The following is a 44,957-nucleotide window of genomic DNA, read 5'->3' as shown; positions in this document are numbered from 1 at the left end:
CTCCACAAGCACCCACACGAATTGCTTGATTCAGTTGTTAAAGAGCGGTTGGTTAAGATCTTTCGTCTCAACCGAGGCGCGCATTCTACAGCAGCCTCATTTGCTGTCAAGTGATTATTTTCAGAAGCTTCGAGGTTTTCCTCAACAACTTCAACCACTTGCGCTTTCGATCTCTCGTCAGCGGGAGGCGAATTCTACAGCGTTACACGCTGCTGTCAACACCTCTTTTTCAACTTCCTTTTGGCTTCGATGAACTGAAGCAACCTGCTGCCGAAAACTACATAACTCTTTGTTTACCAAAGAGTTTTCCGTTTCGACTGCGCCGGAAGTGGGGCGAATTATAGACAGATATAAATCGCCGTCAACCGTTACTTTCACAATTCTGTCATATCGGTCAAAAAAGCCCCGAAAACGCAAAGGCCGGCCCCGAGGGGCCGGCCTTCTGCTCATCCAACCTTACAAACTAGGGAACGCGAACTGCGACGCCTCATGGCTGGCACGCTGCGGCCAGCGCTGGGTGATCGCCTTGCGACGGGTATAGAAACGCACCCCATCCGGCCCATAGGCGTGCAAGTCGCCAAACAGCGAACGCTTCCAGCCGCCGAAGCTGTGATAAGCCACCGGCACTGGCAATGGCACGTTAACCCCTACCATGCCCACTTCAATCTCGTCACAGAACAGGCGCGCCGCCTCACCGTCACGGGTAAAGATGCAGGTGCCGTTGCCATATTCGTGATCATTGATCAGTTGCATCGCCGCTTCCAGGCTGTTCACCCGGACGATGCACAGCACTGGGCCAAAGATCTCTTCCTTATAGATGCGCATCTGCGGCGTCACGCGATCAAACAGGCAGCCACCGAGGAAGAAGCCGTCCTCATGACCGCTAACGCTCAAGCCACGCCCATCGACCACCAGCTCAGCACCCGAAGACACACCGTCTTCTATATAGCCGCTGACCTTGTCCCGCGCCTGCGCAGAAACCAACGGCCCCATGTCCAGGCCACAGGAAGTACCCGCACCAATCTTCAGCGCCTTGATCTGCGGTACCAGCTTGGCGATCAATGCATCCGCCACCTGGTCACCCACACAGACCGCCACCGAGATTGCCATGCAACGCTCGCCGCAGGAACCGTAGGCTGCGCCCATCAAGGCACTGACCGCGTTGTCCAGGTCCGCATCCGGCATCAGCACCGCATGGTTCTTCGCCCCGCCCAGCGCCTGTACACGCTTGCCGCGCTTGGTCGCTTCGGAATAGATGTACTCGGCAATCGGCGTCGAACCGACAAAACTCAAGGCCTTGACCTCAGGCGCCTCGATCAGCGCATCCACCGCGCCCTTGTCACCATGCACCACGCTCAACACGCCTTTGGGCAAACCGGCTTCCTGCAGCAACTGCGCAATCAACAGCGTCGAGCTTGGGTCGCGCTCCGATGGCTTGAGGATGAAGCAGTTACCGCAGACGATGGCCAGCGGATACATCCACAGCGGCACCATGGCCGGGAAGTTGAACGGTGTAATACCCGCCACCACACCCAGCGGCTGGAAGTCGGACCAGGCATCAATGTTCGGGCCGACGTTACGGCTGTACTCGCCCTTGAGGATTTCCGGCGCCGAGCATGCGTACTCAACGTTTTCGATACCGCGCTTCAACTCACCGGCGGCGTCTTCCAGGGTCTTGCCATGCTCTTCGCTGATCAACTGCGAGATGCGGGCTTCGTTCTGCTCCAGCAATTGCTTGAAACGAAACATCACCTGGGCACGCTTGGCCGGTGGCGTATTGCGCCAGGCCGGGAATGCCGCCTTGGCCGAGTCGATCGCCTGTTGAATGGTTTCACGGCTGGCCAATGGCACCTGGTGAATCACCTGGCCAGTAGATGGGTTGTAGACGTCGGCGCTACGACCGCTATCGTTAACCAGTTCGCCGTTGATCAAATGCTGGATAAGGCTCATGCAAGGCTCCTGAAAAGTTGTCCACAGGCGCGACACGCGTCGCGCCCGACAGTTGTTCTATATAGAAGGAGAAATCAGTCGATCGTGTTCAGCACTTCGCCGACCGCATCGAACAAGCGATCCAGGTCCTGCGGCTTGCTGTTGAAGGTTGGGCCGAACTGCAGGGTGTCGCCGCCAAAACGCACATAGAACCCGGCCTTCCACAACGCCATGCCTGCTTCGAATGGGCGCACGATGGCGTCCCCATCACGCGGTGCAATCTGGATCGCACCGGCCAGGCCGTAGTTACGAATGTCGATCACATTCTTGCTGCCCTTGAGGCCATGCAGCGCATTCTCAAAGTGCGGCGCGACTTCGGCCACGCTCTGCACCAGGTTTTCCTTCTGCAACAGATCCAATGCCGCCAACCCGGCTGCGCAAGCTACCGGGTGTGCCGAGTAGGTATAGCCGTGTGGGAATTCCACCGCGTACTCAGGCGTCGCCTGGTTCATGAATGTCTGATAGATCTCGCTGCTGGCAATCACCGCACCCATCGGAATCGCCCCGTTGGTGACTTGCTTGGCGATGCACATCAGGTCCGGCGTCACACCGAAGCTATCGGCACCAAACATCGAGCCGGTCCGGCCAAAGCCGGTAATCACTTCGTCGAACACCAGCAGGATGTTGTGCTGGTCACAGATTTCACGCAGGCGCTTGAGGTAGCCCTGGGGTGGTACGAGCACGCCAGCCGAGCCTGCCATCGGCTCGACGAACACCGCAGCGATGTTCGAAGCATCATGCAACTCGATCAGCTTGAGCAACTCGTCAGCCAGGGCAATACCGCCCAACTCCGGCATGCCGCGGGAGAAGGCATTACTGGCCAGCAGGGTATGGGGCAGGTGATCAACATCCATCATCGCCTGGCCAAAAATCTTACGGTTGCCGTTGACGCCGCCCAGGCTGGTACCGGCGATGTTCACCCCGTGATAACCACGGGCGCGGCCGATCATCTTGGTCTTGGTTGCCTGGCCCTTTAGGCGCCAGTACGCACGCACCATCTTCACCGCCGTGTCGGCGCACTCGGAGCCGGAGTCAGTGAAAAACACATGATTCAGGTTGCCTGGGGTCAGGTCGGTAATCTTTTCTGCCAACTGGAAGGACAAAGGATGACCGTATTGGAAGCCTGGCGAGTAGTCCAGGGTGCCCAGTTGCTTGGCGACCGCTTCCTGGATTTCCTTGCGCGTGTGCCCTGCGCCGCAGGTCCACAGCCCCGACAGCGAGTCATAGACCCGACGCCCCTTGTCATCGATCAACCAACTGCCTTCGGCACCCACGATCAGGCGTGGGTCGCGCTGGAAGTTACGGTTGGCGGTGTAAGGCATCCAGTGGGCATCCAGCTTCAATTGGCTGGCCAGGGTGGATGGGGCGTTTTCGGGCATGTTCATCAGCAAAACCTCGCAGGGCAAAAGGCAGCGTCGGGATTGAAAAGCGTTGTTGCAGCTAAATTGCCACGGGGATAAAGTCTAGGAAATGCAACTCTTCTAACCTTCAGTCAGGCATTCACTAAACTATGAGCAGCCGTCGACCCGACCCGCTAGCCCAAGTCAGCGACTTCGATATCCGCCTGTTGCGCATCTTCCGCAGTGTGGTGGAGTGCGGAGGCTTCTCGGCGGCGGAAACCGTGCTGGGCATCGGCCGTTCGGCCATCAGCCAGCAAATGAGCGACCTCGAACAGCGCCTGGGCCTGCGCCTGTGCCAGCGCGGGCGCGCCGGTTTCTCTCTGACGGAAGAAGGTCGCGAGGTCTACCAGTCCGCACTGCAACTATTAAGTGCGCTGGAGAGTTTCCGCACCGAGGTCAACGGCCTGCACCAGCACCTGCGCGGCGAACTGATCATCGGCCTGACCGACAACCTGGTGACCCTGCCCCATATGCGCATCACCCATGCCCTGGCGCAGTTGAAAGAACGCGGCCCGGACGTGCAGATCCAGATCCGCATGATCGCCCCCAACGAAGTGGAACAAGGTGTGCTCGACGGGCGCCTGCATGTCGGCGTGGTGCCCCAGGCCAGCGCACTGTCGGGCCTGGAGTACCAACCCCTGTACAGCGAGCGTTCGCTGCTCTACTGCGCGGTGGGCCATCCGCTGTTTTATGCGGACGATAAGCAACTGGACGACCACCGCATCAATAGCCAGGACGCCATCGCACCAACCTTCCGCCTGCCCGCCGATATCCAGGCCCATTATCAGGCGCTCAACTGCACCGCCAGCGCTTCCGACCGCGAAGGCATGGCCTTCCTGATCCTCACGGGGCGCTATATCGGCTACCTGCCCGACCACTACGCCAGCCTGTGGGTGCAACAAGGCCGACTGCGTGCGCTGAAACCGCCTACACGTTTTTACGATTTAAGCCTGGCTTCGGTCACCCGCAAGGGCCGCCGCCCCCATTTGGTGCTGGAAAGCTTTCTCGACAGCCTGGCCGCGACCCGCTGATACGGGCCCCACACAAAACCTGAGCAAGTGGACAGCTTTTTGCAAGGCACAGGGACCATGAACCGTCAGCCCCGAGCCCACATGCCATGCCACCAGAATCCTCCAGCGCCAGCGACCTGATCTACGGCCTCAACGACCGTCCCAAACCACTGCCCGCATTGCTCGCGGCCCTGCAACATGTGCTCGCCAGCTTCGTCGGCATCATCACCCCGCCTTTGATCATCGGCTCGACCCTGGGCCTGGCCGCCCACCTGCCCTACTTGATCAGCATGGCGTTGATGGTTTCCGGTGTCGGCACCTTCATCCAGGCCCGTAGGCCGTTTGGAATTGGCGCGGGGATGATCTGCCTGCAAGGCACCAGCTTTGCCTTTCTCGGCGCAGTGTTATCGGCGGGTTTCCTGGTCAAGCAGCGCGGCGGCAGCCCGGAAGACATCCTGGCGATGATCTTTGGCGTGTGCTTTTTCGGCGCGCTGGTGCAGGTCATATTGAGCCGTTTTATCGGCCAACTGCGCCGGGTCATCACGCCGCTGGTAACCGGGATTGTGATTACCCTGATTGGCATCAGCCTGATCAAGGTGGGCATCACCGACCTGGGCGGCGGCTTCAATGCGCCGGACTTTGGCGCGCCGACCAACCTGGCCCTGGGCCTGTTCGTGGTGCTGACGATTATCCTGCTCAATCGCTCGAATACGCCGTGGGTACGCCTGAGCGCAATCATCATCGGCCTGCTATTGGGCAGCCTCGCCGCCTGGTTCAGCGGCAAGCTGGTGCCCCAGCCCCTGCCCGACCTGCCCTTGATCAGCCTGCCGACGCCGTTCCATTTTGGCTTCAGCTTCGACTGGAGCGCTTTCCTGCCGGTCGCGCTGATTTATCTGATCAGCAGCATCGAAACCGTGGGCGACCTCACCGCCAACTGCATGATCGCCCGCCAGCCCATCAGCGGCCCTTCCTATATAAGCCGGCTCAAGGGCGGCGTGCTGGGGGATGGCGTCAGTTGCATGATCGCCGCCACTTTCAGCGCGTTCCCCAACACCACCTTTGCCCAGAACAACGGCGTGATCCAGTTGACCGGCGTCGCCAGCCGCTATGTGGGCCTGTACATCGGCGTAGTGCTATTTTGCCTCGGGCTGTTTCCACTGATTGGCGCGGTATTGCAGCAAATCCCCAAGCCGGTGCTCGGTGGCGCGACCCTGGTGATGTTCGGCAGCGTGGCCGCCGCCGGCGTGCGCATCCTGGCCCAAGCCCCGCTGGACCGCCGCAGCATGCTGATCATCGCCACCTCGTTTGGGGTCGGCCTGGGCATCGCCGCGCAACCGAACCTGTTACACCTGATGCCAACCCTGGTGCAAAACCTGTTCGATTCAGCCATCACCAGCGGCGGGCTGACGGCGATTGTGTTGTGCCTGATCCTGCCGGAATCCAAGGCGACAACGCCTGCCGCAAATCCACTCGTGGAAAACGACACGCTGGAACCGCTTTGACGCTTTTATCGTATCGGGACTTGTCTGAGGCTTGAGGGTGGGTTATCTGTGCAGCAATCGCATTCATCGATCTGCACGGAAACCTCCATGAGCCTCGAAGTTCCTGCCCACAACAGCCACGCCGGAAAACCCGCCAGCCGCATTCGGCAAAAGAACGAACAAGCGATCATCCAGGCCGCTGAAGATGAATTCGCCCGGCATGGCTACAAAGGCACCAGCATGAACACCATCGCCGCGAGCGCCGGGCTACCGAAGGCCAACCTGCATTATTACTTCACCAATAAGCTGGGGCTGTATATCGCGGTACTGAGCAATATCCTCGAACTGTGGGACAGCACCTTCAACACCTTGACCGCCGAGGATGATCCTGCCGAGGCGCTGACCCGCTATATCCGCACCAAGATGGAATACTCGCGGCGCCAGCCCCAGGCTTCGCGGATCTTCGCCATGGAGATCATCAGCGGCGGCGAATGCCTTACCGAATATTTCAGCCAGGACTACCGCGCCTGGTTCAGCGGCCGGGCTGCGGTATTCCAGGCCTGGATCGATGCCGGCAAGATGGACCCCGTGGATCCGGTACACTTGATCTTCCTGCTGTGGGGCAGCACCCAGCATTACGCTGACTTCGCGACCCAGATCTGCCGCGTGACCGGTCGCACCAAGCTGACCAAGCAGGACATGGAAGACGCCGGCAGCAACCTTATCCACATTATTCTCAAGGGCTGTGGCATCAAGCCTGCCCTCTGAACGAAGCGATCCAATGCCTTTCACCCTTACGGGCTTTTGCGAATTTCGCGAAGAAATCCGCAAAAGCCGCTTCATCACCTATGCCGCGCCGATTACCAGCCCGCAGGACGCCCAGGCGTTTATCGAGCAGCACAGCGACCTCAACGCCACGCATAACTGCTGGGCCTGGAAACTCGGTGGGCAATACCGCAGCAACGACGACGGTGAACCCGGCGGCACCGCCGGGCGGCCGATCCTGGCCGCCATCGAGGCCCAGGGGTTTGACCAGGTCGTGGTGCTGGTGGTCCGCTGGTATGGCGGTATCCAACTGGGTACCGGTGGCCTGGCCCGGGCCTATGGGGGCGGCGCGAATAAATGCCTGCAAAACGCCGAACGGGTCGAACTGATCAGCCGCGTGCCCTTGAGTTGCGCCTGCGGCTTTGCCGAGTTGACGCTGGTAAAGCTGCGTGTCGCCGAACTGGGTGGCCTGGTGGTGGAAGAAACCTTCACCGCAAACGGCGTGGAGCTGCAACTGGCACTCGGCGAAGCCCATATCGACACCCTGCAAACGCAGTTGGCCGACCTGAGCCGCGGACGAATCCTGCTGCAACGCTGAACCTGATAAGGTTGTTCACTAAACTCCGACGCCAAAGGAAGCCTTCATGTCTACGCCAAAAACCGCACTGATCATCGGCGCCTCGCGCGGGCTGGGCCTTGGCCTGGTCAAGCAATTGCTGGCTGATGGCTGGCAAGTCACCGCCACCGTGCGCAACCCGCAAAAAGCCGACGCCCTTAAAAACCTGGGCCCGGTACAGATCGAGCAACTGGACATGGACGACCAACAGGCCGTCATCGCCTTGAACCAGCGCCTGAAAACCCAGACCTTCGACCTGCTGTTCGTCAACGCCGGCGTCAAGGGCCCGGCCAACCAGACCCCGGGCCACGCGACCCAGGCCGAAGTCGGCCAACTGTTTTTCACCAATGCCGTGGCGCCGATCAACCTGGCTCAACGCTTTGCCCCGCAGATTCGCCAGGGCAGCGGCGTACTGGCGTTCATGAGCTCGGTGCTGGGCAGCGTGACCATGCCCGACGCACCAGACCTTGCGCTGTACAAGGCCAGCAAGGCCGCCCTGAACTCCATGACCAACAGCTTCGTGTCGCAATTGGGCGAGCAGAAACTGACCGTCCTGTCGTTGCATCCGGGCTGGGTCAAGACCGATATGGGCGGCGAAGGGGCCGACCTGGACGTGGAGACCAGCGTACGCGGGCTGATTGCCCAAGTGAACGCCTACACCGGCAAGGGCGGCCATCATTTCGTCAACTACAAGGGCCAGACCATTCCCTGGTAACCCCAACCCTGTAGGAGCCGGCTTGCCGGCGATGGCGTCACTGAGAACATCGCAATATTGGCGGGCCTCATCGCCGGCAAGCCGGCTCCTACAGGATAAATGGATGTCGGATGAGCGGTGGATAGACCCCACCGCTCACTCCACGTAGACTTCCCACCTCGCCCTTACCGGCGACCCTGGATCAGCAGACAGGGCAACACTGAGCTGGCAAACCTGAACCCATCATTCAGAGGAGCCGGCCAATGCCTGCGACCCGTACCTGGTTAAAAAACCCTCTCGCGATTTTCACTGCCAATGCTCTCGATGCCCGTGGCGGCCTGGTGCTGCAAGACGGCGTGATCGTTGAAGTACTCGCCCTCGGCCAACAACCAAGCTTGGCCTGCGAACACACCTTCGACGCCCGCGAGCACGTGATCCTTCCCGGCCTGATCAACACCCACCATCACTTCTACCAGACCCTGACCCGCGCCTGGGCCCCGGTGGTCAACCAGCCGCTGTTCCCCTGGCTGAAAACCCTGTACCCGGTCTGGGCGCGCCTGACCCCGGAAAAACTGGCCCTGGCCAGCAAAGTCGCGCTCGCCGAACTGCTGCTCTCAGGCTGCACCACCGCGGCCGATCACCACTACCTGTTCCCCGATGGCCTGGAGCAGGCGATCGACGTGCAAGTCGATAGCGTGCGCGAACTGGGCATGCGCGCCATGCTCACTCGCGGTTCGATGAGCCTGGGCGAAGCCGACGGCGGCCTGCCACCGCAACAGACGGTGCAGCAGGGCGAAGTGATCCTCGAAGACAGCCAGCGCCTGATCAAGCGCTACCACGAGCGCGGCGATGGCGCGCAAATCCAGATCGCCCTGGCGCCCTGCTCGCCGTTTTCGGTCACCCCCCAAATCATGAGCGCCAGTGCCGAACTGGCCAACCAGCTCGATGTGCGCCTGCACACCCACCTGGCCGAAACCCTCGACGAAGAAGACTTCTGCCTGCAACGCTTCGGCCTGCGCACCGTGGACTACCTCGACAGTGTCGGCTGGCTCGGCCCCCGCACCTGGCTGGCCCATGGCATTCACTTCAACCCTGAGGAGATCGCCCGCCTGGGCGCGGCCGGCACCGGGATTTGCCATTGCCCAAGCTCCAACATGCGCCTGGCCTCCGGCATCTGCCCGACCCTGGACCTGGTCGCCGCCGGCGCGCCGATTGGCCTGGGCGTGGACGGCTCGGCTTCCAATGATGCCTCCAACATGATTTTGGAAACACGCCAGGCCCTGTATATCCAGCGCCTGCGCTACGGCGCGGAAAAAATCACCCCTGAGGGCGTACTGGGCTGGGCCACCAAGGGTTCTGCGCAGTTGCTCGGCCGTAGCGATATCGGTGAACTGGCGGTAGGCAAACAGGCCGACCTGGCGCTGTTCAAACTCGATGAGCTGCGCTTCTCCGGCAGCCACGACCCTGTTTCGGCGCTGCTGCTATGCGGCGCCGACCGTGCGGATCGAGTGATGGTGGGCGGCAAGTGGCGGGTGATCGAGGGGCAAATCGAGGGCATGGACCTCAAGGGCCTGATCGCCGATCACAGCCAGGCGGCGCGGCAGTTGATCGCCGGCTGACTACACGCCCAGCAGCGACAACATGATAAAGGTCGCAAACAGCACAAAATGGGTCATCCCTTCGATGGCGTTGGTTTCGCCATCGTTGAGGTTGATCGCGCTGACAATCAGCGTGATAAACACCATCACGGTTTGCACCGGCGTCATCGCCATCTGAAACGGCTGGCCGGTGTACAGCGCCATGGCTTCCATCACCGGCACGGTCAAGATCACCGTCGACAACGAAGCACCCAGCGCGATGTTGACCACCGACTGCATGCGGTTGGCCAATGCCGCACGCAAGGCGGTCAGAATCTCCGGGGCGGCGGAAATCGCCGCCACCAGGATCGCCGTGATCACCGGCGGCGCGCCCGTGCCCTCCAGGCCAAGGTCCAGGGTCTTGGACATCACTTCGGCCAATGCGCCAATCACCACCACGCCAAACACCAGGGTTGCGATGGAGAATGTCAGGTTGACCGGCGAAGCCTGTTCTTCCGGCAACGGCTTGCGGCGTTTTTCCGGATAGCTGTAGCTGAAGAAGTAGCTGTGTGGCCCCACCTGCATGCGCAGGAACAAGGCGTACAACACCACCATCGCGCCAATGGTGAAGGCCGAGTAGATTTTCCAATCGGCCTCGGGGATAAATTCCGGTACCACCATGGATACGCCCATGGCGGTGAGGATCATCACGCTGTAGGTCCGCGCCGAATCATCGTTGTAGGACTGTTCCCCATGCTTGATGCCACCCATCAGCGCGGCCAAGCCTAAGATGCCGTTGATATCCAGCATCACCGCCGAGTAAATCGTGTCGCGCACCAGGGTCGGCGACGCCTCGTTGCTCATCATGATCGCCAGGATCACCACTTCCACCAGCACTGCCGCGAGGGTCAGGATCATGGTGCCGTAGGGGTCGCCGACCTTTTCAGCGAGAAGTTCGGCGTGGTGGGCCACGCGCATCGACGCCATGACGATAAAACCGATCAGCACCAGGCCACCGAGCAGTGCCGTCACCTGCCCACTGTGCAGCAGCCAGTGCTCCAGCGAGTAGGCCGCGATGGCGGCGATCAGCGCCAGCCACATGAATTTTTCTTGCTTGAGGGATGTGAGCATTGCGGGCCTTTTCGAGCGGCGATTCAGTCATTGATGGGGTACAGACTGCGGCGATTCGCTAACGTTTCGTTACACCTTAGTTCATTCACCCATTGCCGCAGGCACGAACAATGCTTACCGCTCGGTCAGGTTTTACCGATTATTTGCGCCCTGGCCTGTAGAATGCCGCCATTGCACCTGATGAGAACGCACACATGTACGACTGGCTCAACGCCCTGCCCAAGGCCGAACTGCACCTGCACCTGGAGGGTTCGCTGGAGCCCGAGCTGCTGTTCGCCCTGGCCGAACGCAACAAAATCGCGCTGCCGTGGAACGACGTCGAAACCCTGCGCAAGGCCTACGCCTTCAATAACCTGCAAGAGTTTCTCGACCTCTACTACAAGGGCGCCGATGTATTGCGCACCTCCCAGGATTTCTACGACCTGACCTGGGCCTACCTGCTGCGTTGCAAAGCGCAGAACGTGATTCATACCGAGCCGTTCTTCGACCCGCAGACCCACACCGACCGTGGTATCCCGTTTGAAGTGGTGCTCAATGGCATCGCCAGCGCGCTCAAAGATGGCGAGCAGCAACTGGGCATCACCAGCGGCCTGATCCTCAGCTTCCTGCGCCACCTGAGCGAAGAAGAAGCCGAAAAAACCCTCGACCAGGCGCTACCGTTCCGTGATGCGTTTGTCGCCGTGGGCCTGGACAGCTCGGAAATGGGCCACCCGCCGAGCAAGTTCCAGCGCGTGTTCGATCGCGCCCGTGGCGAAGGTTTCCTGACCGTCGCCCATGCTGGCGAAGAAGGCCCACCGGAGTACATCTGGGAAGCCCTCGACCTGCTGAAGATCCAGCGTATCGACCATGGCGTGCGCGCCATCGAAGACGAGCGCCTGATGCAGCGGATCATCGACGAGCAGATCCCCCTGACCGTGTGCCCACTGTCCAATACCAAACTGTGCGTGTTCGACGACATGGCCCAGCACAACATCCTCGACATGCTCGAGCGTGGGGTGAAGGTCACGGTGAACTCGGATGACCCGGCGTACTTCGGCGGGTATGTCACCGAGAACTTCCACGCGTTGCACACCTCGCTGGGCATGACCCAAGACCAGGCCAGCCGCCTGGCGCAAAACAGCCTGGATGCACGCCTGATCAAGCCGTAAGCAACCCAGGCAGGAGCCGGCTTGCCGGCTCCTACACAGCCGCTATCCGGGCAATTTCCAGGCGCCCGGCCTCGGTGACCTGCAGTGCGCTCGACTCGTTGATCGTCTTCAACCAGCGCGACTGCATGAACAATTGCAACAATCCCGCCCCCAGCGCCCCACCCAGGTGCGGCTGCTGCTCGCTCCAGTCAAAACAGTCGCAAGCCAGCGTCGAGTAACCCTGATGGGCCAAGGCCTGGGTAAAAATGCCGTGCTCGGCCAAATGCCGTGCGCCCAGGGGCGTCACATGGATCCGCTGTTCGTAGCGCTCGATCCACTTCGCCAGCAGCATGCGTTGATAAAGTGCCGCCGCCATTTCCCCGCCCAAGTGGTCATGGCACAGCCGCGCCTGGCGCAACGCTGCCGGCGCCAGCAACGCCGCCACCGGCCGGCTGGGCGCAATGCGTGCCACACTGGCAATTGTGGTACTGGCCAACGCATCGACTGCCGCGCCCACATCCGCCGCCGCCATGCGGAAGAAGCGTTTGCGCCCACGGGCTTCAATACGCAGCAATCCACCCGCCGCCAACCGCGCCAGATGCGCATTGGCCGATGACGCCGATAACCCAGCCAACATCGCCAGTTCTTCAGACGGCTTGGCCGAGCCGTCCATCAATGCCCAGATCATCGCGGTGCGCTTAGGGTCGGCCAGCAAGGTGGCGATCTGGCTGATGCAAGGTGCCTGTTCCATGTACTCACTCCCTGTTGAATCGTTGGTCTGCTCCATTCCGCGCAAAAGTATAAGTGTGTAAGCAGCAGATTCCGTGGCGTCTTACAGCCAAATCAGCTACAGCAACTGCCTGAAATTTCCTGAATCCCCTGGGGTTATTGCGTAGTCCCTCGCCGTTCAGGCAACTGCGCGCTCAACTTCCCACAACGTGCCACGAGCATTTCTCGCAGGAGATTGATCGGTTTACTCAATTGCGCGCGGTGGGCGCACAGCAGATTGAGCGGTGTGCGCTCACCCTGCAGCTCCGGCAAGAGCAGCTGCAGACGGCCGGCCAGCACGTCGGCGCTGACATCCAGCCAGGACTTGTAGGCAATACCCACCCCGGCCACGGCCCAGCGCCGCACCACATCGGCATCATCACTGAAGCGGTCACCGGTGACGGTCAGGCTGATTTCCCGCTTGCCATCGCGAAAGCTCCAATGGTCGTGCACCCGGCTGCCGAGCATGTAAAGCAGGCAATTGTGCTGGGCCAACTCCTCCAGGTGGCGCGGCTCGCCATGGCGGGCCAGGTAGCCGGGCGCCGCGCACAGCACCCGGCGATTGTCCGGCGCCACAGGCAAAGCCACCAGGCTCGAGTCCTCGGGTTCGCCGTAGCGCAAGGCGATATCCACCGGCTGGCGGAACAGGTCGGCGATCCGGTCGCCCAGCAGCAGGCGTACGCTCAATTGCGGGTGCTCACGTTGAAATTCGTCGAGCCACGGCAATAGTAGGTTGCGTCCGAAGTCCGAAGGCGCCGACAGTTGCAGGACACCGCTGACATGATCCTGACCGCTGGCCAGCAGGCGCCGGCCTTCATCCAGTTGGCTCAAGGCACCACGGGCGTACTGCAAGAAGCCCTCGCCCTCGGCGGTCAGGCGCAGGCTGCGGGTGGAGCGAGCCAGCAAGCGCACGCCCAATTGTTGCTCGATGCGTTTCAACGCGGCACTGGCTACCGCCGCCGACATATCCATGACCCGGGCGGCGGCAGACAAACTGCCCAAATCCGCCGCACGCACGAACAACTGCAAATCATCAAAACGCAGCATGAGCATCGCCCCGACTAATTATCAAAAATATATTGAAAGAGACTGCTCTTTTAGCGGGTTTTATCTGCAAGAGAAATAGCCAATGATCCACCTATTCCCTTCCACACACCCTGGAACTCGTCATGAAAGCCATCGCCTACTACGCCGCATTGCCAATCAACGACCCCAAGTCCCTGCAAGATATCCAATTGCCTGAGCCGGTGGCCGGCCCGCGCGACCTGCTGGTAGAAGTCAAAGCCATCTCGGTCAACCCGGTGGACACCAAGATCCGCCAGAACGTCGCCCCGGAAAACGGCGCGGCCAAGGTGTTGGGCTGGGACGTTGCGGGCGTGGTCAAGGCCGTCGGCAGCGAAGTGACACTGTTCAAGGCCGGCGACAAGGTGTTCTACGCCGGCTCCCTGACACGCCCGGGCGGCAACAGCGAGCTGCACACCGTGGATGAGCGCATCGTCGGCCATATGCCCAAGAGCCTGGGTTTTGCCGAAGCCGCTGCCCTGCCGCTGACCGCTATCACCGCCTGGGAACTGCTGTTCGAACGCCTGCAAGTCCCTGAAGGCAAGACCGATCAAGGCCAGAGCCTGCTGATTGTCGGCGCTGCCGGTGGCGTGGGGTCGATCCTCACCCAACTGGCGGCGCAACTCACCGCGCTCAAGGTCATTGGCAGTGCCTCGCGCCCGCAAACCCAGGCCTGGGCCAAGGACCTGGGGGCCGACCTGGTGGTCGATCACAGCCAGCCCCTGAGCGAAGAGCTCAAGCGCGCAGGCCACCCGCAGGTGACCCACGTCGCCAGCCTGACCCAGACCGACCAGCATCTGGACCAGTTGGTCGAAGCCCTTGTGCCCCAGGGTAAACTGGCATTGATCGATGATCCCAAGTCGCTGGACGTGCTCAAGCTCAAGCGCAAGAGCCTGTCGCTGCATTGGGAGTTCATGTACACCCGGTCGATGTTCGAGACTGCCGACATGATCGAGCAACACAACCTGCTCAACCGCGTGGCCGAGCTGATCGACGCCGGCACCCTGAAAACCACGGTGGGCGAACACTTCGGCGTGATCAACGCAGAGAACCTGCGCCGCGCCCACGGGTTGCTGGAAAGCGGCAAGGCCAAGGGCAAGATTGTGCTGGAAGGCTTCTAAGACGCGGGCTCTGTGAGTGTCGTCCGCTATCGTTGTAGGTAAAGGACGGCACCGCTAGTCAGACACTTGATCCTTGTCATATTTGTGAGCGTATTCGGGTTTATATTGGCCGCCTTTGCCACGCAATCTTTTACGTGAGGAAGTCAGCAATGAAGATCCTGATAAAAGCGTTAGCAAAATCCCAAGGCAACAAATGGCAGGTTCGCCTGGACCACGATGCCTTTACCTTCCGCAGTGAAGCCGAGGCCCGCGCCTTCGCCAATACCCTGCAAAACCGGATCCAGGCACCCCACCGCTTTCCCGAAAGCCAGCAGCGCGCTACTGGCTGAAAACGCCGTCAGACCTGCGCTTGCAAGGCACGCTGCCGTTGCAGGCGCTGGGTCAACATGGCCACCACTACCGCCAACACCCCGCACAGACTGATGACGATCGACATCGGCATGGCCGTGCCGTCGTGCAATGCGCCGACCAACGATGCCACCCCCGCCGCCACCCCAAACTGAATGCAACCCAAAAGGGCCGACGCGCTACCGGCCCGCGCGCCCTGGCCGTTCATGGCGCACGCCGAGGTATTGGGCATGATGCAGCCCAGGCTGGCGATACACAGGAACAGCGGCACCAGCAGCGGCCACAACGCCTGGGTATGCAGAGCACTGACCGCCAGCAACGCCAGCGCCGCCGCGAGGTACACCCACACCGTGCGGGTCAGCAGAAACGCCGGGCCGCGCTTGGCCAGCAGCCGCGCGTTGACCTGGGCCACCAGGATAAAACCCGCGGCATTGGTGCCAAACAGCCAGCCATAGTGCTCGGCCGGCACGCCGTAGAGCTTGATAAACACGAAAGGCGAACCAGCAATGTAGGCAAACATCCCGCCAATCGCGATGCCACCGGTCACGGCATAGCCCAGGTACACCCGGTCGGCCAGCAGGCGTCCGTACTGGCGCAACGCCCCGGACAATGGCTGCCGAGGCTGATGAGCCGGGAAGCTCTCCGGCAAACCGACAGCCACCGCCACCCCGGCGCCGACGCTAAATACCGTCAGCGCGAGGAAAATCGACTGCCAGCCCCACAGGCTGACCATTACCCCACCGAGCATCGGTGCCAGGATCGGTGCCAGCCCGACCACCAGCATCAACTGCGAAAAGACCTTGGCCGAGCCCACCGCGTCGCACTTGTCGCTGACCACCGCCCGGGAAATCACCATGCCCGCACACCCGCCCAGAGCCTGGACGAAACGCGCACCGATCAGCCACTCCAGGGACGGCGCATAGGCGCACGCCAAGGAGGCCACGGTGAACAGGGTGACGCCGCTCAACAGCGGGATGCGCCGGCCAAAACGATCCGCCAGCGGCCCATAGATCAACTGGCCGATCGCCAGGCCGGTGAAGTACACCGCCAGGGTCAGCTGGATATGTTTTTCGTCGGTACCGAACGCCACGGCCATGGCCGGGAAGCCCGGTAGATAAAAGTCGATGGCCAGCGGCGCAAATGCGCTCAAGGCCCCCAGAATAAGGATTATGCGAAGGTTCATCAGGCACCCGGAAGAGTCGGCAGCCCGACAGTCTAGCCGCGCTTGGGTGCCTTGAACATTACGTTAGCTCGCTACCTATTAAATAATCAGGCGAGCCTGGCGTTGTAGCCTTCTTCGGTGATCAGGCTGATCACCTCTTCCGGCGACAAGCGACTTACCACGCCGACTTCCTTGGCTTTCAGATCTACATTCACGCTAGCGGCCGGATCTCTGGATTGTACTGCTTGGGTCACGGCCCGAACGCAATGGCCGCAGGTCATTCCTTCAACGCTGAATATTTGCATGACATGACTCCTTGAGTGAGGTTTCGCCCAGTTTCATCCTTGCCACGATGGCAAGGTCAAGCGCTGAAAACAACTGCCGGGCTGGCATTCCCTGGCGGCGTCGGCCAAGCTGCAACCATCCACGATTTGAAACCCGGAGAATTCACCATGCGCTGGTCGTTTTTTGGCCTTGTGAGCCTGCTCAGCCTGTTCGCCACTGTCCCCCAGGCCAGCGCCGCCGAGGACTATGGGGTGCTGATCATTTCCAGGGAACGCCTGGAAGTGCCCACCAATTGCGAGATTGGCCTGTACGTCAATGATCAACTGGCCGGCCGGCTGTTCCAGGAGCAGGCCACCTCGTTCAACTTCCCCGCAGGCCGGGTCTCGCTGCGTCTCAAACTGTTGCCGGGCCAGGCGCCAGGCTGCCTGCCGGGACTGTTGGCGCCCAAGGCACAAACCATCGAGTTGAAAGCTGGCGACGTGCGCAAGCTGCGCATTGCCCAAGGCGCAGACGGCATGTACCTAAAGCCTGCAAAACTGGGCTATTGAACCACGCGGGATAATGGAGCTTGACCTTCCCCTAAGGTTAAGGTTGATCCTACAGGCAACTACTCCTGGAGGACTGCCCCATGAATGGATCCACCACCTTCGACCTGCCGATCAGCGGCATGACCTGCGCCAGTTGCGTCGGGCGGGTCGAACGCGCCCTGAACAAGGTGCCCGGCGTGCAAAGCGTCAGCGTCAACCTGGCCAATGAACGAGCCCACGTCGAGGTGGCGGGCCAGATGGACGCCGCCGTACTGATCGCCGCCGTAGAAAAGGCCGGCTATACCGCCACCTTGCCGCAGAGCGAAACCGCCACCCAAGCCAGCCAGGAACAGCGCCTGAAACGCGAACGCTGGTCACTGGTGATGGCCATTGTGTTGGCATTGCCACTGGTGTTGCCGATGCTGGTGCAGCCCTTCGGCCTGCACTGGATGCTCCCGGCCTGGATCCAGTTCCTTCTCGCCACACCGGTGCAGTTCATCTTTGGTGCGCGCTTCTATGTCGCCGCCTGGAAAGCCGTGCGCGCCGGTGCGGGCAACATGGACCTGCTGGTCGCCATCGGCACCAGCGCCGGGTATGGCCTGAGTATCTATCAATGGCTCATCGCCCCGGCTGGGGTGGAACCGCACCTGTACTTCGAAGCCTCGGCGGTGGTGATCGCCCTGGTGCTGCTCGGCAAATACCTGGAAAGCCGCGCCAAACGCCAGACCGCCAGCGCCATCCGGGCCCTGGAGGCCTTGCGGCCGGAGCGGGCGATCCAAGTGATTGATGGCCGCGAGCAAGATGTCGCCATCAGCGCGCTGCGCCTCAACGACTTGGTACTGGTCAAGCCCGGCGAGCGTTTCCCGGTGGATGGCGAAGTGGTCGAAGGCCAAAGCCATGCAGACGAAGCCTTGATCACCGGTGAAAGCCTGCCGGTACCGAAACAGCCTGGGGATAAAGTCACCGGCGGTGCGATCAACGGTGAAGGCCGTTTGCTGGTACGCACCCTGGCCCTCGGCGCCGAGAGCGTGCTGGCGCGCATCATTCGCCTGGTCGAAGACGCCCAGGCCGCCAAGGCGCCGATCCAGAAACTGGTGGATAAAGTCAGCCAGGTATTTGTGCCGACCGTGTTGGTGATCGCCCTCGCCACCCTGATTGGTTGGTGGTTATACGGTGCGCCGCTGGAAACCGCATTGATCAACGCGGTGGCGGTACTGGTGATTGCCTGCCCGTGCGCATTGGGCCTGGCGACGCCGACTGCGATCATGGCCGGCACCGGCGTTGCGGCCCGTCACGGGATTCTGATCAAGGATGCCGAAGCCCTGGAGCGCGCCCACGAAGTCAGCGCGGTGGTGTTCGACAAAACCGGCACCCTCACCTCCGGCGCGCCGAAAATCGCCCACCTGCATGCGGTAGATGGCAATGAGGCGTTGCTGCTGCAACAGGCCGGCGCCCTGCAACGCGGCAGCGAACACCCATTGGCCAAGGCAGTACTGGACGCGTGTAACGAACAAGGCCTGCCGGTTGCCGATGTCAGCGCCAGCCAATCCCTGACCGGGCGCGGCATTGCCGGCACCCTGGACGGCCGGCAACTGGCCCTGGGCAATCGGCGCATGCTCGATGAGACCGGCTTGAAGCCGGGGGACCTGGCCGCCAACGCCAGCGCCTGGGAGGCCGAGGGCCGCACCTTGTCCTGGCTGATCGAGCAAAGCCCACAGCTGCGGGTACTGGGCCTGTTTGCCTTTGGCGATACCCTTAAGGAAGGTGCCCTGCAAGCCGTGCAACAGCTCAAGGCGCGCAATATCAGCAGCCACTTGCTGACCGGCGACAACCGCGGCAGCGCCCGCGTGGTGGCACAAGCGCTGGGCATCGACGATGTGCACGCCGAAGTGTTGCCTGCCGACAAGGCCGCCACCGTCGCCGAGCTGAAAAAGACCGGGGTAGTGGCCATGGTCGGCGACGGCATCAACGACGCCCCGGCCCTGGCCGCTGCGGATATCGGCATCGCCATGGGCGGCGGCACCGACGTGGCGATGCACGCGGCCGGTATCACCCTGATGCGCGGCGATCCGCGCCTGGTGCCCGCAGCGCTGGAAATCAGCCGCAAGACCTACGCAAAAATCCGGCAGAATCTATTCTGGGCCTTTGTGTATAACTTGATCGGCATTCCGCTGGCCGTGTTCGGCCTGCTCAACCCAGTATTGGCCGGTGCCGCCATGGCCCTGTCCAGCGTGAGCGTGGTCAGCAATGCGCTGCTGTTGAAAACCTGGAAACCCAAGGATCTGGAGGATCACCGCCAATGAACATCGGCCTAGCAGCCCGGCAAAGCGGCTTGAGCGCCAAGATGATTCGCTATTACGAATCCATCAACCTGCTCAAGCCGGCCCATCGCAGCGACAGCGGCTATCGCCTGTACGACCACGAGGACCTGCATACCCTGGCCTTTATCAAGCGCTCGCGGGACCTGGGGTTTTCCCTGGAGGAAGTCGGCAAGCTGCTGGAATTGTGGCAAGACCGGCAGCGCGCCAGCGCCGACGTCAAGGCGTTGGCTCGCCAGCATATCGATGAGCTGAACCACAAGATCCGCGAGCTGGGGCAGTTGCGCGATACCTTGCAGGACCTGATGGAGAACTGCCAGGGCGATCACCGGCCCGATTGCCCGATCCTCAAGAAGTTGGCGTCGGGCAGTTGCTGTAACTGAGTAAGGAGCGGGGGTACAAAAAATCCGGCCTGGGCCGGATTTTTTGTTGTCAGATCACTGCATCCACGGCGGCGGCGGTTCCTCCGCCGGTTTGCCCGGTGGCGCATCGTCCGCTGCGCGGATCGCCTGGCGCCGCTCTTCGTCGAGGCGTGCCGCTTCGATCTCGCGCATCACGCCGCCCACATCCGCCAACTCTTCCGGTTCGTCGAACTCGCCGGTCAATACGCTGGCCGGGTGCAAGGTGCCGGCTTCGTACAGCGCCCACATTTCCTTGGCGTACTTGGTAGCCTTCAATTCCGGGGCAAAGCGCCCGAAATACGAAGCCATGTTGCCCACGTCCCGCTCGAGCATGGTGAATGCGTGGTTGTTACCCGCCGCGTCCACCGCCTGCGGCAGGTCGATGATTACCGGTCCCGTCGGCGTCAACAGTACGTTGAACTCGGACAAGTCACCGTGCACCAGGCCGGTACACAGCATCAATACGATCTGCGAGATCAGGAATGCGTGATACTCACGGGCCTGATCCGGCTCCAGGACCACGTCGTTCAGGCGTGGCGCCGCATCACCGTATTCATCGGCCACCAGTTCCATCAGCAACACGCCTTCGAGGAAGTCGTAGGGCTGGGGCACACGCACACCGGCACCGGCCAGGCGAAACAAGGCCGCCACTTCGGCGTTCTGCCACGCGTCTTCGGTTTCTTTCTTGCCGAACTTGGAGCCCTTGGCCATCGCCCGGGCCTGCCGGCTGTTGCGGACCTTGCGGCCTTCCTGGTATTCGGCCGCCTGACGAAAACTTCGTTTATTCGCCTCCTTGTAGACCTTGGCGCAACGTAACTCGTTGCCGCAGCGCACCACATAAACAGCTGCTTCTTTACCACTCATGAGTGGGCGCAGCACTTCGTCGACCAGACCGTCCTCGATCAGGGGTTCAATGCGTTTAGGAGTCTTCATCAGCTTTTATTGTGGGTCCTTTATTACCAAACACGCGTATGGCACTCGTTATACGGCAATCCTCGCACAGCGGGGAGAGGGTAACGAGCCTTGATCTGCTAAAGAATGCATCCAATATGCCAGATTAATCCGACAAAGCCGCTATTGCTCAAGGCGTTCGGATGATAGCCGAGATCAGCGCTCAATGATCGCCGTCACGCCCTGGCCACCCGCCGCGCAGATCGAAATCAGCCCGCGCCCCTTGCCGGCCGCGTCCAGCAGCTTGGCCAGGTTGGCGACGATACGCCCACCGGTAGCGGCAAACGGGTGCCCGGCGGCCAGGGAACTGCCCTTGACGTTCAGGCGGCTGCGGTCGATGGCGCCCAACGGTGCGTCCAGGCCCAGGCGGCTCTTGCAGTAATCGGCATCTTCCCAGGCCTTGAGTGTGCACAACACTTGGGCAGCGAAGGCTTCATGGATTTCGTAGTAGTCAAAATCCTGCAGGGTCAGGCCATTTCTCGCCAACAGGCGTGGGACGGCATACACCGGCGCCATCAACAGCCCTTCGGCGCCATTGACGAAATCCACCGCCGCCGCTTCGCCATCGCGCAGGTAGGCGAGGATCGGCAGGCCACGCTCCTTGGCCCAGGCTTCGCTGCCCAACAACACCAGGGATGCACCATCGGTCAGTGGCGTGGAGTTGCCGGCGGTCAGGGTGCCCTTTGCGCTGCGTTCAAAAGCCGGTTTGAGGCTGGCGAGTTTTTCCAGGGTCAGGTCTGGGCGCAGGTTGTTATCACGGGTCAGTCCCAGGAACGGCGTGAGCAAGTCGTTATGCCAGCCTTCGGCGTAGGACGCGGCCATCTTCTGGTGGCTTTCCAGGGCCAGTTGGTCCTGCTCGGCGCGGGGTATCTGCCAAGTCTGCGCCATCAACTCGCAATGCTGGCCCATGGACAGGCCCGTACGCGGTTCGCCATTGCGCGGCAGTTCCGGCTTGAGGTGTTGCGGGCGAAGTTGTAACAGGACTTTTAATTTATCCGCCATGGATTTGCTGCGGTTGGCCTGCAGCAGGATCTTGCGCAGGCCCTCGTTCACCCCGATGGGCGCGTCGGAGGTGGTGTCGACACCGCCGGCGATCCCGCATTCGATCTGCCCCAGGGCAATTTTGTTGGCCACCAGCAACGCCGCTTCCAGCCCGGTGCCACAGGCCTGTTGAATGTCATAGGCCGGGGTTTGCGGCGACAGGCGCGAGCCCAGCACGCATTCGCGGGTCAGGTTGAAGTCGCGCGAATGCTTGAGCACCGCGCCTGCGGCCACTTCGCCCAGGCGCAGGCCGTGCAGGTTGTAGCGCTCGATCAAGCCTTCCAGGGCAGCGGTCAGCATGGCCTGGTTACTCGCCGTGGCGTAGGGGCCATTGGAACGGGCGAAGGGGATGCGATTACCGCCAATGATCGCGACACGGCGCAACTGAGTCATGGAAAGCTCCCTGTTAGGTGGTAGGTGCAATCCTGAGCCTAGACTAGGAACGACTGTCACCTATTGATGGTCCACCCTTTGAACCCCAGCAGCCGGAGAGCGTTCCATGTCTGACCGTTATATCGACTTCGCCAACTCAAGCCTCGGCCACCGCCTGGTCTCGGCCATTGGCCTGCCGTCCCCGGTACGCCTGGAGCGCTGGCAAGCCGGACGCCTGCGCCCGGTGGATGGCGCCCTGCTGTTGGGCGGCGGCCCGCTCGTGGCCCAGGTGCTGGGGTTTGCCAACAAACTCACCGAGGCCATCTACAGCTACGGGCCCGAGCCGCTGCAGGCCACGCCGTGGATCCCCGGGCACGGCCCCAAGCTCAAGGCGGTGCTGTTCGATGCCAGCCACTTGCAGCACACCGACCAACTCAAGCAACTGCGTGAATTCTTCCAGCCGCTGCTGAAAAATCTCGATCACAGCGCGCACCTGGTGATTCTCGGCCGCGCCCCGGAAAGCCTCGACGAACCGTTTGCCGCCAGCGCCCAGCGCGCCCTCGAAGGCTTCAGCCGGTCCCTGGCCAAGGAGCTGCGCAACGGCGGTACCCTGCAACTGCTGTATGTCGCAGAAGGCGCCGAGGAGCAGTTGGAAGGTGCGCTACGGTTTTTCCTTTCACCCAAAAGCGCCTATATCAGCGGCCAAGTGCTGCGCCTGAACGCCTGCCCAACCCAGGTGCACGACTGGACGCGCCCGCTGGCCGGGCTCAAGGCCCTGGTGACCGGGGCTGCCCGTGGCATCGGCGCCTCGATTGCCGAAACCCTGGCGCGCGACGGTGCCGAAATTGTGTTGCTGGATGTGCCGCAAGCCAAGGCCGATCTCGACGCCCTCGCCGCACGCTTGGGCGGGCGTGGCATTGCCCTGGATATCTGCGCCGATGACGCCGCCACGCAACTGATCGACCTCTTGCCGGACGGCATCGACATTGTGGTGCACAACGCCGGGATCACCCGCGACAAGACCCTGGCCAATATGACCCCGGAATACTGGGACGCAGTGCTGGCAGTCAACCTCAACGCCCCGCAAGTGTTGACCAAGGCCCTGCTCGACAGCGGCACCCTGCACGACAATGGCCGCGTGGTTTTGCTCGCGTCCATCAGCGGCATTGCCGGCAATCGCGGGCAAACCAACTACGCCGCGAGCAAGGCCGGGTTGATTGGCCTGGCCCAGGCCTGGGCGCCGCTGCTGGCGCAACGGGGTATCAGCATCAACGCGGTGGCGCCGGGCTTTATCGAGACCCAGATGACTGCGCATATTCCTTTCGCCTTACGTGAAGCCGGGCGGCGCATGAGTTCACTGGGCCAGGGTGGCTTGCCGCAGGATGTTGCCGAGGCGGTGGCCTGGCTGGGCCAGCCAGGGTCAGGCGCCGTCAGTGGCCAGGCATTGCGCGTATGCGGGCAAAGCCTGCTGGGAGCGTAACCATGCTGTGGCACACATTACCCAGCAGCCCGGCGCTGCCACCGCTGTACTGGCGCGCCGCGCTCAAGCGCAAGATCACCGGCACCACCTTGCCCACGTTTGGCCTGCATTGCCGGGTGCAGGTCAACCCCGAGGCGGTCGCGGCCTATCGCAAGGTCTGCGGGTTTGCCCAGAGCCCGCTGCTGCCGGCGACTTATCCGCACATCCTGGCGTTCGGCCTGCAGTTGCAACTGCTGACAGCACGGGAATTCCCCTTCCCGCTGCTGGGGCTGGTGCATTTGAGTAACCGTATCCGGGTGTTTCGCCCCATGGGCGGGGTCAGCGATGTACGGGTCAGCGTGCATACGCGCAACCTGCAACCCCATGCCAAGGGTGCGACTTTTGACCTGATCACCACCGTCGAAGATTCCCTGGGGCTGCTGTGGGAAGGTGAAAGCCAAATGCTCTGTCGCGGGGTGAAACTCGATGGCGAGGCCCCAGAGCAATCCCTGCCAGCGCCCAATTCGATCAGCGAACTGACCCGCTGGCAGGCGCCATCCGACATCGGACGGCGGTATGCCCGGGTATCCGGCGACTACAACCCGATCCACTTGAGCGCCCTCACCGCCAAGCTGTTCGGCTTCCCCCAGGCGATCGCCCATGGGCTGTGGAACAAGGCTCGCACCGTGGCGGCCCTGCATGAACATCTGCCCACGGCGAATATCGAGATCTACGTTGAGTTCAAGAAACCGGTGCGCCTGCCTGGCGAGGTCATCTTGTTGAGCAGCGCCCCCGGCTCCAGCGGTGAGTTGCAACTCAAGGGCCACAGCGATATAGAGCACATGCTCGGCAAGTGGCAGCCGATTGCCTGAAACCGGGGTAATTTGCTGATTAATTGTATATATACAACCTAAGTTATAGCGGGCTAACGATAGCCCGCTAACTTATTCAAGTAGTTGATTTATAAAACATCGATGCAAACAACAAACCGCCCCCTATACCCTTGGTATTAATCACCAAGATGCATACCAGCGCCTGTATATAAATCGTTAATACCAAGTTGAGCGTTGCGAGAAAGAGTACCGAAGACTGTTATAGCCACAACGGACGCATGTATTGCCTGCCAAAGAACAGGCGAACTTGCGAAACCAACAAAGGCTGTACCAGGTGCTAAGGAACTCATCATGAAAACTCAAGTCGTGTTGTGGAAGGCAAGTACTGCATTGGCCCTTATCTTGGCGATGAGCCTGGGAGGCTGCAGCAGTGGTGGTGGCGGTCATAAAAGCAGCGTTGCATCCTCCTCCCCGGATGCTGGCGCCGGTACCGGCGGTGGTGGTACGGGTGGTGGTGACGGTGGTGGTACTGGCGGCGGCACTGGTGGCGGCGACGGTGGTGGTACTGGCGGCGGCACTGGTGGCGGCGACGGTGGTGGTACTGGCGGCGGCACTGGTGGCGGCGACGGTGGTGGTACTGGCGGCGGAACCGGCGGTGGCGACGGTGGTGGTACTGGCGGCGGAACCGGTGGTGGCACTGGCGGTGGCGACGGTGGTGGCACTGGCGGCGGCACTGGCGGCGGAACCGGTGGTGGCACTGGCGGCGGCACTGGCGGTGGTACTGGTGGCGGCACTGGCTCGACCACCAGCCCCCTGGTCACTGGCCAGATTGCAGCCAACCTGGGCGGCACCCTCGGCAATGTCGGTACAGCTATCGGTGGCATCGGCACCACCGTTGGCGGCGTTCCAGTAGTCGGCACTGCCGCAGGCGGCCTGGTGTCCAGCGTGGGCACCGCCGTGGGCAGCGTAGGCACCGGCGTCGGTACTGGCCTGGGCTCCCTGGGCACTAACAGCAACTCCCTGGGCGTTACCGTGGCCGGTGTGGCCAACGGCGTCGCCGACCTGGGCACGGGTGTTTCGAACACTGGCAAAACACTGTCGACCACCCTGGGCGGTATCCCAGTAGTGGGCGGCCTTACCGGCGGCGTCGGTGGGGCAGCCGGCGGCCTGGTGGATAAGGTTGGCCAGGCGGTCACCATGCTCGGCGATACCTTGAGCACCGCCAGCACCACCGGCCCACTGGGGTCGGTCACCAATACCCTGGGCGGCAAAGTGCTGGTGCCTGTGGTCTCGCTGGTGGAAAACACCACCGGCAACCTGGGTAAAGCCACCGGCCTGGGCAACCCGGTCAATGGCCTGCTGGACAAAGTCGGCTCTACCGTCACCGGCCTCGGCACCCAGGTGGCAGGCGCGGGTGGCGCTGGCAACCCGGTAACTGGTGCCTTGGGCAGCGTGCTCGGCGGTGTCGGAGCAGTAGCGGGCACTGCCGGTGGTTACGTCGCACCGTCTGCCGGGACCGGCAGTGGCAGCGCCCCTGCATCCGGTCTGCCTGAACTGGTGGGCGGCCTGGTGGCCAACGTCGGTAACGGCCTGAATGCGGGCAACACCAACGGCACCGTCAGTGCGGGGGGTGTGGCAGGCGGCGCACTGGGCAACACAGTAGCCTCGCTCGGCACAGTGATCGGTGGCAACGGCGTCGCCAACACGGCGGCAACCGCACCGGTGGCAGGCCTGGCAACCAATGTGGGCGCAGCGCTCAACCCTGTGACTTCGGGTGTCAGCAGCCTGACCCAAAACATCGGCACCTCCACTGGTATCGGTGCACCGGTCAACGGCCTGGTGACGCAAGTGGGCGGCGCAGTCAGCGGCCTGGGCGGCAACATCAGCGCGGCCAACGCCAACCCGGTCACCAATACCGTGGGCCAGACCGTCACCGCAGTCGGGGGCGTGGTGTCCTCGGTGGGCGGCCTGGTTACCGGCGGCACCAGTGGTAGCGGCGGTGGCCTGCTGGGCGGTCTGAACATCAATGCCAACGCCAACGCCACGGCGTCTGGTTCGGCCACTACAAACACCGGCGTAGGTGGCCTGCTCAAGGGGCTGACCGGCAAATAGAAGAATTGCACCTGGCCATTAGACGGCCTCCCCTACAGCGCCTACGCTTGGTTGAGACGAGAGATTCCAATGGGTCTCTCGTCTTTTTTATTGGAACTCCCGAACCGTGCCCAAGAACCCGGCGGGACCCTGCGAAATGCCGCTGCAGTTTTGACCATGGAGTGTCCTATGCGCGTTTTGACGCCGTTGTTATTGCTCACCCTCAGCGCTTACGTCCACGCCGAGACCCTACCCAGCTTCCTCAACAGCAACGACACCATCCGCAACCTCCCCGTCCCCAACCTGCCGGCCGACGCCTACCGGCCCGTGACGCCGCAGACCCAGCTACCAGAGACCCCGGCGGCACAAGCGCAACCGCTGCTGATGGACACCAAAGTCACCATCCGCAAGCTGCAGATCGAAGGCGGCACGGTGTATCCGCTGCAGGAAGTCGCCCAGGTTTTCGAGCCGTTGATTGGCCATGAAACCAACCTCGCCCAACTGATCGAAGCGACCCGCAGCATCACCCGGCGCTATCAGCAGGACGGCTACCTGTTGTCCTACGCCTTCCTGCCCGACCAGCGCTTCGAACAGGGCCTGGTGCGCGTGGTGTTGGTCGAGGGTTACATCAAGGACTACCAGGTACAAGGCGACATTGGTTCGGTGTCGGCCTACGTCGACAAGTTGGCGCAAAAGCTCCAGGCCGAACGCCCGCTGACCCGCAAGACTTTCGAGCGCTACACCACCTTGATGGGGCGGATTCCCGGCGTGACGCTGCAAGCGCAAGTACCGCCACCGGGCACCACCGATGGTGCCGCGCACATGAATATCCAGGCCAGCCGCAAACCGTTCACCAGCAGCATGAGCATGACCGACGACAGCCGCGGGGGCCTGCAAGCCTTGATCGCCGGTACCAGCAATTCCCACACATCAATGGGCGAACAAGTCAGCCTCAGCGGCCTGTTCCCGCCGGGGGACGACAAAGAGCATTACTACCGGCTCGACTACAGCCAGTTCATCAATGCCGAGGGCACGCAACTGAGCCTGTATGGCGCGCGCTATCGCAGCGACCCGAGCACCCATATCCGCCTCGACGGCGGCTTCTCGCTCAAGCCACACCGGGAAAACGACCGGTTCTCCATCGGCCTGAGCCACCCGCTGATCGCTTCGCCCAGCGAGTCCCTGACCCTCGGCACTCGCTTCTACGGGGTGAACGACAGGACTCGCTATCAACTGGTCGGTTACCCGCAACGCTTTGACGTGGAAACCGACCTGCGCGCGCTGGCCTTTGAAGGGGATTGGCGCAAGGCCGACAATCGCCAACTGCGCATCCTCAGCGCCGGCCTGTACCAGGGCGTCGACGGCCTGGGCGCAAAAACCCGCAGTGACTTCGAGGGCATAAAATCCGACCTGGACTTCTTCCGCCTGCGCCTGTCCGGGGTGCAGAGCGACAAGTTCTTCGACAACTGGCAAGGCGTGCTCTCGGCGGCGCTGTACTGGAGCGACGACACCCTGCCCGACAGCGAACGAGCGGTGTTCGGTGGGCAGAACTTCGGGCGCGGCTACCCGGATGACCAGGGTTCGGGCGACAAGGGCTGGGGGGTGGCCTACGAGGTGAACTACAGCTACAACCGCGCTGGCGACTGGGTAAGGATCGTGCAGCCTTACGTCGTGCTCGACCGCGCCAAGGCCTGGTTCAACAACCTGCCGGTCAAGGACAGTGACATGTCATCCGCCGCCGTTGGCGTGCGCTTTGGCGATGCCAAGTACTACAACATTGCGTTGGAGGCGGCCAAGCCGATGTCGGATATGGCATTGGACAGTTTTAACCGGCGGCCGCGGTATACCTTGAGTTTTAGCTATCAGCTGTAGGAGCCGGCTTGCCGGCGATGCGGCGATGCGGCGATGCGGCGACCCGACAAGCCAGCTCCCACAGGGAAATGCAGCTCTGCGCTGTAGCTCTGCTTTTGATCTTGATCTTGATCTCAGACGCCCCGTCAAACCACGCTGGCCGCAGGCAGGTATTGCGCAGTGGGCACCCCGGCATGGATGCCGGGGTAGCCGCGACACGGCCATGGATGGACGATCGCGGCGGGCCCACGGAGCAATGCCTGACTGCGGGCATGCCGAGCCTAGGCGAGGCACCGAGTGGTGGGGCAAAAGCGCTTTGGTTACTTTCGCGCTCTTCGAAAGTGACCCGCCGTCAGGGCGGAACCCTAAGTGGCCATGACCGCAGCAACGGATATGTACACAAACCCAGTGTAGATACCTATGGCACCGCCCTCAGGTCAGAGCATCCCCCACCTTGCCAAAGAACGTCGCAATCTGCGGCCCCAGCAACTTCCCAGCCGCCAGCACCACCAGCGCAATCACCACAATCAAAATCACATACTCGATAGCCGTCGCACCGTCCCGGCGGCGCCAGAACAGCATCGACCACGCATACATCCTCAGCAGCAGGGCAAGCAACATAGGGCATCTCCTCAGCAGGGCGCTATGCACGGGCCAACTGTTCCCTACGCCCGGGGGAACAGATTGTTAAGGGTGTCGATCAACCGAACCAGGTAGATGGGTTTGCGAAACAGGTCCAGGACCTGCAAGCGCAGCATGTCACTGACATCATCCATTTCGGCATGGCCGGACATGACAATAACGGGCAGGTGCTGGCGTGACGTGTGCTCACGCAAGCGCTTGATCAGGGAGATGCCACTTTCCTCGGGCATGCGCAAGTCGGTGATAACCAGCGCGATATCAGGATGCAGTGTCAGTTGCTGCAATGCATCTGTGACGGAGTTGGCACAAAAACAAATAAAGCCCTCGTCTCCCAGCGATTCGGCCAGTTCAACGAGGGCATCTTTTTCGTCATCCACCAACAGGATCTGCTGGCGGCTCGCAACAACAGCGCTCATGAGCAATACCTTCCAAGACAATCACTGATGGGCATGCTCAAGGCACTGCTGCCAATCAGGTCAAGGCGGCTCCGACTTTAGCGAACATGGCCGCGATCTGAGGCCCAAGCAATTTACCGGCCGCCAGCACGACCAGCGCGATAACCGCGACAAGAATCACGTATTCAATCGCCGTCGCGCCCTCTTTGCGATGAAAGAACAGTTGGAGTTGGACGTAGAGCTTCATCATGAAGGTAAGGAACATATGACTTCTCCTTTGCGCTTGCTTGCGCAGATCGCGGTGCTGCACGGTGATTGCTGCGTGCCACTAGAGCATTGTCAACAAACCCCACATCAACAACTGTAAGAACGGATTAATCACAAAGTAGTAGTCACAACCTTGGCGTCATGAACCCGTGTTTTAAGGAGCTGCGCGAGGGTTCCAAAATAAATCGCGGACGCTAATGGCATTTTGTCCTAGCTCGGCTACCGTCAAATAGCGAAATCGTTAGATGTTCATAGCTGCCTGGTTGCGAAATCAACTCGTTGGGAAAAACGGGCGCGTGGTGCAACAGGAAAGGGAGAGCCTTCATGAACAGTCGTGTCAGCATGATCCTGGCCGGGTTGTTATTAATCGGTGCGCTGTTTGCAGGCTATTGGGGACTGGTACTGAGTCGTCCGCCTGAGCCGGCAGCCACGCCCGCGCCATCTGGCGTTTCTGTGGAAAAAACCGTCGCCGCCGTCGAAGACCAGACCCGCCAACCCGTGGTGGTCCTGGCCCATGACGTGCCGCCCTATATCGCCCTGACCGCCGCCGACCTGACCCTGGAAAAACTGCGCACCGCCCCGGCCGGCAGCTTGACCAGCCTCGACCAGGCCATCGGCCGCACGCCCTTGAGAGCCCTGCGTGCCGGCACCTGGCTGGATGATTCCAGCTTCAATGCCGGAGGCCCGCTGGCCCGCATGATCCGCCCTGACGAACGCGCCCTGGCGGTGGCCGTCGATGAAGTCATCGGTGCAGCTGGCCAGTTGAGCCCCGGGGATTTTGTGGATGTGCTGCTGTTCCTGCGCCCGGAAGGCACCAACCCCGAGCCCACGTCACAGATCATCGTGCCGGCCCTGCGCCTGCTCAGTGTCGGCGATACCCTCGGCCCGACCAACGATGGCAAGCCCGCCGTTGCGCCGCCCACCACCGATGAAGAAAAAGCCCGCCAGGCACAACGCCAGGCAAGCCCACCGCGAACCGTAGTGCTGGCAGTGCCGGAACAGTTGATGAGCCGCTTGATGCTGGCCACCAGCGTCGGCGCCTTGCGCCTGGCGGTACGCAGTGCCGATGAACAATTGCTGAGCCAGTACTGGGCCGGGGACAACGAGGCCTTCGCCAAACTGCAAAGCGCCAATCGCGAGCTGTACCAGTTCACTCAACTGGCCATGCTCGGTGCGCCGAAAAGAGTCGCACAGGCTGGAGCCACCAACGAACCCCGGCGCTCCGGCATCGAGGTCATACGCGGTAACCAAGCGATCCAACAAAATCCCTGAGCAAGGATGCCTTGAATGCGCCATCGATTTGCACCTGCGTTCACGCAAATGGCCTGGGCACTGATGCTGTCCAGTCTGCCTGTAAGCCTGGCGTTCGCGGCTACCGACAGTTGCAGCGGCCTGGGCGCCCTGCCGGCCGTGGTCGAGGTCGGCGAAGGCCTGCAACAGACCCTGCAATCGCCTGTAGCGATCACCCGGCTGGCCATCGGCGACCCGAAAATCGCCGATGTACACCTCAACGGTGACCGCGCCTTCCTGCTCACCGGCGTTGCCTCGGGCGCTACCAGCCTGATGGTCTGGACCCACTGCTCCAGTGCGCCGCGCCAAAGCATGGTGTTCGTCAAGGGCAAGGCCAGCTCAAGCCTGACCAGCCAGGCCCTGGCGCCGTCCGACGACCCGTCCCTGCCGAGCCAGGTGCAGACCGATATCCGCTTTGTCGAAGTCAGCCGCACCAAGCTCAAGGAGGCCAGCACGTCGATTTTCGGCGGCACCCGCAACTTCCTGTTCGGCAGCCCGCGCACAGCCGGGATGAGTCTGCCCCTGGATAACGAGAGTTTTAACATCGGCATCGGCGGCGGGCGCTTTTCGGCGCTGATCAATGCCCTGGAACGCAGCGGTTTTGCCTACACGCTGGCGCGGCCGAGCCTGGTTGCCATGAGCGGGCACAGTGCGACCTTCCTTGCCGGTGGCGAAGTGCCGATCCCAGTGCCCAGTGCCGGCAGCGACACCATCTCCATCGAGTACAAAGAGTTCGGTATCCGCCTGACCCTGACCCCCACCGTGATCGACCGCACGCGGATTTCCCTCAAGGTCGCACCGGAAGTCAGCGAGCTGGATTACGCCAACGCCTTGCAGGTAGAAGGCATCCAGGTACCGGCCCTGACGGTGCGGCGTACCGACACCACGGTGTCCCTGGCCGATGGCGAAAGCTTTGTGATCAGCGGCCTGATCAGCAATAACAACCGCTCCACCATCAGCAAGTTTCCAGGCCTGGGCGATATACCGATCCTTGGTGCGTTTTTCCGTGACAGCAACGTCAGCCGCGAGGAAAAAGAGTTGCTGATGATCGTTACCCCGCACCTGGTCCAACCCCTGGCCGCCAACGCGCGCCTGCCGTCCCTGCCCGGGGAAAAACTGCGCAACTACGATCCCAACTGGTATCGCCTGTACTTCCTGGAAAACGGCAACTTCGACCGACGCACAGGACTTTCCCAATGAGCGACAGCCTGAGCCAGACGTTCCTGGCAATCACCCGCAACACCACCGACCTGGAATGGCTGCAAGGCGCCCTGGCACCCCTGGGCCAAGTGGTCAGTGCCGGTGGTGGCAGCCTCGACGAACTGCTGGCCCTGGTGGACGTGACCTTCGCCAACCTGGTGTTCGTCGGCCTGGACCGCGAACATGTAGTGGCCCAGAGCGCCTTGATCGAGGGCGCCCTGGAAGCCAAGCCGATGCTGGCCATCGTCGCCCTGGGCGACGGCATGGACAATCAATTGGTACTCAACGCGATGCGTGCCGGGGCGCGGGATTTTGTCGCCTATGGTTCACGCTCCAGCGAAGTCGCCGGCCTGGTGCGGCGCCTGAGCAAACGCCTGCCGCCAGTCGCCCACAATGCGCACCTGGGCGGCCTGACGGTGCTGTATGGCACCCAGGGCAATGCCGACGGCGCCCTGCTCGCCAGCCACCTGGCGATGGTGGTGCAAAAGAGCGGTCAACAGACCCTGCTGCTGGACCTGGGCCTGCCCCGTGGCGACAGCCTGGCGTTGCTGGGCCTGGAAAGCTCGTTCAACTTTGGCGATGCCCTGCGCCACCTGCGCCGCCTGGACACCACGCTGATCAACAGCGCCTTTACCGCCACCGAAGGTGGCCTGCGCATCCTCGCCTACACCGAAAGCGACGACCCCCTGGAACTGACCAGCGCCGCCGAGCTGTACATGCTGCTCAGTGCCTTGCGCCAACACTTCCAGCACATCGTGGTAAACCTCACCGGCCAGCGCGACAGCGAAGCCCTGCGCACTTTTGTCAGCCACTGCGACAAGCTCTTGTGGTGCACCGACCAGAATGTCCTCGACTGCCGACGCAACCTGGCGGTACTCAATCAGTGGCGGGAAAAGGGTATGAAGCTGGACCATGCACGGCTGCTGATCGACCGCTATCTCAAGGGCGCCGCACCGGACAGCGAGGCCCTGGAAAAGAGCTTCGGCCTGGAAGTCATCGCCGTGCTGCCATTAAGCCCGGAAGTGCGCCTGAACGCCAAGAACCAGGGGCAAACCTTGTTCAGCCTGGCGCCCAGGGAGACCCTGACGCAAAACTTGAAGGTCTTGGGCGAACGCCTGGCCAAGCGCTCCGAAGGTCTTGAAAAACCTTCCACCCGCTGGTTTGAGCGGCTGCGGGGGACCATCAAATGAACGGCGAAAAGCTCTTCGGCGCGCCTGCCCGTGGTCTTGGCAGCGCCGTGGATCACGACGGCCTGAAACTGGTGCTGCACCGCTACATCATCGATGCTATCGAAGAGTCGGGGAAAAACCTGCTGGAAGGCTCGCGCCAATCCCTGGCGCAATTTGTCATCGACAAGGTGTCCGAATACATCACGCGCATGCACCTGGCGATTTCCCGTTATGAGATGGAGCGCCTGGCCGAGGAAATCGTCGATGAACTGACCGGCTTCGGCCCACTGGAAGTGCTGTTGCGCGACCCGTCAGTGACCGAGATTCTGGTCAACGGCCCACACCGGGTATTTGTCGAACGGGACGGCCTGTTGCACCAGAGCGACCTGCGTTTTATCGACGCCCACCATGTAGAGCGGGTCATGCAACGCATCCTCGCGCCATTGGGTCGGCGCCTGGATGAATCTTCGCCGATGGTCGACGCCCGGTTGCCCGATGGCAGCCGGGTCAACGCGATCATCCCGCCGATTGCCCTGGACGGTCCGTGCCTGTCGATTCGTAAGTTTCGCAAGGACATGCTCAAGAGCAGCGACCTGGTAGCGATGCAGACCATCGACCAGTCGATTTTCGAGTTTTTCCAGGAGGCGGTGGGCAAGCGCTGCAATATCCTGATCAGCGGCGGCACCGGCACCGGCAAGACCACCTTGCTCAATATTCTCAGCCAGTTGATCAACCCCCACGAACGCCTGGTGACCATCGAAGACGTCGCCGAACTGCAACTGGGCCACCCCCACGTGGTGCGCCTGGAAACCCGCCCGCCCAATGCCGAGGGGCACGGTGAGGTGAAGGCCAGCGACCTGATCCGCAACGCCCTGCGGATGCGCCCGGACCGCATCATCCTCGGTGAGATCCGTGGTGTGGAAGTGCTGGATGTGATGACCGCAATGAACACCGGCCACGACGGCTCCATGAGCACCGTGCACGCCAACAACGCCCAGGACGCCCTGTTGCGCCTGGAAACCCTGGTGGGCCTGACCGGGCGGGTGGTCGCGGAGAAAACCCTGCGCCAGATGATCTGCGCGGCGCTGGATGTGGTGATCCAACTGACCCGCCTGCCAGACGGCCGGCGCTGCGTCAGTGAAGTGGTGGAAGTGGTGGGGGTGCGCGATGACGTGTATGTCACCAACACCCTGTTCCGCCATGACCGGCGCACCGGCTTCGGCTTCCTGCGCGAGGCCGTCAACCCGGCGGGTGACAAACTGCGCCGCGAATCCGCCCTGCCGCTATAGGAGCGTCACCATGACCGGCGCCATCCTGATGTTCAGTTGCGTGATCCTGATTGGCGTGTCGCTGCACCTGTTCCTCAGTGGGCTGCGCCAGGCAGAAACCGACCGCGTCCTGGAACGGCTCGCCGAAGGCCAACCGCTGCTGGCCGAAGAGCGTGGGCGTGGGGTCGGCCTGGAGCGCATGTTCCAGCGCGCGGGCCTGGGCAAACCCACCGACAGCCTGGGCCTGTGGGTGACCTGCTGGGTGTTGGGCGCCGTCCTGGGGTTCCTGGTGTGGAGCTGGGTCGGCCTGCTGAGCATGGTGTTGCTGCCGCCGCTGCTGCTGCGGCTGTACATCGCCTGGCGCTATCGGCGGCGGGTGAAGCGGATGATCGAACAACTGCCGCAAGTGCTCGACCATACCGTGCGTAGCCTGAAGTCCGGACGTACCCTGGCCGACGCCTTGCTGGGTGCGATCGACAGCACCGAGGAGCCCTTGAAGCCCGCCATGGGGCGTATCCAGCGCAATGTGCAACTGGGGGTCAGCCTGCCCGAGGCCGCCAGTGATTTTGCCGAGTTCTACGAGCAAGACGAGTTCCGCATGCTTGCCCTGGGCCTCAAGGTCAACCACCGCTACGGCGGCAACGCCAGTGACTTGCTGGAGAACCTGATCAAGGTGATCCGCGAACGGGAACAGGGCGCGCGGCAATTGCGCGCCATGACCGGCGAGACGCGCGTTACCGCTTTTGTCCTGGCGGGCATGCCGATCGCCATGGTGGGCTATTTCATGCTGATCAACCCAGGCTACCTGCTGACCATGTGGAACGACGACAGCGGCCGCTACATGCTGCTGGCCGCGCTGACCATGCAGGTGCTGGGCTGCCTGACGATGTGGCGCATGTTGCGGAGTATTTGAGATGGTCCTGCTGATCAGTGCCTTGTTGTTTTTGGCTGCGCTCGTTCTGATCGCCGGCCAGTTGCTGGCCCAGCGTCGCCGCGAGCGCCTGGTCAACCAGCGCCTGCAAGGCCAACTGGTGCGCCGCGACCGGCTCGGCACCCTGCTCAGCCAGTTTGGCAGCAGCCAACTGGCCCAGCGCTCGGTGAGCATGGATAACGAAACGCAGATCCTGCTCAACCGCGTGGGCTGGCGCAAAGCCAATCAGCGCTCGATCTTCGCCGCCTGCCAGATTGGCGTGCCGCTAGTGCTGGCCGGGCTGATCCTGGTGGGTGAGGAACTGATCTTTCCCGGCGCCGACTCCCCGTGGATCGCGCCCCTGCTCGGCCTGGGCGTGGGCTACCTGATACCCAAGCGCATCCTCGCCAGCGCGGCCAAGGCCCGCCAGCAGCAAATCTCCCGTGAGGTGTCGACCTTCATCCCGCTGCTGCGCATTCTGTTCGAGTCGGGCATGGCGGTTGAACAGTCGCTGCGGGTATTGAGCGTTGAAGCTCAGCGCCTGCTGCCCGCGCTGACCCAGGAGCTGCGGCTGATCCTGGCACGGGTCGACTCCGGCCTGGAACTGAGCGAGGAACTGGGCAAAACTGCCCGGCTGCTGGCCGTGGACGAATTCACCGACACCTGCATCATTCTCCAACAACTGATCCAGCAGGGCGGCGGCGCCATGAAGTCGCTGCTGGCCCTCAAGCAACTGCTCGATGACCGCCGCTTGACCCGCTTGCAGGAATTCATCTCGAAGATGTCGGCCAAGATGTCGGTGGTGATGATGGTTTTCCTGTTTCCCGCTTTATTGATTGTGCTGGGGGGGCCGGCATTCATTGCGATCTCCCGGGCCCTGAGCAGTTTTTGAGGAGCGCTCGATGAAAGCACTGATTGCAGGCCTGGGCCTGCTGATGCTCGGCGGCTGTGCCAGTAACGGCCAGACGCCGTGGTCGGCGCTGATGACCCCGGGCAGTTGTGCCAAGCCCAGCGCCGAGCAGGAGCTGTCGCTGAACCTGGCCGATGACATGGCCAATGAAGGGAAGATGCACGCCAGCCTGGCCAACCTGCAAAGCCTGCCGGAGTCTTTGCCGCAAGTGCGCCAGCGCAAGGCCAAGGTCTACCGCCTGCTCGGGCGCAATGAAGCGCAACCGCTGTACCGCAGCCTGCTGGGCACCTGCATGGCGGCCGAAGGGGAACACGGCCTGGGTCAGCTGGCGGCGGCCCAGGGCGACAACGCCCAGGCCTTGGCCCATATGCAACGGGCGGCGCAACTGGCGCCCACCGATGAAAAAATCCGCAACGACCTGGGGGTGGTCTACCTCAACCAACGGCGCCTGGAAGAGGCGCGCTTTGAGTTCATGACGGCCATGGAGCTCAAGCAAAGCGATCAACTGGCGGCGGTCAACCTGGTGACCCTGCTGATCTACCAGGACAACTGGGGCCAGGCCGCACAACTGGCCAGCCAAGTGGGCCTGAGCCCCGAGCAGGTCACCGAGGCCCAGGCCCGGGCCGAGAAACTCAAGGCCGCCGGCATGCCGGCTGCCAAGGCCAAGGACCAGGTCGCAGCGGCCAGCGATGCACCGCCCGCACTAATCAAGTAAGCGCTTGAAGGAGCCGATGATGAAATTCCCCTACCTCGCCAGCCTGACGCTGCTGGCCCTGCCCCTGACGGTACTGGCCATCGAGCCTGGGCCCTCGTCCAAGGCCCAGCAGGAAACGGAGAACTGGCTGAGGCTGCAAGTCGACGGGCAAGCCGCCTCACCCACGGTACAGAGGGCAACGCCCGCCGAACGCGAACTGGCGATACAGCGTTTGCTGGAGAGCAAGAAATTCGCGATCCCCGAAAAGTTCGACGAAGACAACGCAAGCGGGGGCTCGGGCAGTAGCAAATAAACCACAGCCACTGGAGAAATGTGGGAGCGGGCTTGCCCTGATGCAGATCAGTTAAGCGAACGCAATGCTCAAGACAGTGAAGATCAAATGTGGGAGCGGGCTTGCTCGCGAAAGCGGTGGGTCAGTCAACATCAATGTTTGCCGGGCCGACGTCTTCGCGAGCAAGCCCGCTCCCACAGGGGGATCTGCGCTTAACTGACTGGCATTAAGCTTGCCCGCTCCTACAGGGCTGTACGCAAAGCTTCAGTGCGCCGTCACCCGCTGGCGCAATGCCGAGTTGCTCGGTGACAGCGCCAACGCCAGTTGGGTGCGGTTGTGCATATGGGTCAAGCGCAACACCTGGGACACGTACAACTTGACCGTGTTCTCGGTAATACCCAGCTCGCAGGCAATCTGGTAGTTGGTCTGGCCCTTGCCCACCAGCCGCGCGACGTCCAGTTGCCGGGGCGACAACTGATTGAAGATCGCCGGCACCTCCAGGCGCTCGGCCTCCTCGCCTGACCCTTCGCCCTCGGCTTGCGGCGCCGGGCCGCGACGGACCTTGTCCAGGTCCTGGTACAAGTCATCGATGGACTCGGAAAGATATTGCAGCTTCTGGTTCAAGTTCCCCAGGTGCAGATTCTTGTGGCGCTCTTCCAGGGCAGCCTCCTGGCGCTGCAAGCCTTCGAGCAACTCATTGAGGTTGATGGGCTTTTGGTAGTAATCGGAGATGCCCACGCGCAAGGCCTTGATCACGTCCTGCTTGTCCGCCCGGCCAGTGAGCATGATGGCTTCGAAGGCACGCTGCTTGCCGGCAATTTTCTGCAGGGCCTGCACCAACTCAATGCCGTCCATGTCCGGCATATGCAGGTCACACAGCACCAGGCCGATCTGCGGGTCTTCACTGAAGCGCTGCACGGCCTGCTGGCTGGAGCCACACGGGACACAGCGATAACCGCTGCTTTCAAGAAATTCGCAAAGCTCCTCCACAATCAGCGGTTGATCGTCGACCACGAGCACTTTTACTGCAGATGTAAGCTTGTTCACGCGCTACTCCATGCCTGGCAAGCCAAAGATTGACCTATCCGTTCCGAGGAACTTTCCTAATTACCGGTACAAATAAACGTAGACGTACTTTGCGACTATGTACATAGCGATATAGAGCGCCCGCGACTAATGGAGCCACGGCCAGGCCAAGGTAAAACCCACTAAAAGAAACGGTGCAAAGGGCAGTTTTTTTGACGGGTCCACCACCAGGTAACCCAGGCGCGCTCTAACGCCTTGACTGGCAAGCGGTAACAGCCGAGGCCCATAGACCAGCCATGCGACATTGGCCGCGCCGGCCCCGATCAGCGACCACAACAGGTAGGTCGAATTCGACGCCAGCGCCAACGCCGCGAGCATCTTCACATCCGCGGCCCCCAGGCGCCCGAGGGCGTAGCCGGGCAGCGTCAACAGCAGCGCCAGGATCAGCGCCCACAGCCCTTCAGACCGGGACGTGCCGAGCCAGGTGCTACCGCTCCACAGCAGATAGAGCAGCGCCAGCAACGCCACGCCCAGGGTCAGGCGATTGGCGATCTGTCGCTGGCGAATATCCTGCATTGCACACAACACCAACCAGACAACTACCACGAGGCCTTGGATCACGTAAAAACCGTCCCTTTTTGCCGATTGATTCTATGCTGATATCAGGTAGTAGCAGTCAGGGTAGTCGCAGTGATGAAAACCAGCCTCCCTAGAAAGCAAAAAGGCGCAGTCGCCATCGAATTTGCGGCGGTGTTCGTGATTTTTTTTGCCGTGTTCTATGCCATGGTCAGCTATAGCCTGCCGCTGTTGCTGCTGCAGTCGTTCAACCAGGCTACCGCCGAAGCCGTGCGCCGCAGCGTGGCACTGGACCCCAGCACCCCCAACTACAATGCGGCGCTGATCCTGCGGGCGACCCAGACCGTGCAAAGCCAATTGCAGTGGATCCCCGCGACGTTCCAGTTCCAGGCGGCCCATATCAATCCGACCTACACCGCAGGCGTGTTGACCGTCGAGATCAACTACCCCTCGGCCAACCTGAAGAACGTCCTGCCGTTTATTGTGCTGCCGGGCATTGGCACAGTGCCCCGCTTGCCGACCACGTTGCACGCCCAGTCGAGCCTGCAATTTTGAACTCCGGTGACAAAATCTTCGGCAGGCTGCTGGGCCGCAGCAGCGCCCAGGCCCTGGAGACGCCCGCCAGCCCACCGGCGCAAGGCTTGCACCTGCGCCTGGACCCGCAAGGTCATGTGCTGGATATCAGCCGGGCATTGCACCCACAGTTGGCCCGTCACCTTGGCGCCCCGGCTCACCCGCTGTTGCGCGACCTGCTGTGCCTGCCTGGCGCATTGAGCATCGAGGGCACTCCCGCCGACTGGCAGCGGCACAGCCTGGACCTGGATTTCCAGGGCGCCGCCGATACCATCCTGCATACCCGTGGCTGGATCGAGCCGGACGGCGATGGCTGGATCCTGCGCCTGCTGGATATCAGCGACCTGCTGAACGGCCGGCAATTGGCCCAGCAGCGCGAACAGAACCACCAATTGGCCAGCCAGATGAGCGAGCAGCTGCGCGTCTGCAGCCTGACACGCCTGCCGCAAGTGTTCAGCGAGCACCTGCGCAACCTGGCCCAGCGCTGGCATATCCCGTGCGTGGCGATGGTCCTGCTCGACCAGCAGGACCAGGACTGGCTGGTCTACAGCGGCTACAGCGCCCACGACGCGCCGCAGTTGTGGGAACCGGGCCAACGCCTGGGTACCTGCCTGGACAGCCTCAACGGCAACACCGCGCTGAGCCTGAAAACCCTCCAGGGCCGCAGCGAACACCCGCGCCTGTACAGCGTGTTTGGCAGCGCCGAGGGCCTGCTGGTGCCCTATCGCGATAGCCAGGGGGTGGCCGCCTGGTTGCTGTGCGGGTTCTACAGTGGCCACCCCGACGTCAGCGAACGTGACTGGCTGAACCTCGCCGCCGCCCTCGCCGCCCCTTTGCTCAGCCGCCTGCGCGAGCAACGTCATCACCAACAACTGGAACGGGTGGAAGCCTTGCAAGGCCTGCTCGGTACCGGCTGGTGGGAATTGCTGGAAAGCGGTGAAGAAATCCTGCTGGCCCCACAGCTGATGCGCAGCCTGAGCCCGGAAGATGCACCGACCAAACAGGTACTGGCCAACTGGCTGGAACTGATCCACCCCGCCGACCGCCAGGAACTCAACAGCCGCCTGCAAGACCTGCAAACCCTGGGCAAACCCTTGTTGACCAGCGTGCGCCTGCTGCGCAGCGACGCCAAGCAGAACCCCATCTGGTACCGCGTCCAGGGCCAGGTGCTGGGTGCCGGCGAGCAGCGCCGCTGGATCGGCTTCATGCTCGACATCAGCGACATCAAGAACCAACAATTGCAGGCCGCCGCCGCCCATGCGCGCCTGGACAACCTGATCGCCAGCTCCCCGGCGGTGATCTACGTGCAGCGCTACGTCAACGGCGCGCTGCACCCGGCGTTCTTCAGCGACAGCCTGCTGCCGCTGCTGGGCTGGACCCTGGCCGAATGCACCCACGACACCTCCGTGGAATGGGTACACCCCGAAGACCGTGACCTGTACTTCGAACGCACCCGGCAGTTGCTGCGCGAAGGCAGCGTGCGCAGTCGCTACCGCGTGCGCGATCGCCAGGGCAACTACCACTGGCTGCTGGACGAAGCCAAGCTGCTGCGCGACGACCTCGGCTTGCCGGTGGAGGCCGTCGGCCTGTGGCTGGACGTCACCGAAGCGACCCTGGCGGCGCAACAGATCAAGGACAGCGAAGAGCGCTATCGCATCCTCGTCGAAGACTCACCGGCGATGATCTGCCGCTACCGCCCGGACCTGACCCTGACCTTCGGCAACACGCCCCTGGCCAACTACCTGGAATGCACGCCGGCCCAGTTGCCGGGGATCAACCTGGGCCACTGGTTATCTGAAGAACAGCGCAACGCCTTTGTAAAACGCATCGGCCAGTTGAGCCCGGAATTCCCCGTCAGTACGGCTGAAATCAGCCTGCAACTGCCGGGGCGCGAACATGCGTGGTGGGTCTGGTCGGACCGTGGCGTATTCGACGAACACGGCCAGTTGCAGGAAATCCAGGCCGTGGGCCGCGACAACACCGAAGTGCGTCGCTCCCAGCAGCAACTGACCCAAAGCGCAAAAATGGCCACCCTCGGCGAAATGGCCACCGGCCTGGCCCATGAGATCAACCAGCCGCTGAATGTGATGCGCATGGCCATCGTCAACGTGCTCAAGCGCCTGGGCAACGGCGACGTGCAGATCGACTACCTCACGGAAAAACTCCAGCGCATCGACGCCCAGGTCCAACGCGCCGCCCGGGTGGTGGACCACATGCGCGTGTTCGGCCGCCGCTCGGAGGTCGAGCAACAACCTTTCGACCCGGCCCAGGCGGTGGAAGGCACCCAGTCACTGCTGGGAGAAGGCCTGCGCGGCAAGGGCGTGGACCTGCGCATCACGCCGATGGACTTGGGCGTACAGGTCAACGGCCATGTCGACCAACTGGAACAGGTACTGATCAACCTGGTGGTCAACGCCCGCGATGCACTGATGGCACGCCACGAAAAAAACCACGACTTCCACCCCTGGATCGCCCTGTACAGCGAACACGACAGCCGCCATGTGCGCATCTGGGTCGAAGACAACGGCGGCGGCATCGATGCGCGGTTGCTGGAGCGGATTTTCGAGCCGTTCTTTACCACCAAACCGATTGGCGTCGGCACCGGGCTGGGGTTGTCGGTGAGCTACGGCATTGTAGAAAACATGGGCGGACGCCTGAGCGTCGCCAACAGTGAACATGGGGCGCGGTTTTGTGTGGAGTTGCCGGTGGTGGGTGGGGGTTAGATCACAAGGTAGGCGCGGCCCATATGGCAGGTGAGGTTGGCGCCGACTTCGGCATTGCCAAGGTTGATGCCCAGAGCGCTCAGTAGCGTATTGACGATAGGGTCCAGCAGCGGGGATAAAAGCCCTTGAACGAGCCCGACAAGGGTTGTGGTGATCGTGGCCAGGAGCGCCGCGACACCCGCCAATGCTCCATTCGGAATCGCCGGTGCAGGAGGCGGTGCGTAGGTCACCTGAAGTCCATTCAACGTGTTACCCAGGCTGTTGATGATGTTGACACTGGAAATACTTTTGTAGGTCGGCGGGAGGTTCATTTCTGCCACCGGGGAATAAAACAGGCTTTCTGTTCTCTGCCCTACAGTTGATTGCGCCTTTAACAAAAATCCGCCGCCGACATTGGCTTTGCGTGGGTCGCAGCCTCCCAACAAAGTGCAGTGCTGGGTACCGATATCAATGAGGCGGACCGGCTGGACATCCACTGGTGTCGATGAGGAGAACGCCTTGGCCGGGTCAATTTTACCGACTGCCAGGGTGGCCAAAGAACTGGTGGCCTGGGCAGTTAATGTCTTGGTTGCGGAGGTTGCACAGGTGAAGTCGGTAACATGGCTTTCGCCACTGGCAGCCTCGATGTAAATGTCCAGCGTACTGGCAATATCAATATCTGTGCGCTCGCAAGACAGAGCACATAAAAGAGCATTTACGATAGCTGCCAGGTCCAGATTCAAAAGCCCCTTCACTACTTTGATCACTGGGTCGGTCAAGCCTGCCAGCCCCGATATCACAGAAGAAACCGTCCTCAAAATCGGCGCATCCACCGAGATCAGCGTGCGTACTTGTGCAGTGCGCACGGAAATCTGATTTGTCCCCGTAGCCAAGCCAGCCTTGGCCAAGGCGGGGTTGCCGATGGCGGATAGCTGTGGCGGCTCCATGACTTTGGTTTTGACTGAGAAGGTGGCGACCAGTGGCACGCTCAATTGAAAATCTGCCCTCACCAAACTATTGCCATTGGAGAGCTGGGCCACGCCCTGCAGCAACTGGAACAACTGCACGTCCGTATTCAAGGCCGCTGTGGGCGTGCCCGTCGCGACATTTAACAAATCGCCCAGTTTGAGCACCTTGGTATTCGGTGCGATGGCCTCGATGGCAAGCACGTTAGTGATCGTCGCCGCGACCGCCGAACCGTTGGTTTGCAGAACCTTGACCGCCGCGTCGATCAATTGCGTCGCCGAAACCGCGGTGTTGAGCAGCGTCGCGTAGTCACCCGCCGCCACATTCGCTTGAATAGCCAGTTGGTCCAGGTAACTGAGCAGGTTCACATTGGTATTGATCAAGCCCTGCCAACCCACGGCGGTCAGGGAAAGGCCACCACCAAGCAAGCCACCGATGGTTTTGTTCAAGATGTCTGATTGAGCCGAATTGACCGTCAGCAGCGAACTGCGAATCGTCAATTGCGCCACCGGCGGCGCCAGCGCCGCCACCGCTGTCGCAGTCAACGTAGTACTTGCGTTGTACGTCCCGCTGAACAACTTCCACACCCCGTTGGCGATACCGGTGGTGACGGTGCGGCTCGCGACTACGCGGATGGCCTCATTCTTGGTGGCATCCGCCGTAAATACACGGGTGTTGAGGCCATTGGTCAACAACGTCCCACACGTCACCGCCAATGCGCGGCTGCTGTCGTTGGCGACAACGGTGAAGCCATTGCGGGTGGCGTTCTGCTTGGCGTAGTCGACGGCGGTGGTGCTGCCTGCACACTGCCCGCCGCGGTTGGCGGCTTCCAGGGCGGCGGTGTCGGCGATGGCTTGCAGCTTGCGTTTTTCCAGGTACAGGCGGCCGCTATCGACCACCAGCAACAGAAACACCAGGGCCAATGCCAGGGTGCCGGCGAATACCAGACCGATTGCGCCACGTTGGCCAGAACGAAGTCGGGGAGACATCGAGCACTCCTTTGCCGGCGAACTGCCGAGCGCTTACTCTCCTGTAGTCAACAGCAGTGTAGACAAGGCTTGCAAGGTACGCTGGCAAGTCGCCACTTTGGTGACTGACGGAAAGAAACACCGCTCGACGCTGGCTAGTCCGGCCGCTGCATGGCAGTGATGCGGGCACCTCGGTGTATCGAGTTGTACGGAGTCGATCCCATCGCAGCCTCGCCGGGGCTCGACAGCTCCCACAGGGGAGCCGCGACACCTGCACATTCGTCTTGGCAACACAGATCGAATGTGGGAGCTGTCGAGCCCCGGCGAGGCTGCGATGGGATCGCCTCGGTGTACCTGTTAAACCGCAGCGCCCGGATCGCCGTGATGCAGCGGCCCTACACGGACCGAGTACGACTTAGCGAGGCGGGTAGTTGGACAGCACTTTGGTCACCGTCGCCCGGATCGCCGCATTGCGGTCCTGGGGGTTGGGCGAGCTGCTCATCATCTGTTCGTCACTGCCGCGCCATACCAACTTGCCGTCCTTGCCGTCGAGCAGGTCGATCTGGAGGGTGGCGACCTTGTAGGTGACGTTGCGGGTTTCGTTGTACATCGGCGCACCCCAATAGCCATTCCACGGGCCGCCCCAGGCGCCACCGTAGTTGGTGGTGACTTGCTGCTGGCGATCCTCGACGATCAGGTAGGCCTGCACGTTCACATCAGCCTTGGCCC

Annotated in this window: 42 protein-coding genes (1 of these 42 cut by a window edge); 26 read left to right on the top strand and 16 right to left on the bottom strand. The window is 61.9% G+C overall.

The window, feature by feature from the left end; genetic code table 11:
• Positions 1-456 precede the first annotated feature (456 nt).
• Both HBO12_RS15095 and aptA read right to left on the bottom strand, forming a co-directional pair.
• The gene (locus HBO12_RS15095) at positions 457-1,950 is read right to left on the bottom strand and encodes a CoA-acylating methylmalonate-semialdehyde dehydrogenase (RefSeq protein ID WP_170042556.1); all 1,494 of its coding nucleotides are present in this window, start codon (positions 1,948-1,950) and stop codon (positions 457-459) included.
• 74 nt (positions 1,951-2,024) lie between these two features.
• Complete coding sequence (gene aptA / locus HBO12_RS15090) at positions 2,025-3,374, bottom strand: omega-aminotransferase AptA (RefSeq protein WP_169957156.1); 1,350 nt, start codon at positions 3,372-3,374, stop codon at positions 2,025-2,027.
• A gap of 125 nt (positions 3,375-3,499) precedes the next feature.
• Here aptA and HBO12_RS15085 point away from each other — a divergent pair, with 125 nt between their 5' ends.
• The 6 genes from HBO12_RS15085 to HBO12_RS15060 all read left to right on the top strand — a co-directional run bounded on the left by HBO12_RS15085 (position 3,500) and on the right by HBO12_RS15060 (position 9,574).
• The gene (locus tag HBO12_RS15085) at positions 3,500-4,420 is read left to right on the top strand and encodes a LysR family transcriptional regulator (protein ID WP_169957154.1); all 921 of its coding nucleotides are present in this window, start codon (positions 3,500-3,502) and stop codon (positions 4,418-4,420) included.
• A gap of 86 nt (positions 4,421-4,506) precedes the next feature.
• Positions 4,507-5,901 (top strand): uracil-xanthine permease family protein, encoded by a 1,395-nt coding sequence (locus HBO12_RS15080; RefSeq protein WP_170042555.1) that lies wholly within the window; start codon positions 4,507-4,509, stop codon positions 5,899-5,901.
• Positions 5,902-5,988: 87 nt separating this feature from the next.
• On the top strand, positions 5,989-6,648 hold the full coding sequence (locus HBO12_RS15075; protein WP_169957152.1) for a TetR/AcrR family transcriptional regulator: 660 nt from the start codon (positions 5,989-5,991) through the stop codon (positions 6,646-6,648).
• A gap of 13 nt (positions 6,649-6,661) precedes the next feature.
• A complete protein-coding gene (locus HBO12_RS15070) occupies positions 6,662-7,243 on the top strand; it encodes an IMPACT family protein (protein ID WP_169957150.1) in 582 nt (193 codons plus the stop codon).
• Positions 7,244-7,289: 46 nt separating this feature from the next.
• The gene (locus HBO12_RS15065; protein ID WP_169957148.1) at positions 7,290-7,976 is read left to right on the top strand and encodes an SDR family oxidoreductase; all 687 of its coding nucleotides are present in this window, start codon (positions 7,290-7,292) and stop codon (positions 7,974-7,976) included.
• A gap of 242 nt (positions 7,977-8,218) precedes the next feature.
• Positions 8,219-9,574, top strand: coding sequence for an 8-oxoguanine deaminase (locus tag HBO12_RS15060; protein ID WP_170042554.1), 1,356 nt, complete (start codon positions 8,219-8,221; stop codon positions 9,572-9,574).
• Here HBO12_RS15060 and HBO12_RS15055 read toward each other — a convergent pair whose 3' ends face one another.
• Positions 9,575-10,663 carry a calcium:cation antiporter gene (locus HBO12_RS15055; RefSeq protein WP_170042553.1) on the bottom strand — a complete coding sequence of 363 codons (1,089 nt, stop codon included), beginning with the start codon at positions 10,661-10,663 and terminating at the stop codon, positions 9,575-9,577.
• Between the two features lie 194 nt (positions 10,664-10,857).
• On the opposite strand from HBO12_RS15055, the gene HBO12_RS15050 reads away from it, so the two are divergent.
• Positions 10,858-11,811 (top strand): adenosine deaminase, encoded by a 954-nt coding sequence (locus HBO12_RS15050; protein ID WP_170042552.1) that lies wholly within the window; start codon positions 10,858-10,860, stop codon positions 11,809-11,811.
• A 31-nt stretch (positions 11,812-11,842) separates the two neighbouring features.
• Here the strand turns inward: HBO12_RS15050 and HBO12_RS15045 are convergent, their stop codons facing one another.
• Positions 11,843-12,541, bottom strand: coding sequence for an ArsR/SmtB family transcription factor (locus HBO12_RS15045; RefSeq protein WP_170042551.1), 699 nt, complete (start codon positions 12,539-12,541; stop codon positions 11,843-11,845).
• Positions 12,542-12,675: 134 nt separating this feature from the next.
• Entirely contained in the window at positions 12,676-13,605 is a 930-nt protein-coding gene (locus tag HBO12_RS15040) for a LysR family transcriptional regulator (RefSeq protein ID WP_170042550.1), read from the bottom strand.
• A gap of 122 nt (positions 13,606-13,727) precedes the next feature.
• On the opposite strand from HBO12_RS15040, the gene HBO12_RS15035 reads away from it, so the two are divergent.
• Positions 13,728-14,741 (top strand): zinc-binding alcohol dehydrogenase family protein, encoded by a 1,014-nt coding sequence (locus HBO12_RS15035; RefSeq protein ID WP_169957140.1) that lies wholly within the window; start codon positions 13,728-13,730, stop codon positions 14,739-14,741.
• 149 nt (positions 14,742-14,890) lie between these two features.
• Positions 14,891-15,070 carry a hypothetical protein gene (locus tag HBO12_RS15030; protein WP_032859764.1) on the top strand — a complete coding sequence of 60 codons (180 nt, stop codon included), beginning with the start codon at positions 14,891-14,893 and terminating at the stop codon, positions 15,068-15,070.
• An 8-nt stretch (positions 15,071-15,078) separates the two neighbouring features.
• On the opposite strand, the gene HBO12_RS15025 is transcribed toward HBO12_RS15030, so the two are convergent.
• Positions 15,079-16,272, bottom strand: coding sequence for a multidrug effflux MFS transporter (locus HBO12_RS15025; RefSeq protein WP_170042549.1), 1,194 nt, complete (start codon positions 16,270-16,272; stop codon positions 15,079-15,081).
• Between the two features lie 86 nt (positions 16,273-16,358).
• The gene (locus tag HBO12_RS15020; RefSeq protein ID WP_169957137.1) at positions 16,359-16,556 is read right to left on the bottom strand and encodes a heavy-metal-associated domain-containing protein; all 198 of its coding nucleotides are present in this window, start codon (positions 16,554-16,556) and stop codon (positions 16,359-16,361) included.
• Positions 16,557-16,703: 147 nt separating this feature from the next.
• On the opposite strand from HBO12_RS15020, the gene HBO12_RS15015 reads away from it, so the two are divergent.
• From HBO12_RS15015 to cueR, 3 genes are all read left to right on the top strand, one after another.
• Positions 16,704-17,084, top strand: a complete 381-nt coding sequence (locus HBO12_RS15015; RefSeq protein WP_169957135.1) for a hypothetical protein — start codon at positions 16,704-16,706, stop codon at positions 17,082-17,084.
• A gap of 80 nt (positions 17,085-17,164) precedes the next feature.
• Positions 17,165-19,366, top strand: coding sequence for a heavy metal translocating P-type ATPase (locus HBO12_RS15010; RefSeq protein WP_170042548.1), 2,202 nt, complete (start codon positions 17,165-17,167; stop codon positions 19,364-19,366).
• Positions 19,363-19,764 carry a Cu(I)-responsive transcriptional regulator gene (gene cueR / locus HBO12_RS15005; protein WP_169957133.1) on the top strand — a complete coding sequence of 134 codons (402 nt, stop codon included), beginning with the start codon at positions 19,363-19,365 and terminating at the stop codon, positions 19,762-19,764. The genes HBO12_RS15010 and cueR overlap by 4 nt, the downstream gene beginning before the upstream one ends.
• A 54-nt stretch (positions 19,765-19,818) precedes the next feature.
• On the opposite strand, the gene HBO12_RS15000 is transcribed toward cueR, so the two are convergent.
• Positions 19,819-20,715, bottom strand: coding sequence for a PA4780 family RIO1-like protein kinase (locus tag HBO12_RS15000; protein WP_076961462.1), 897 nt, complete (start codon positions 20,713-20,715; stop codon positions 19,819-19,821).
• 174 nt (positions 20,716-20,889) lie between these two features.
• On the bottom strand, positions 20,890-22,167 hold the full coding sequence (locus HBO12_RS14995; protein ID WP_169957131.1) for an acetyl-CoA C-acetyltransferase: 1,278 nt from the start codon (positions 22,165-22,167) through the stop codon (positions 20,890-20,892).
• A gap of 106 nt (positions 22,168-22,273) precedes the next feature.
• On the opposite strand from HBO12_RS14995, the gene HBO12_RS14990 reads away from it, so the two are divergent.
• The 4 genes from HBO12_RS14990 to HBO12_RS14970 all read left to right on the top strand — a co-directional run bounded on the left by HBO12_RS14990 (position 22,274) and on the right by HBO12_RS14970 (position 28,401).
• The gene (locus HBO12_RS14990; protein WP_170042547.1) at positions 22,274-23,626 is read left to right on the top strand and encodes a 3-oxoacyl-ACP reductase; all 1,353 of its coding nucleotides are present in this window, start codon (positions 22,274-22,276) and stop codon (positions 23,624-23,626) included.
• A 2-nt stretch (positions 23,627-23,628) separates the two neighbouring features.
• Positions 23,629-24,477, top strand: coding sequence for a MaoC family dehydratase (locus tag HBO12_RS14985; RefSeq protein WP_170042546.1), 849 nt, complete (start codon positions 23,629-23,631; stop codon positions 24,475-24,477).
• Positions 24,478-24,789: 312 nt separating this feature from the next.
• Positions 24,790-26,550: a collagen-like triple helix repeat-containing protein gene (locus HBO12_RS14975; protein WP_262376985.1), complete on the top strand. Its 1,761-nt coding sequence runs from the start codon at positions 24,790-24,792 to the stop codon at positions 26,548-26,550.
• 168 nt (positions 26,551-26,718) lie between these two features.
• On the top strand, positions 26,719-28,401 hold the full coding sequence (locus HBO12_RS14970; RefSeq protein ID WP_169951994.1) for a ShlB/FhaC/HecB family hemolysin secretion/activation protein: 1,683 nt from the start codon (positions 26,719-26,721) through the stop codon (positions 28,399-28,401).
• Positions 28,402-28,812: 411 nt separating this feature from the next.
• Here HBO12_RS14970 and HBO12_RS14965 read toward each other — a convergent pair whose 3' ends face one another.
• From HBO12_RS14965 to HBO12_RS14955, 3 genes are read right to left on the bottom strand one after another with little or no spacing between them, the layout of a single operon-like run.
• Positions 28,813-29,001, bottom strand: a complete 189-nt coding sequence (locus tag HBO12_RS14965; RefSeq protein WP_169951996.1) for a Flp family type IVb pilin — start codon at positions 28,999-29,001, stop codon at positions 28,813-28,815.
• A gap of 44 nt (positions 29,002-29,045) precedes the next feature.
• Complete coding sequence (locus HBO12_RS14960; RefSeq protein ID WP_170042545.1) at positions 29,046-29,438, bottom strand: response regulator; 393 nt, start codon at positions 29,436-29,438, stop codon at positions 29,046-29,048.
• A 55-nt stretch (positions 29,439-29,493) separates the two neighbouring features.
• Positions 29,494-29,682: a Flp family type IVb pilin gene (locus HBO12_RS14955; protein ID WP_038445716.1), complete on the bottom strand. Its 189-nt coding sequence runs from the start codon at positions 29,680-29,682 to the stop codon at positions 29,494-29,496.
• Between the two features lie 326 nt (positions 29,683-30,008).
• On the opposite strand from HBO12_RS14955, the gene cpaB reads away from it, so the two are divergent.
• From cpaB to HBO12_RS14915, 8 genes are read left to right on the top strand one after another with little or no spacing between them, the layout of a single operon-like run.
• Positions 30,009-30,956: a Flp pilus assembly protein CpaB gene (gene cpaB / locus HBO12_RS14950; protein WP_170042544.1), complete on the top strand. Its 948-nt coding sequence runs from the start codon at positions 30,009-30,011 to the stop codon at positions 30,954-30,956.
• Between the two features lie 15 nt (positions 30,957-30,971).
• Positions 30,972-32,174, top strand: coding sequence for a type II and III secretion system protein family protein (locus HBO12_RS14945; protein ID WP_169952002.1), 1,203 nt, complete (start codon positions 30,972-30,974; stop codon positions 32,172-32,174).
• Complete coding sequence (locus HBO12_RS14940) at positions 32,171-33,364, top strand: AAA family ATPase (RefSeq protein ID WP_169952004.1); 1,194 nt, start codon at positions 32,171-32,173, stop codon at positions 33,362-33,364. Before HBO12_RS14945 ends, HBO12_RS14940 begins: the two co-directional genes overlap by 4 nt.
• Complete coding sequence (locus HBO12_RS14935; RefSeq protein WP_169952006.1) at positions 33,361-34,632, top strand: CpaF family protein; 1,272 nt, start codon at positions 33,361-33,363, stop codon at positions 34,630-34,632. The genes HBO12_RS14940 and HBO12_RS14935 overlap by 4 nt, the downstream gene beginning before the upstream one ends.
• Before the next feature lie 10 nt (positions 34,633-34,642).
• The gene (locus tag HBO12_RS14930) at positions 34,643-35,524 is read left to right on the top strand and encodes a type II secretion system F family protein (protein ID WP_170042543.1); all 882 of its coding nucleotides are present in this window, start codon (positions 34,643-34,645) and stop codon (positions 35,522-35,524) included.
• 1 nt (position 35,525) lies between these two features.
• Complete coding sequence (locus HBO12_RS14925; protein ID WP_170042542.1) at positions 35,526-36,413, top strand: type II secretion system F family protein; 888 nt, start codon at positions 35,526-35,528, stop codon at positions 36,411-36,413.
• Positions 36,414-36,423: 10 nt separating this feature from the next.
• Positions 36,424-37,146, top strand: a complete 723-nt coding sequence (locus HBO12_RS14920; protein ID WP_170042541.1) for a tetratricopeptide repeat protein — start codon at positions 36,424-36,426, stop codon at positions 37,144-37,146.
• Between the two features lie 19 nt (positions 37,147-37,165).
• Positions 37,166-37,438: a DUF3613 domain-containing protein gene (locus HBO12_RS14915; RefSeq protein ID WP_169952014.1), complete on the top strand. Its 273-nt coding sequence runs from the start codon at positions 37,166-37,168 to the stop codon at positions 37,436-37,438.
• Between the two features lie 243 nt (positions 37,439-37,681).
• Here HBO12_RS14915 and HBO12_RS14910 read toward each other — a convergent pair whose 3' ends face one another.
• Positions 37,682-38,464 (bottom strand): response regulator, encoded by a 783-nt coding sequence (locus HBO12_RS14910; RefSeq protein ID WP_170042540.1) that lies wholly within the window; start codon positions 38,462-38,464, stop codon positions 37,682-37,684.
• 126 nt (positions 38,465-38,590) lie between these two features.
• The gene (locus HBO12_RS14905) at positions 38,591-39,064 is read right to left on the bottom strand and encodes a prepilin peptidase (protein ID WP_169952018.1); all 474 of its coding nucleotides are present in this window, start codon (positions 39,062-39,064) and stop codon (positions 38,591-38,593) included.
• A gap of 72 nt (positions 39,065-39,136) precedes the next feature.
• Between HBO12_RS14905 and HBO12_RS14900 the strand changes: the two genes are divergently transcribed.
• Both HBO12_RS14900 and HBO12_RS14895 read left to right on the top strand, forming a co-directional pair.
• The gene (locus tag HBO12_RS14900) at positions 39,137-39,574 is read left to right on the top strand and encodes a TadE/TadG family type IV pilus assembly protein (protein WP_169952020.1); all 438 of its coding nucleotides are present in this window, start codon (positions 39,137-39,139) and stop codon (positions 39,572-39,574) included.
• Positions 39,571-42,315: a PAS domain-containing sensor histidine kinase gene (locus HBO12_RS14895; protein ID WP_170042539.1), complete on the top strand. Its 2,745-nt coding sequence runs from the start codon at positions 39,571-39,573 to the stop codon at positions 42,313-42,315. Before HBO12_RS14900 ends, HBO12_RS14895 begins: the two co-directional genes overlap by 4 nt.
• On the opposite strand, the gene HBO12_RS14890 is transcribed toward HBO12_RS14895, so the two are convergent.
• Together HBO12_RS14890 and HBO12_RS14885 are read right to left on the bottom strand one after the other, a co-directional pair.
• Positions 42,312-44,249, bottom strand: coding sequence for a pilus assembly protein TadG-related protein (locus HBO12_RS14890; RefSeq protein WP_170042538.1), 1,938 nt, complete (start codon positions 44,247-44,249; stop codon positions 42,312-42,314). The genes HBO12_RS14895 and HBO12_RS14890 overlap by 4 nt on opposite strands.
• Before the next feature lie 394 nt (positions 44,250-44,643).
• On the bottom strand, positions 44,644-44,957 hold the 3' portion of the coding sequence (locus tag HBO12_RS14885) for a DUF4136 domain-containing protein (protein WP_170042537.1). It continues 244 nt past the right edge of the window; 314 of the gene's 558 nt are visible here — the last part of the coding sequence; its start codon lies beyond the right edge, outside the window; its stop codon occupies positions 44,644-44,646.

The organism is Pseudomonas sp. WS 5059, assembly GCF_012985525.1.
Taxonomy (GTDB): domain Bacteria; phylum Pseudomonadota; class Gammaproteobacteria; order Pseudomonadales; family Pseudomonadaceae; genus Aquipseudomonas.
This window is presented reverse-complemented; position numbering and strand designations above follow the sequence as displayed.

What these genes read in the sequence shown, in the direction of transcription:
- HBO12_RS15095 (WP_170042556.1), bottom strand. Translation starts at nt 1,950, where the DNA reads ATGAGCCTTATCCAGCATTTGATCAACGGCGAACTGGTTAACGATAGC.
- aptA (WP_169957156.1), bottom strand. Translation starts at nt 3,374, where the DNA reads ATGAACATGCCCGAAAACGCCCCATCCACCCTGGCCAGCCAATTGAAG.
- HBO12_RS15085 (WP_169957154.1), top strand. Translation starts at nt 3,500, where the DNA reads ATGAGCAGCCGTCGACCCGACCCGCTAGCCCAAGTCAGCGACTTCGAT.
- HBO12_RS15080 (WP_170042555.1), top strand. Translation starts at nt 4,507, where the DNA reads ATGCCACCAGAATCCTCCAGCGCCAGCGACCTGATCTACGGCCTCAAC.
- HBO12_RS15075 (WP_169957152.1), top strand. Translation starts at nt 5,989, where the DNA reads ATGAGCCTCGAAGTTCCTGCCCACAACAGCCACGCCGGAAAACCCGCC.
- HBO12_RS15070 (WP_169957150.1), top strand. Translation starts at nt 6,662, where the DNA reads ATGCCTTTCACCCTTACGGGCTTTTGCGAATTTCGCGAAGAAATCCGC.
- HBO12_RS15065 (WP_169957148.1), top strand. Translation starts at nt 7,290, where the DNA reads ATGTCTACGCCAAAAACCGCACTGATCATCGGCGCCTCGCGCGGGCTG.
- HBO12_RS15060 (WP_170042554.1), top strand. Translation starts at nt 8,219, where the DNA reads ATGCCTGCGACCCGTACCTGGTTAAAAAACCCTCTCGCGATTTTCACT.
- HBO12_RS15055 (WP_170042553.1), bottom strand. Translation starts at nt 10,663, where the DNA reads ATGCTCACATCCCTCAAGCAAGAAAAATTCATGTGGCTGGCGCTGATC.
- HBO12_RS15050 (WP_170042552.1), top strand. Translation starts at nt 10,858, where the DNA reads ATGTACGACTGGCTCAACGCCCTGCCCAAGGCCGAACTGCACCTGCAC.
- HBO12_RS15045 (WP_170042551.1), bottom strand. Translation starts at nt 12,541, where the DNA reads ATGGAACAGGCACCTTGCATCAGCCAGATCGCCACCTTGCTGGCCGAC.
- HBO12_RS15040 (WP_170042550.1), bottom strand. Translation starts at nt 13,605, where the DNA reads ATGCTGCGTTTTGATGATTTGCAGTTGTTCGTGCGTGCGGCGGATTTG.
- HBO12_RS15035 (WP_169957140.1), top strand. Translation starts at nt 13,728, where the DNA reads ATGAAAGCCATCGCCTACTACGCCGCATTGCCAATCAACGACCCCAAG.
- HBO12_RS15030 (WP_032859764.1), top strand. Translation starts at nt 14,891, where the DNA reads ATGAAGATCCTGATAAAAGCGTTAGCAAAATCCCAAGGCAACAAATGG.
- HBO12_RS15025 (WP_170042549.1), bottom strand. Translation starts at nt 16,272, where the DNA reads ATGAACCTTCGCATAATCCTTATTCTGGGGGCCTTGAGCGCATTTGCG.
- HBO12_RS15020 (WP_169957137.1), bottom strand. Translation starts at nt 16,556, where the DNA reads ATGCAAATATTCAGCGTTGAAGGAATGACCTGCGGCCATTGCGTTCGG.
- HBO12_RS15015 (WP_169957135.1), top strand. Translation starts at nt 16,704, where the DNA reads ATGCGCTGGTCGTTTTTTGGCCTTGTGAGCCTGCTCAGCCTGTTCGCC.
- HBO12_RS15010 (WP_170042548.1), top strand. Translation starts at nt 17,165, where the DNA reads ATGAATGGATCCACCACCTTCGACCTGCCGATCAGCGGCATGACCTGC.
- cueR (WP_169957133.1), top strand. Translation starts at nt 19,363, where the DNA reads ATGAACATCGGCCTAGCAGCCCGGCAAAGCGGCTTGAGCGCCAAGATG.
- HBO12_RS15000 (WP_076961462.1), bottom strand. Translation starts at nt 20,715, where the DNA reads ATGAAGACTCCTAAACGCATTGAACCCCTGATCGAGGACGGTCTGGTC.
- HBO12_RS14995 (WP_169957131.1), bottom strand. Translation starts at nt 22,167, where the DNA reads ATGACTCAGTTGCGCCGTGTCGCGATCATTGGCGGTAATCGCATCCCC.
- HBO12_RS14990 (WP_170042547.1), top strand. Translation starts at nt 22,274, where the DNA reads ATGTCTGACCGTTATATCGACTTCGCCAACTCAAGCCTCGGCCACCGC.
- HBO12_RS14985 (WP_170042546.1), top strand. Translation starts at nt 23,629, where the DNA reads ATGCTGTGGCACACATTACCCAGCAGCCCGGCGCTGCCACCGCTGTAC.
- HBO12_RS14975 (WP_262376985.1), top strand. Translation starts at nt 24,790, where the DNA reads ATGAAAACTCAAGTCGTGTTGTGGAAGGCAAGTACTGCATTGGCCCTT.
- HBO12_RS14970 (WP_169951994.1), top strand. Translation starts at nt 26,719, where the DNA reads ATGCGCGTTTTGACGCCGTTGTTATTGCTCACCCTCAGCGCTTACGTC.
- HBO12_RS14965 (WP_169951996.1), bottom strand. Translation starts at nt 29,001, where the DNA reads ATGTTGCTTGCCCTGCTGCTGAGGATGTATGCGTGGTCGATGCTGTTC.
- HBO12_RS14960 (WP_170042545.1), bottom strand. Translation starts at nt 29,438, where the DNA reads ATGAGCGCTGTTGTTGCGAGCCGCCAGCAGATCCTGTTGGTGGATGAC.
- HBO12_RS14955 (WP_038445716.1), bottom strand. Translation starts at nt 29,682, where the DNA reads ATGTTCCTTACCTTCATGATGAAGCTCTACGTCCAACTCCAACTGTTC.
- cpaB (WP_170042544.1), top strand. Translation starts at nt 30,009, where the DNA reads ATGAACAGTCGTGTCAGCATGATCCTGGCCGGGTTGTTATTAATCGGT.
- HBO12_RS14945 (WP_169952002.1), top strand. Translation starts at nt 30,972, where the DNA reads ATGCGCCATCGATTTGCACCTGCGTTCACGCAAATGGCCTGGGCACTG.
- HBO12_RS14940 (WP_169952004.1), top strand. Translation starts at nt 32,171, where the DNA reads ATGAGCGACAGCCTGAGCCAGACGTTCCTGGCAATCACCCGCAACACC.
- HBO12_RS14935 (WP_169952006.1), top strand. Translation starts at nt 33,361, where the DNA reads ATGAACGGCGAAAAGCTCTTCGGCGCGCCTGCCCGTGGTCTTGGCAGC.
- HBO12_RS14930 (WP_170042543.1), top strand. Translation starts at nt 34,643, where the DNA reads ATGACCGGCGCCATCCTGATGTTCAGTTGCGTGATCCTGATTGGCGTG.
- HBO12_RS14925 (WP_170042542.1), top strand. Translation starts at nt 35,526, where the DNA reads ATGGTCCTGCTGATCAGTGCCTTGTTGTTTTTGGCTGCGCTCGTTCTG.
- HBO12_RS14920 (WP_170042541.1), top strand. Translation starts at nt 36,424, where the DNA reads ATGAAAGCACTGATTGCAGGCCTGGGCCTGCTGATGCTCGGCGGCTGT.
- HBO12_RS14915 (WP_169952014.1), top strand. Translation starts at nt 37,166, where the DNA reads ATGAAATTCCCCTACCTCGCCAGCCTGACGCTGCTGGCCCTGCCCCTG.
- HBO12_RS14900 (WP_169952020.1), top strand. Translation starts at nt 39,137, where the DNA reads ATGAAAACCAGCCTCCCTAGAAAGCAAAAAGGCGCAGTCGCCATCGAA.
- HBO12_RS14890 (WP_170042538.1), bottom strand. Translation starts at nt 44,249, where the DNA reads ATGTCTCCCCGACTTCGTTCTGGCCAACGTGGCGCAATCGGTCTGGTA.